Annotated in this window: 61 protein-coding genes (2 of these 61 running past the window's edge); 41 read left to right on the top strand and 20 right to left on the bottom strand. The window is 60.0% G+C overall.

What is annotated here, in order from left to right; translation table 11 throughout:
- Positions 1–670 carry the 3' portion of an aspartate/glutamate racemase family protein gene (locus LIY36_RS20140; RefSeq protein ID WP_226456816.1) on the top strand. The gene continues 23 nt to the left of window position 1, outside the view, so the window shows 670 of its 693 coding nt (coding positions 24–693); the start codon falls outside the window, past its left edge; the stop codon is at positions 668–670.
- Here the strand turns inward: LIY36_RS20140 and LIY36_RS20145 are convergent.
- The 4 genes from LIY36_RS20145 to LIY36_RS20160 all read right to left on the bottom strand — a co-directional run bounded on the left by LIY36_RS20145 (position 667) and on the right by LIY36_RS20160 (position 4,697).
- Positions 667–1,179, bottom strand: a complete 513-nt coding sequence (locus LIY36_RS20145; protein WP_226456817.1) for a GNAT family N-acetyltransferase — start codon at positions 1,177–1,179, stop codon at positions 667–669. The genes LIY36_RS20140 and LIY36_RS20145 overlap by 4 nt on opposite strands.
- 61 nt (positions 1,180–1,240) lie before the next feature.
- Positions 1,241–2,305, bottom strand: a complete 1,065-nt coding sequence (locus LIY36_RS20150) for a DUF1176 domain-containing protein (RefSeq protein WP_226456818.1) — start codon at positions 2,303–2,305, stop codon at positions 1,241–1,243.
- A gap of 54 nt (positions 2,306–2,359) precedes the next feature.
- A complete protein-coding gene (locus tag LIY36_RS20155; RefSeq protein WP_226456820.1) occupies positions 2,360–3,499 on the bottom strand; it encodes a glycerate kinase in 1,140 nt (379 codons plus the stop codon).
- 91 nt (positions 3,500–3,590) lie between these two features.
- Positions 3,591–4,697, bottom strand: a complete 1,107-nt coding sequence (locus LIY36_RS20160) for a sugar diacid recognition domain-containing protein (RefSeq protein WP_192300030.1) — start codon at positions 4,695–4,697, stop codon at positions 3,591–3,593.
- Positions 4,698–4,857: 160 nt separating this feature from the next.
- Between LIY36_RS20160 and LIY36_RS20165 the strand changes: the two genes are divergently transcribed.
- On the top strand, positions 4,858–6,168 hold the full coding sequence (locus tag LIY36_RS20165) for an MFS transporter (protein WP_226456821.1): 1,311 nt from the start codon (positions 4,858–4,860) through the stop codon (positions 6,166–6,168).
- Positions 6,169–6,251: 83 nt separating this feature from the next.
- Here the strand turns inward: LIY36_RS20165 and LIY36_RS20170 are convergent, their stop codons facing one another.
- Complete coding sequence (locus LIY36_RS20170) at positions 6,252–6,956, bottom strand: SDR family oxidoreductase (protein WP_226456823.1); 705 nt, start codon at positions 6,954–6,956, stop codon at positions 6,252–6,254.
- Positions 6,957–7,057: 101 nt separating this feature from the next.
- On the opposite strand from LIY36_RS20170, the gene LIY36_RS20175 reads away from it, so the two are divergent.
- The 3 genes from LIY36_RS20175 to rarD all read left to right on the top strand — a co-directional run bounded on the left by LIY36_RS20175 (position 7,058) and on the right by rarD (position 10,098).
- Positions 7,058–7,960 carry a LysR family transcriptional regulator gene (locus tag LIY36_RS20175; protein ID WP_226456824.1) on the top strand — a complete coding sequence of 301 codons (903 nt, stop codon included), beginning with the start codon at positions 7,058–7,060 and terminating at the stop codon, positions 7,958–7,960.
- Positions 7,961–8,042: 82 nt separating this feature from the next.
- Positions 8,043–9,053 (top strand): aldo/keto reductase, encoded by a 1,011-nt coding sequence (locus LIY36_RS20180; protein WP_226456825.1) that lies wholly within the window; start codon positions 8,043–8,045, stop codon positions 9,051–9,053.
- Between the two features lie 163 nt (positions 9,054–9,216).
- Positions 9,217–10,098, top strand: coding sequence for an EamA family transporter RarD (gene rarD / locus LIY36_RS20185; protein WP_226456826.1), 882 nt, complete (start codon positions 9,217–9,219; stop codon positions 10,096–10,098).
- A 54-nt stretch (positions 10,099–10,152) separates the two neighbouring features.
- Here the strand turns inward: rarD and hppD are convergent, their stop codons facing one another.
- Positions 10,153–11,229 carry a 4-hydroxyphenylpyruvate dioxygenase gene (hppD, locus tag LIY36_RS20190; RefSeq protein WP_226456827.1) on the bottom strand — a complete coding sequence of 359 codons (1,077 nt, stop codon included), beginning with the start codon at positions 11,227–11,229 and terminating at the stop codon, positions 10,153–10,155.
- Between the two features lie 249 nt (positions 11,230–11,478).
- Positions 11,479–12,393 (bottom strand): DMT family transporter, encoded by a 915-nt coding sequence (locus LIY36_RS20195; protein WP_226456828.1) that lies wholly within the window; start codon positions 12,391–12,393, stop codon positions 11,479–11,481.
- A 75-nt stretch (positions 12,394–12,468) separates the two neighbouring features.
- Here LIY36_RS20195 and LIY36_RS20200 point away from each other — a divergent pair, with 75 nt between their 5' ends.
- The 3 genes from LIY36_RS20200 (at position 12,469) to LIY36_RS20210 (ending at position 15,562) form a co-directional block, all read left to right on the top strand.
- Positions 12,469–13,338 (top strand): LysR family transcriptional regulator, encoded by an 870-nt coding sequence (locus LIY36_RS20200; protein WP_226456829.1) that lies wholly within the window; start codon positions 12,469–12,471, stop codon positions 13,336–13,338.
- Between the two features lie 118 nt (positions 13,339–13,456).
- Positions 13,457–14,998, top strand: coding sequence for an EAL domain-containing protein (locus LIY36_RS20205; RefSeq protein ID WP_226456830.1), 1,542 nt, complete (start codon positions 13,457–13,459; stop codon positions 14,996–14,998).
- 198 nt (positions 14,999–15,196) lie between these two features.
- The gene (locus tag LIY36_RS20210) at positions 15,197–15,562 is read left to right on the top strand and encodes a histone-like nucleoid-structuring protein, MvaT/MvaU family (protein ID WP_192300020.1); all 366 of its coding nucleotides are present in this window, start codon (positions 15,197–15,199) and stop codon (positions 15,560–15,562) included.
- A gap of 112 nt (positions 15,563–15,674) precedes the next feature.
- Here LIY36_RS20210 and LIY36_RS20215 read toward each other — a convergent pair whose 3' ends face one another.
- Positions 15,675–16,211 (bottom strand): DUF4946 domain-containing protein, encoded by a 537-nt coding sequence (locus tag LIY36_RS20215; protein WP_226456831.1) that lies wholly within the window; start codon positions 16,209–16,211, stop codon positions 15,675–15,677.
- 195 nt (positions 16,212–16,406) lie between these two features.
- Between LIY36_RS20215 and gloA the strand changes: the two genes are divergently transcribed.
- Positions 16,407–16,928: a lactoylglutathione lyase gene (gloA, locus tag LIY36_RS20220; RefSeq protein WP_012724171.1), complete on the top strand. Its 522-nt coding sequence runs from the start codon at positions 16,407–16,409 to the stop codon at positions 16,926–16,928.
- Positions 16,929–16,978: 50 nt separating this feature from the next.
- On the opposite strand, the gene ahpF is transcribed toward gloA, so the two are convergent.
- From ahpF to LIY36_RS20235, 3 genes are all read right to left on the bottom strand, one after another.
- Complete coding sequence (gene ahpF, locus LIY36_RS20225) at positions 16,979–18,535, bottom strand: alkyl hydroperoxide reductase subunit F (RefSeq protein WP_226456832.1); 1,557 nt, start codon at positions 18,533–18,535, stop codon at positions 16,979–16,981.
- 120 nt (positions 18,536–18,655) lie between these two features.
- Entirely contained in the window at positions 18,656–19,219 is a 564-nt protein-coding gene (gene ahpC / locus LIY36_RS20230) for an alkyl hydroperoxide reductase subunit C (RefSeq protein WP_010210361.1), read from the bottom strand.
- A gap of 133 nt (positions 19,220–19,352) precedes the next feature.
- The gene (locus LIY36_RS20235; RefSeq protein ID WP_226456834.1) at positions 19,353–20,285 is read right to left on the bottom strand and encodes a site-specific integrase; all 933 of its coding nucleotides are present in this window, start codon (positions 20,283–20,285) and stop codon (positions 19,353–19,355) included.
- A gap of 170 nt (positions 20,286–20,455) precedes the next feature.
- Here LIY36_RS20235 and LIY36_RS20240 point away from each other — a divergent pair, with 170 nt between their 5' ends.
- Positions 20,456–21,463 (top strand): DNA-binding protein, encoded by a 1,008-nt coding sequence (locus LIY36_RS20240; protein WP_226456835.1) that lies wholly within the window; start codon positions 20,456–20,458, stop codon positions 21,461–21,463.
- Here LIY36_RS20240 and gorA read toward each other — a convergent pair whose 3' ends face one another.
- Positions 21,464–22,822 carry a glutathione-disulfide reductase gene (gene gorA, locus LIY36_RS20245; RefSeq protein ID WP_226456837.1) on the bottom strand — a complete coding sequence of 453 codons (1,359 nt, stop codon included), beginning with the start codon at positions 22,820–22,822 and terminating at the stop codon, positions 21,464–21,466.
- Positions 22,823–22,928: 106 nt separating this feature from the next.
- Positions 22,929–23,768, bottom strand: coding sequence for a UTP--glucose-1-phosphate uridylyltransferase GalU (gene galU / locus LIY36_RS20250; RefSeq protein ID WP_003212579.1), 840 nt, complete (start codon positions 23,766–23,768; stop codon positions 22,929–22,931).
- Positions 23,769–24,076: 308 nt separating this feature from the next.
- Here galU and LIY36_RS20255 point away from each other — a divergent pair, with 308 nt between their 5' ends.
- The 11 genes from LIY36_RS20255 to LIY36_RS20305 all read left to right on the top strand — a co-directional run bounded on the left by LIY36_RS20255 (position 24,077) and on the right by LIY36_RS20305 (position 32,966).
- The gene (locus LIY36_RS20255; RefSeq protein WP_049713265.1) at positions 24,077–24,262 is read left to right on the top strand and encodes a hypothetical protein; all 186 of its coding nucleotides are present in this window, start codon (positions 24,077–24,079) and stop codon (positions 24,260–24,262) included.
- A gap of 539 nt (positions 24,263–24,801) precedes the next feature.
- The gene (locus tag LIY36_RS20260; RefSeq protein WP_370694915.1) at positions 24,802–25,311 is read left to right on the top strand and encodes a fimbrial protein; all 510 of its coding nucleotides are present in this window, start codon (positions 24,802–24,804) and stop codon (positions 25,309–25,311) included.
- 55 nt (positions 25,312–25,366) lie between these two features.
- Entirely contained in the window at positions 25,367–25,921 is a 555-nt protein-coding gene (locus LIY36_RS20265; protein ID WP_226456840.1) for a fimbrial protein, read from the top strand.
- 19 nt (positions 25,922–25,940) lie between these two features.
- Positions 25,941–28,550, top strand: coding sequence for an outer membrane usher protein (locus LIY36_RS20270; protein WP_226456841.1), 2,610 nt, complete (start codon positions 25,941–25,943; stop codon positions 28,548–28,550).
- Positions 28,547–29,296 carry a fimbria/pilus periplasmic chaperone gene (locus tag LIY36_RS20275; RefSeq protein ID WP_226456842.1) on the top strand — a complete coding sequence of 250 codons (750 nt, stop codon included), beginning with the start codon at positions 28,547–28,549 and terminating at the stop codon, positions 29,294–29,296. Before LIY36_RS20270 ends, LIY36_RS20275 begins: the two co-directional genes overlap by 4 nt.
- 21 nt (positions 29,297–29,317) lie before the next feature.
- Positions 29,318–29,896: a fimbrial protein gene (locus tag LIY36_RS20280; protein ID WP_226456843.1), complete on the top strand. Its 579-nt coding sequence runs from the start codon at positions 29,318–29,320 to the stop codon at positions 29,894–29,896.
- Positions 29,889–30,401 carry a fimbrial protein gene (locus LIY36_RS20285; RefSeq protein ID WP_226456845.1) on the top strand — a complete coding sequence of 171 codons (513 nt, stop codon included), beginning with the start codon at positions 29,889–29,891 and terminating at the stop codon, positions 30,399–30,401. Before LIY36_RS20280 ends, LIY36_RS20285 begins: the two co-directional genes overlap by 8 nt.
- 13 nt (positions 30,402–30,414) lie before the next feature.
- Positions 30,415–30,894 carry a fimbrial protein gene (locus LIY36_RS20290; protein ID WP_226456846.1) on the top strand — a complete coding sequence of 160 codons (480 nt, stop codon included), beginning with the start codon at positions 30,415–30,417 and terminating at the stop codon, positions 30,892–30,894.
- Positions 30,895–30,903: 9 nt separating this feature from the next.
- Positions 30,904–31,452 carry a fimbrial protein gene (locus LIY36_RS20295; protein WP_226456847.1) on the top strand — a complete coding sequence of 183 codons (549 nt, stop codon included), beginning with the start codon at positions 30,904–30,906 and terminating at the stop codon, positions 31,450–31,452.
- 99 nt (positions 31,453–31,551) lie between these two features.
- On the top strand, positions 31,552–32,520 hold the full coding sequence (locus tag LIY36_RS20300) for a fimbrial protein (protein WP_226456848.1): 969 nt from the start codon (positions 31,552–31,554) through the stop codon (positions 32,518–32,520).
- A 164-nt stretch (positions 32,521–32,684) separates the two neighbouring features.
- Positions 32,685–32,966 carry a hypothetical protein gene (locus LIY36_RS20305; RefSeq protein ID WP_226456849.1) on the top strand — a complete coding sequence of 94 codons (282 nt, stop codon included), beginning with the start codon at positions 32,685–32,687 and terminating at the stop codon, positions 32,964–32,966.
- A 1-nt stretch (position 32,967) separates the two neighbouring features.
- Here LIY36_RS20305 and LIY36_RS20310 read toward each other — a convergent pair whose 3' ends face one another.
- Positions 32,968–33,198, bottom strand: a complete 231-nt coding sequence (locus LIY36_RS20310) for a hypothetical protein (RefSeq protein ID WP_192300013.1) — start codon at positions 33,196–33,198, stop codon at positions 32,968–32,970.
- Between the two features lie 21 nt (positions 33,199–33,219).
- A complete protein-coding gene (locus LIY36_RS20315; RefSeq protein WP_192300012.1) occupies positions 33,220–33,570 on the bottom strand; it encodes a hypothetical protein in 351 nt (116 codons plus the stop codon).
- Between the two features lie 213 nt (positions 33,571–33,783).
- Between LIY36_RS20315 and LIY36_RS20320 the strand changes: the two genes are divergently transcribed.
- The 11 genes from LIY36_RS20320 (at position 33,784) to LIY36_RS20370 (ending at position 43,506) form a co-directional block, all read left to right on the top strand.
- Positions 33,784–34,086 carry a DUF1883 domain-containing protein gene (locus LIY36_RS20320; RefSeq protein WP_003173824.1) on the top strand — a complete coding sequence of 101 codons (303 nt, stop codon included), beginning with the start codon at positions 33,784–33,786 and terminating at the stop codon, positions 34,084–34,086.
- A 26-nt stretch (positions 34,087–34,112) separates the two neighbouring features.
- A complete protein-coding gene (locus LIY36_RS20325) occupies positions 34,113–34,277 on the top strand; it encodes a hypothetical protein (protein WP_017734220.1) in 165 nt (54 codons plus the stop codon).
- A gap of 4 nt (positions 34,278–34,281) precedes the next feature.
- Positions 34,282–34,947 carry a DNA oxidative demethylase AlkB gene (gene alkB, locus LIY36_RS20330; protein WP_226456850.1) on the top strand — a complete coding sequence of 222 codons (666 nt, stop codon included), beginning with the start codon at positions 34,282–34,284 and terminating at the stop codon, positions 34,945–34,947.
- A 76-nt stretch (positions 34,948–35,023) separates the two neighbouring features.
- A complete protein-coding gene (gene ada, locus LIY36_RS20335) occupies positions 35,024–36,070 on the top strand; it encodes a bifunctional DNA-binding transcriptional regulator/O6-methylguanine-DNA methyltransferase Ada (protein WP_226456851.1) in 1,047 nt (348 codons plus the stop codon).
- Positions 36,071–36,175: 105 nt separating this feature from the next.
- Positions 36,176–37,240, top strand: coding sequence for an NAD(P)H-dependent flavin oxidoreductase (locus LIY36_RS20340; RefSeq protein WP_226456852.1), 1,065 nt, complete (start codon positions 36,176–36,178; stop codon positions 37,238–37,240).
- Between the two features lie 113 nt (positions 37,241–37,353).
- Positions 37,354–38,106 carry a molybdate ABC transporter substrate-binding protein gene (modA, locus tag LIY36_RS20345; protein ID WP_226456854.1) on the top strand — a complete coding sequence of 251 codons (753 nt, stop codon included), beginning with the start codon at positions 37,354–37,356 and terminating at the stop codon, positions 38,104–38,106.
- The gene (gene modB, locus LIY36_RS20350; protein ID WP_192300007.1) at positions 38,107–38,787 is read left to right on the top strand and encodes a molybdate ABC transporter permease subunit; all 681 of its coding nucleotides are present in this window, start codon (positions 38,107–38,109) and stop codon (positions 38,785–38,787) included. It begins immediately after the preceding gene.
- A 5-nt stretch (positions 38,788–38,792) separates the two neighbouring features.
- The gene (modC, locus tag LIY36_RS20355; protein ID WP_226456855.1) at positions 38,793–39,872 is read left to right on the top strand and encodes a molybdenum ABC transporter ATP-binding protein; all 1,080 of its coding nucleotides are present in this window, start codon (positions 38,793–38,795) and stop codon (positions 39,870–39,872) included.
- 76 nt (positions 39,873–39,948) lie between these two features.
- Positions 39,949–40,986: a DNA topoisomerase IB gene (locus LIY36_RS20360; RefSeq protein WP_226456857.1), complete on the top strand. Its 1,038-nt coding sequence runs from the start codon at positions 39,949–39,951 to the stop codon at positions 40,984–40,986.
- Between the two features lie 123 nt (positions 40,987–41,109).
- On the top strand, positions 41,110–42,732 hold the full coding sequence (locus LIY36_RS20365) for an ABC-F family ATP-binding cassette domain-containing protein (protein WP_226456858.1): 1,623 nt from the start codon (positions 41,110–41,112) through the stop codon (positions 42,730–42,732).
- 69 nt (positions 42,733–42,801) lie between these two features.
- Entirely contained in the window at positions 42,802–43,506 is a 705-nt protein-coding gene (locus LIY36_RS20370; protein WP_192300003.1) for a YoaK family protein, read from the top strand.
- Between the two features lie 144 nt (positions 43,507–43,650).
- Here the strand turns inward: LIY36_RS20370 and LIY36_RS20375 are convergent, their stop codons facing one another.
- On the bottom strand, positions 43,651–44,004 hold the full coding sequence (locus LIY36_RS20375) for a hypothetical protein (protein ID WP_192300002.1): 354 nt from the start codon (positions 44,002–44,004) through the stop codon (positions 43,651–43,653).
- Between the two features lie 145 nt (positions 44,005–44,149).
- On the opposite strand from LIY36_RS20375, the gene LIY36_RS20380 reads away from it, so the two are divergent.
- The gene (locus LIY36_RS20380; protein WP_034098026.1) at positions 44,150–44,365 is read left to right on the top strand and encodes a hypothetical protein; all 216 of its coding nucleotides are present in this window, start codon (positions 44,150–44,152) and stop codon (positions 44,363–44,365) included.
- A gap of 155 nt (positions 44,366–44,520) precedes the next feature.
- Here LIY36_RS20380 and LIY36_RS20385 read toward each other — a convergent pair whose 3' ends face one another.
- The 3 genes from LIY36_RS20385 to LIY36_RS20395 form a co-directional block, all read right to left on the bottom strand.
- Positions 44,521–44,832, bottom strand: a complete 312-nt coding sequence (locus LIY36_RS20385) for an AzlD domain-containing protein (protein WP_226456859.1) — start codon at positions 44,830–44,832, stop codon at positions 44,521–44,523.
- Positions 44,829–45,524 carry an AzlC family ABC transporter permease gene (locus LIY36_RS20390; RefSeq protein WP_226456860.1) on the bottom strand — a complete coding sequence of 232 codons (696 nt, stop codon included), beginning with the start codon at positions 45,522–45,524 and terminating at the stop codon, positions 44,829–44,831. Before LIY36_RS20390 ends, LIY36_RS20385 begins: the two co-directional genes overlap by 4 nt.
- A gap of 71 nt (positions 45,525–45,595) precedes the next feature.
- Complete coding sequence (locus LIY36_RS20395; protein WP_025856028.1) at positions 45,596–45,811, bottom strand: hypothetical protein; 216 nt, start codon at positions 45,809–45,811, stop codon at positions 45,596–45,598.
- A 176-nt stretch (positions 45,812–45,987) separates the two neighbouring features.
- Here LIY36_RS20395 and LIY36_RS20400 point away from each other — a divergent pair, with 176 nt between their 5' ends.
- The 8 genes from LIY36_RS20400 (at position 45,988) to LIY36_RS20435 (ending at position 53,539) form a co-directional block, all read left to right on the top strand.
- The gene (locus LIY36_RS20400; RefSeq protein ID WP_226456862.1) at positions 45,988–46,344 is read left to right on the top strand and encodes a metalloregulator ArsR/SmtB family transcription factor; all 357 of its coding nucleotides are present in this window, start codon (positions 45,988–45,990) and stop codon (positions 46,342–46,344) included.
- 19 nt (positions 46,345–46,363) lie between these two features.
- Complete coding sequence (locus LIY36_RS20405) at positions 46,364–47,647, top strand: arsenic transporter (protein WP_226456863.1); 1,284 nt, start codon at positions 46,364–46,366, stop codon at positions 47,645–47,647.
- A 1-nt stretch (position 47,648) separates the two neighbouring features.
- Positions 47,649–48,119, top strand: coding sequence for an arsenate reductase ArsC (locus tag LIY36_RS20410; protein WP_226456864.1), 471 nt, complete (start codon positions 47,649–47,651; stop codon positions 48,117–48,119).
- Positions 48,120–48,167: 48 nt separating this feature from the next.
- On the top strand, positions 48,168–48,779 hold the full coding sequence (locus LIY36_RS20415; protein WP_192299995.1) for a LysE family transporter: 612 nt from the start codon (positions 48,168–48,170) through the stop codon (positions 48,777–48,779).
- A 318-nt stretch (positions 48,780–49,097) separates the two neighbouring features.
- Positions 49,098–49,370, top strand: a complete 273-nt coding sequence (locus LIY36_RS20420) for a hypothetical protein (protein ID WP_192299994.1) — start codon at positions 49,098–49,100, stop codon at positions 49,368–49,370.
- Between the two features lie 223 nt (positions 49,371–49,593).
- Complete coding sequence (mgtA, locus tag LIY36_RS20425; RefSeq protein WP_226456865.1) at positions 49,594–52,308, top strand: magnesium-translocating P-type ATPase; 2,715 nt, start codon at positions 49,594–49,596, stop codon at positions 52,306–52,308.
- A 61-nt stretch (positions 52,309–52,369) separates the two neighbouring features.
- Entirely contained in the window at positions 52,370–52,717 is a 348-nt protein-coding gene (locus tag LIY36_RS20430; RefSeq protein ID WP_226456866.1) for a DUF2493 domain-containing protein, read from the top strand.
- A gap of 18 nt (positions 52,718–52,735) precedes the next feature.
- On the top strand, positions 52,736–53,539 hold the full coding sequence (locus tag LIY36_RS20435; protein ID WP_226456867.1) for a hypothetical protein: 804 nt from the start codon (positions 52,736–52,738) through the stop codon (positions 53,537–53,539).
- Here the strand turns inward: LIY36_RS20435 and LIY36_RS20440 are convergent.
- Positions 53,536–54,099, bottom strand: partial view of a tellurite resistance TerB family protein gene (locus tag LIY36_RS20440; protein WP_226456868.1) — the 3' portion only. It continues 78 nt past the right edge of the window; the window shows 564 of its 642 coding nt (coding positions 79–642); the start codon falls outside the window, past its right edge; the stop codon is at positions 53,536–53,538. The two genes, LIY36_RS20435 and LIY36_RS20440, sit on opposite strands and share 4 nt — an antisense overlap.

The following is a 54,099-nucleotide window of genomic DNA, read 5'->3' on the forward strand; positions in this document are numbered from 1 at the left end:
CGGCATGAGCTGGGAGTCCAGCGCCGAATACTACCGCCTCATCAACCAGCAGGTGCGTGAGCAACTGGGCCCGCTGCGCTCGGCGCAACTGTTGATTTACAGCGTGGATTTCGGCCCGGTGGCGCAGGCACAACACGCCGGGCGTTGGGACGACGCCGCGCTGATCCTCGAAGAGGCTGCGCGGCGCCTGCAAGCCGGCGGGGCCGACTGCGTCGTGCTGTGTACCAACACCATGCATCTGGTGGCGCCGCGTATCGAGGCGGCAGTGTCGATTCCGTTTCTGCACATCGCCGATGCGGCGGGGTTGGCCGCTGTTGCAGCAGGCACCTTGACCGTGGGTTTGCTGGGCACGGCGTTCACCATGGAACAGGACTTTCTCAAGTCACGCCTGGCCGACCACGGTTTGAGCGTGCTGGTGCCCGACGCGGACGAGCGCCAAGCGGTGCACCGGATCATTTACGAGGAGTTGTGTGTCGGCGTGATCAGCGAAGCCTCGCGCCAGGTCTACCAACGGGTGATCGAGTCCCTGGCCGCGCGCGGCGCCCAGGCGATCATTCTCGGATGTACGGAAATCGGCCTGCTGATCAAGCCGCAGCACAGCAAGTTGCCGCTGTTGGACACCACCGAGCTGCATGCGCAGGCTGCGGTAGCGTTCGCGTTGCAGGACTAGGCGGATTGGCGCAGGCGCGCCATGCTCACGGTGTCGACGAACGCGCCGTCACGCACGGCGTAATCGCGCATGCGCCCTTCCACCTCGAAACCGAACTTGCGGTACAACTGCTGCGCGGCTTCGTTGTCGGCGTACACCGTCAGCTCTACCCGGCGCAGGTTCATCCAGTTGTCGGCCACGTCCAGCGCGGCCGCCAGCAGGCGCGAGCCCACGCCCTTGCCCTGCCAGGCCGGGGCCACACCCATGCCGAACGATCCGACATGGCTGCGGCGCACACGCAGCTGTTGTTCCAGGCCGAGTTGGCCGATCACTTCCCCGCCATGCACCGCCACCAGCTGTAGGCGCCGCTCGTTGTCCATTTCCAGCTTGTTGCGCCACGCCTCAATCGATTGGAAAGGCATTTGCAGCACCTGACGGCACACGGCCGGTTCGTTATAGAGCGCGGCGACGCCCTCCAGGTGGGCCTCGGTAAAACGCTGGATGACGATATGGGGTTCAGGCGTGTGCATTGTGTTTCATCCTTTGAAAGACAAGTGGCCGCCCAGTGTAGAGGCCACGCCCGCCCGCTGGCTAGGGTGCCGGCTGAGTCGTCCACAACGACGGCCAATCGCCATAAGCCACGCCGGTGCAGCGCGGCATCACATGAAACTCGCTGAGCTGGAACGCCTTGCCGTCAAACACCCAGACGCCACCGCCACCGCAGTCTCCGATCCCACGCTGCTTGTAGAAGTAACTGAGGGTGCCGGTGCTTTCGTCGTAGCCGACCGAGCCTTGCAGTTCCGCCGCGTCCAGCGGCAATGGCTGCAGTTTCAACTGAGTTTGTTTGTAGGGCGCTTGTCGTTCACGGCGGCTGACATCGAACTCGCAGTTGTAGGCTGCGCAGTCATAACGCGTGACAGTCATCGCTTCCTTCTCTGACAGCGCGCCCACGTTGGCTTCGGCTTCACCCTCCTCCGGCGTGACCGCCTGCAATGCGGCGGCGACCAGCCCGGCTTGTTCTGTCGCGCTCAGCGGTGGCGCGGTTTCGAACCGACGCAGCACGGGGGGCGGCAAGCGCGGCGGCACTTCACTCGCGGCCCCCTTGCCCGGCCGTGCGAGTGCGGTGACGTTATCCACCCGCCCTTGTACCGCATCCATCAACAGCAACGCTGCACTCAGCCCGCTCAGCGATACGTGGGCCTCGTCTTCACCCGGCAACTGCAAGCGCTGGCCATTGCGCAAACGCTGCAACAGACGCCGCGCCGCGGCCTCTTCGATCACGCCGTAGGACTGCATGTCGGGATCGCCGCCCTGATCGTCCAGCTCGACGTGCAAGTCGCGGGTCAGGTCCGGCCCCAGCGGCTGACCGTCCAGCCGCAGGGTGGAAAGGTCCACGGCCTGGCCGCGATGGTCAAAGCGCAAACGCAGATAGCCTTCAGGCCCGGCCTGATGCCAGAGATGCAAAGTCAGCGAGCTGTAGTCCTCTTCGTCGACGCCGCTGGGCGCGCTGAGGGCGTGGCAATTGCGCAGGTTGTCGCAACCGATGACCCACTGCTTGATTTCCCGTAGCAATGGCACGGTTTCCACAGGCGGTTGAGCCAAGGCTTGAGGGGTGATGGCGGCCAGCAACAGGGCCGGAAGTAAGCGGCGCAGCATGGGGACTCTCCGTGTCGAAAAAGGCGCGGATTGTCCCATGTCTGGGGCGTTGCGTCAGCGTCGAGCGGCAGTGCGCCACACCCGCGCAATATCCGCGGCCCGTTCGCGCAACAACCGTGGTGCCTCGCTGCACGCCTGTTCCAGGCTCATCGGACCGGACGGCAAGGCGAACGCGGCATCGACACCGTGGGCATACATTTGCGCATAACCGTCGCCAAGGGTGCCCGCGATGACGATCACCGGCACATTGTGCCGCTGGGCGATACGCGCCACGCCAAACGGAGTTTTGCCGCGCAGGGTCTGGGCGTCGAAGCGGCCTTCGCCGGTGATCACCAGGTCGGCACCGCGTACGGCGGTGTCGAGGCCGACCAGGTCGGCGACGACTTCCACACCGGCGCGAAACTGTGCGCCGAGGAAAGCTTTGGCGGCGAAACCGAGGCCACCGGCCGCACCACTGCCGGGTTCGTCGCGTACGTCTTTGCGCAGGACTTGGGCGCAGTGGTCGGCGTAGTGACTGAGGGCGGCATCCAGTTGTTGCACTTGCGTGGGATCGGCACCTTTTTGCGGGCCAAAGATGGTCGAGGCGCCATGAGGGCCACACAGTGGGTTATTGACGTCGGCAGCGATTTCAAAGCGCACCTCGGCCAGGCGTGGGTCAAGCCGCTCGAGATTGATCCGCGCCAGGCGCGACAAGGCCAGGCCACCCGGTGGCAACGGCTGGTCCTGGGCGTCGAACAACTGCATGCCAAGCGCCTGCATCGCGCCGGCGCCACCGTCATTGGTGGCGCTGCCGCCAATCGCCAGGATGATGCGCTGTGCACCCAGGTCGAGTGCGGCGCGAATCAGTTCGCCGGTGCCGAATGTGGTGCTGCAACAGGCGTCGCGCTGCCCCGGTGGTACCCGTTGCAGGCCGCTGGCTTCGGCCATTTCGATGATCGCTGTGTGGCTGTCGGCCAGCCAGCCCCAACGCGCGTCAACCGTACCGCGCAGTGGTCCCTGCACTGTTTGGCTGCGCAGTTCGCCGTTACAGGCGGCGAGTACCGATTCCACCGTACCTTCACCCCCATCCGCCATTGGGCACTGGAGCAACTGCGCATCCGGCCAGACGTCGGCCAAGCCTTGGGCAATAGCCTGGGCGACGCCTTCGGCACTCAGGCTGTCCTTGAACGAGTCGGGGGCGATGATGATCTTCATGGGCTTTCTCCGGTTTTTATAACGCCCATGCTGCCAGTTGGCAGCGCCGATGACGCCGGTCCGATGCACAAGTGCGGCTGGGCTTTGTTGTTCATTCCGACAAAGCCTGGGGCAACAGCTGAACACCGAGGTAGAGCGCGAGCATGCCGTCCAGGGTCAGTGGGTCGACGCCACTGAGTTCGGCGATGCGCTCCATGCGGTAACGCAAACTGTTGCGATGGATGCCCAGGGCATCGGCGCAGGCTTGGCTCTGGCCGTCGTGCTCGCACCAACTGCGCAGGGTTGCCTGCAATTGGCCGTTGGCGTCCTTGGCCAGCACCTTGCGCAGGGGGTTGAGCAACTCGTCGAGGGCATCATCGTTGCGGTGGCGCCAGAGCATGACCGGCAGGCGAAAGCGGTTGAGGGTCAGCAGCCGTGTGTGCGGCAGGACATCGCGGCCATAGGCGAGCAAATCGCCGACACGGCGGTAGCAACGGCGCAGCCCGGGCAAACCGTCGGCTTGCCCGCCGACGGCGACGCGCAGGATGTTCCAGCCCTGGCCTTCGAGCTTTTCCAGCAACCGTGGGTTATCCACCGGCAGGGCTGCCGGGCGGCACCAGAGCAGGGAAAACTGCGCCGAGCTGACACACCAGCTGTCGGGGTAGCGCGAGGTCAGCCAGGCATTCAAGGCTTCTGCCGATTGGCCCGGGCCCAGTTCAAACAGGTACGGCGTGCGTGCCAGTTGCGGTTTGAGCCCCAGTTGCTGGGCTTCGTCCACCAGACGGGGGGAGTCGCCGGTTTCGGCCAGCAGCAACGCCAGCAGATCGTCGCAACGCTGGCGCCGCCATTGTTGCTCGGCCTGCTGATGGCGATGGCTGACCAGCATTTCAGCGGTCATGCGCACCAGCTCGGCGTAAGTGCGCAAGCCTTCCGGTTCGCCGGTGATGCCGAGTACGCCGATCAGGCGCTGGTCATGCAGCAGCGGCAGGTTGATCCCCGGCTGCACGCCCTTGAGGTGCTTGGCGGTCTGCCCATCGATTTCCACCACACGCCCATTGGCCAGCACCAGTTGCGCGCCTTCATGACGAGTATTGATGCGCTCCGGCTCGCCGCTGCCGAGAATCAGCCCCTGACTGTCCATGACGTTGACGTTGTAGGGCAGGATGGCCATGGTGCGATCGACAATATCCTGCGCCAAGTCATGATCCAGCTCGAACATGGGGCTATTTTCCTGAAAAAGCGGGTTGTTCACCGGCACAGCGCAAAGGGAGGTTCACTGTGCGCGAGCACAAAGACAGTACCCCGTCACGTCACCGAGACTGTTTAGGCGATCAACGTTACCCTCGCATCGCGAAAAATCATAATAAAGAGAGACTGCCATGTCACAGAGCGCCACTGCCGCACTGGCTACCGATGACGATAAAAACGCCATCTACAAGCGCATCACCCTGCGCCTGATCCCCTTCATTTTCATCTGCTATCTGTTCAATTACCTCGACCGGGTAAACGTTGGCTTTGCCAAGTTGCAGATGCTCGATGCCTTGAAGTTCAGCGAAACCGTGTACGGCCTGGGTGCCGGGATCTTCTTTATCGGTTACGTGCTGTGCGGCGTGCCGAGCAACCTGGCACTGACCAGGTTCGGGCCGCGGCGCTGGATTGCGCTGATGATGATCGTGTGGGGCACCTTGTCTACGTGCCTGCTGTTCGTCACCACGCCGACGCACTTCTATACCCTGCGTCTGTTTACCGGGGCTGCCGAGGCCGGGTTCTTTCCGGGGGTTGTGCTGTATCTCTCGCAGTGGTTCCCCACGTTCCGACGTGGGCGGATCATGGCGCTGTTCATGTCGGCGATTCCGGTCTCGGGCTTGCTGGGCAGCCCGTTCTCCGGCTGGATCCTCAATCACTTCGCCGCCGGCCAGGGTGGCCTCGCCGGCTGGCAATGGATGTTCCTGCTGCAAGGCATCCCGACCGTGATCCTTGGTGGCCTGGCTTACTTCCTGCTCAGTGACAGTTTCGCCAACGCCAAGTGGCTCAAGCCCCACGAGCGTGCGGTACTGGAGGCCGATCAGGCGACTGACCTGGCCAATAAGCCCAAGACCACCACCGACTCCCTCGCCGAAGTGTTCAAGAACCCGGCGATCTGGGCGTTTGGCCTGATTTATTTCTGCATTCAGAGCGGTGTCTACGCGATCAACTTCTGGCTGCCGTCGATCATCAAGAACCTGGGCTTCAGCGATAACCTGGTAATCGGCTGGCTCAGTGCAATCCCGTATCTGTTGGCGGCGGTCTTCATGCTGCTGGTGGGGCGCTCCGCCGACTTGCGCAAGGAGCGTCGTTGGCACCTGGTGGTGCCGATGTTGATGGGGGCGATAGGTCTGGTGATTGCGGTGAACTTTGCCACGACGCCAGCCATTGCGATTCTTGGCCTGACCATCGCAACGATGGGCGCCCTCACTGGCCTGCCGATGTTCTGGCCAGTACCGACCGCCATGCTCAGCGCAGGCGCGGCGGCAGGTGGCTTGGCGTTGATCAACTCCATGGGACAGATGGCCGGGTTCCTCAGCCCCTATATCGTCGGCTTTGTGAAGGATGCCACCGGGTCGACGGACATGGCGTTGTACCTGCTGGCGGCGGTGATTGTGGCCGGTAGCGTGCTGGCCCTGCGCATGACCCGCAGCCTCAAGGTTTAACGCGGCCCATGTAGGAGATGGCGTGTGTGGGAGTGGGCTTGCTCGCTCCTACACACGCCATCTCCCAAAGGCCTATTGCGCAGTTACAACAGGCCGCCGCCGTCGATGTCGATGACACTGCCGGTGATGTAGCCGTTTTCCATGGCCAGCACGTAACCTGCCGCCACTTCTTCCGCCTGCCCTACCCGACCAACCGGCAACGCGCTGCCCGCCTTGGCGAACATCGCCAGTCGCTGCTCTTCGGCCAAGCCTGCATACGCGGGCGTATCAATCACCCCCGGGCTGATCACATTGACCCGACGCGGCGCCAGCTCCTTGGCCAATTGTTTGCCCAGTGCCTCGGTCGCGGCATTGATGCCGATCTTGATGAACTGCCCCGGCACCACTTTGCGGCCCAACTGCCCGGACGTCAGGCTGATGCTGCCGTGCGCGTCAAGGAATGGCAGCGCCAGTTGGATCGCACGCAACGAGCCCCAGAGTTTGACGTTGAAGTTGTCCTGGGCCTCGTGCAGATCGGTGTCTGTCAGGGCCTTGGCGCGTACGTTCGGTCCCGAGGTGTAGACCAGGTGATCAAAATGCCCGACGTTTTCGAACAGGCGCTGTAGGGAGGCTGCGTCGGTGACATCCACCGGCTCGCTGCGCAGGCCGTGTTCGGCGCTCGACGTCAGGCGGCGGCCAGCCAATACCACGTGGGCGCCTCGGGCGGCGGCAGCCTTGGCCACGGCCGCGCCTATACCGCTGCTGCCACCAATGACGATCACGGTTTTGCCGTTCAGGGGAGAAGTCATGAAGAACTGTCCTGGTTGAGAAAGTGAGCGTTCATCTTCTCAGCTTGGTAATCGGCGAAAAATCCCGGTAAAACGACAAGATCTTTAAAGGATTTTTATAAATGAGCTCGATCCTTGATCTGGAAGTCTTCGTGCGCACCGCCGACACCGGCAGCCTTTCGGCGGCTGCGCGAGGCCTGAACCTGACGCCTGCGGCCGCGAGCATCGCCCTCAAGCGCCTGGAGACGCGCCTGGGTTTTCGTCTGCTGGCCCGTTCTACACGCAGCATGCGCCTGACCGAAGAAGGCCGGCGCTACCTCGACAGCGTGCGCGTGGCGCTGGCCGCCTTGTCGGAGGGCGAGCAGGCGCTGAAGCAGCAAAACCAAGGCCTGAGCGGCCTGCTGCAAGTGGCCGCGCCATCGGACTTCGGGCGTAATGTGGTGCTCGGTTGGCTGGATGAGTTCAAGGCCCAACACCCCAATATCCGCCTGCAACTGATGCTCAACGACAGCAATGCCGACCTGTTCCGCGAAACCATCGACATCGCCCTGCGCTTTGGCGTGCCCCAGGACTCCAGCCTGGTGGCGCTGCCGATCGCCCCCGAGCATTGCCGCGTCGCCGTCGCCAGCCCCGCGTACCTTGCACGCCACGGTACGCCCCAGGCGCCCCTGGAGCTGTCGCAGCACAGCGCGCTGCGGTACATGCGCCAAGGCCAGATCAGCAAGACCTGGCGTTTTCGCCGCGCCAACGAGCTGCAAGACGTCGACGTGAGCGGAGATTTCCTCAGTGATGACGGCGAAATCGTACGCCGCTGGGCATTGGCCGGGCACGGTATTGCCTACAAGGCCAGGCTGGATGTCATCGGCGATATTCGCGCTGGCCGGCTGCTGGCGCTGTTCGACGATTGGCAGGGAGAGCCCGCCCCCTTGAACCTGATGTGCCCACATCGGCTGCAAGTGTCGGAGCGGGTGAAGGTGCTGCATCGATTTCTCCAGGAGCGTTGCCAGGCCTTGCTGAGCACATGAAGAAACGCGTGCGGGGCTTGTTCCAGAGCCTGCGAGTCTGGTATTGCATAACCCACGTTTCACCGCCAGAAAGGAGCTATCCATGATCTACCGCACATTGGGCCAGTCCGGCTTGAAGGTCAGCGCCTTGACCCTGGGCACCATGATGTTTGGCGAGCAGACCAACACCGAGGACTCGCTGCGCATCATCGACAAGGCCTGGGACCAGGGCATCAATTTTATCGACACCGCTGACGTCTATACCGGTGGGCGCTCCGAGGAAATCGTCGGCGAGGCCATCGCCCGTCATCGTGACGATTGGATCGTCGCCTCCAAAGTCGCGATCGGCCCCACCGATGGCCTGCCCAACCGCAGCGGCCTGAGCCGCAAGCGCATCTTCAATGCCCTGGAAGCCAGCCTGACCCGCCTCGATACCGACTACCTGGACATCTATTACCTGCACCGCGAAGACCATGACACGCCGCTGGAAGTGACCATCTCGGCGATCGGCGACCTGATCCGCCAGGGCAAGATCCGTTACTGGGGGCTGTCCAACTACCGTGGCTGGCGCATTGCCGAAGTGATCCGGGTGGCCGAGCGCCTGGGTGTCGACAAGCCGGTGATCAGCCAGCCGCTGTACAACATCGTCAACCGTCAGGCCGAGGTCGAGCAACTCACGGCAGCGGCGGCCTATGGCTTGGGCGTGGTGCCTTACAGCCCACTGGCGCGGGGGGTGCTCAGCGGCAAGTACGCGCCGGATGTCACGCCCGAAGCCGGCAGCCGCGCCGCGCGCCAGGACAAGCGCATCCTCGAAACCGAATGGCGCGTGGAGTCGCTGCGCATCGCCCAGCAGATCCAGCAATACACCCAGGGGCGTGGCGTGGGGATCGTCGAATTTGCGATTGCGTGGGTGTTGAACAACGCCGCGGTGAGCTCGGCGATTGTCGGACCGCGTACCGAAGCACAGTGGGATGCCTACATTGGGGCGCTGGAGGTGAAGGTCACGGCAGCGGATGAGGCGTTTATTGATTCGCTGGTGACGCCGGGGCATTCGTCTACGCCGGGGTTCAATGATGTCGGGCATTTTGTGTCGGGCCGAGTCGCACGGACGTAACCGCACTGTCGTGACCAGGGCGCTTGCTGTGGCGAGCGCCCTTGGGACAGATTGGACGGGCGGGAGATTTTCCTGGAAAACGCCCCAAAACAGCGCACCTCTTTCACGCCAAAAGCACCATAATCCCCTCCTCTCTTGTCTCAATCGGTTTCGCGAGGACTGCGTGTCTAAAGGTGTGGTGTTATCGGTGTTGGCCTCGGTGTTGTTTGGCGTGATGTATTACTTCACATCACTGCTCACGCCATTGAGCGGCCTGGAGATTTTCGGCTGGCGCATGCTGCTGACCGTGCCGTGCATGACGGTGTTCATGATCATCAGCGGCGAATGGCGACGGGTGTGGGAATTGCTGCAGATGCTTGCACACAAGCCGCGGCTGATCGGTGGTGTGCTGCTGTCTTCGGCGTTGCTGGGCGTGCAGTTGTGGCTGTTCATGTGGGCGCCGCTCAATGGGCGCAGCCTGGATGTATCGGTGGGGTATTTCCTGTTGCCGCTGACCATGGTGCTGACCGGACGCCTGGTGTACGGCGAGCGCTTGTCGCGCCTGCAGCAGATCGCAGTGCTTTTTGCCGGGCTCGGGGTATTGAACGAGCTGTATCAGGCCGGTGGTTTTTCCTGGGCGACCTTGGTGGTGATCATCGGTTACCCCGTCTATTTCATCGTGCGCAAGTACCTGACCACCGACCACTTGGGCGGGCTGTGGCTGGATATGGCGTTGATGCTGCCCGTGGCATCGTGGTTCGTGCAGCACGGCGAGCAAGGTTTTGCGGTGATGGACAGCCACCCCAAGTTGTATGGGTTGATTCCCATGCTCGGGGTCATCAGTGCATCAGCGCTGGTGAGTTACATCATTGCCAGCCGCTTGCTGGCATTCAGTTTGTTCGGGCTGCTCAGTTATGTGGAACCGGTGCTACTGCTGGGCGTGGCGCTGATCCTGGGTGAAGGGATCAAGGGCGGCGAATGGCTGACCTATATCCCCATCTGGCTGGCGGTGATGGTGCTGGTGTACGAGGGCTTCAAGCATCTGGTACGCCAGCGCAAGGCATGAATGACAGGCCTGAAAAAACCCGGTGAATACCGGGTTTTTTATTTTTCGAGGACGTCAGTCGGTGGCCAACACTCCACGACGCACCTGATCCCGCTCAATCGACTCGAACAATGCCTTGAAGTTGCCTTCGCCGAATCCATCGTCGCCCTTGCGCTGGATGAACTCGAAGAACACCGGGCCCATCAGGGTTTCCGAGAAGATCTGCAGCAGTAGGCGCTTGTCGCCTTCGATGGACGAACCGTCCAGCAGAATGCCACGGGCTTGCAGTTGGTCTACCGGCTCGCCGTGGTTCGGCAGGCGGCCTTCGAGCATTTCGTAGTAGGTGTCCGGCGGTGCGGTCATGAAGCGCATGCCGATATTCTTCAGCTTGTCCCAGGTCTTGACCAGGTCGTCGGTGAGGAATGCCACGTGCTGGATGCCCTCGCCGTTGAACTGCATCAGGAACTCTTCGATCTGCCCGGCGCCCTTGGAGGACTCCTCGTTCAGCGGGATGCGGATCATGCCGTCCGGGGCGCTCATGGCCTTGGACGTCAGGCCGGTGTACTCGCCCTTGATGTCGAAGTAGCGCGCTTCGCGGAAATTGAACAGTTTTTCGTAGAAGTTCGCCCAATAGGCCATGCGCCCACGGTAGACGTTGTGGGTCAGGTGGTCGATGACCTTGAGGCCGGCGCCTTGGGGGTTGCGGTCCATGCCATCGAGGAAAACGAAGTCGATGTCGTAGATCGAGCTGCCTTCGCCGAAACGGTCGATCAGATATAGCGGCGCACCGCCGATGCCTTTGATGGCCGGCAGGTTCAGTTCCATCGGGCCGGTCTCGATATGGATCGGCTGCGCGCCCAGCTCAAGGGCGCGGTTATAGGCTTGTTGCGAGTCCTTGACGCGAAACGCCATGCCGCATACCGACGGGCCGTGTTCGGCCGCGAAGTAGGACGCGATGCTGTGGGGTTCGTTGTTGAGGATCAGGTTGATTTCGCCCTGGCGATACAGGTGCACGTTCTTCGAACGGTGGGTCGCCACTTTGCTGAAGCCCATGATCTCGAAGATCGGCTCCAGGACGCCCGGCGTTGGTGATGCGAATTCGATGAATTCAAAGCCCATCAGGCCCATTGGGTTTTCGTATAGATCTGCCATGATTTGGCGCCTCATCATTTCTTGTCATTAACCATCGAGTTATGTGCGAGCAAGGATGAGGTCTGACGGTGGCGCGCAGGAAAGGCCTCGCACACTGCGGGCGAGGAAGTCACCAAAGATGAGGGGGGAGCCGAGTAGCTTCATGGTTACATCAGTCTCTGACGGCCGAGGCTTGTGTGAGCGCAAGTCCATATTCTTGTATGCGTAAATCGATTCTACACAGCGTAACAGTATTTGTCCGTACTCTTATCAAATCCCCATTGCCCTGGGCTGCGCAAGGGGTTTGTTGCACAGGTAGATGCCCAGCAGGATCACTGCACCGCCCAGCAGCATGGGCGACGTCAGTTGCTCGTCGAGCAGTAGTGCGCCGCAGATCACCGCGGTCAGTGGGTTGAGTGCAATAAAGACCCCGGCGCGGGTTGCACCGATGCGGCGGATACCGTCGTACCAGGCGATGTAGGCCAGTGCCGAGCCCAATACGCCGAGGTACAGCAGGCTGAGCCATTGCGGCAGATGGATCGCGGCCACCGCGGCCAGCGTGAGTTTGCCGCTGACGGCCGTGACGGTCGCGAGCATGGCGGTACCCAGCAGGATGGACCACGTTACTGTTTGCAACGGCCCCAGGCTTTGGTTGAGGGTTCGTGAATACAGGGAGTACACGCCCCACCCCACCACGCAGCCGAACACCAGCACGTCGCCCAGCCAGGCCTGGTCGGTGCTGATGAGTAGCTGTGGATTACGGCTGATGATGACCACACCCGCCCCGCCCAGGCACAAGGCAATCCCCAGGCATTTGCCGGCGCCCAAGCGTTCTTTGAACAGCAGCCACGCGGCCAGACCGATAACCGCCGGGTTCAGTGCAACGATCAGGGATGCCCGCGACGCATTGATGTAGTGCAGGCCGTAGAAAAAACACAAGTTGTAGAAAAAAATCCCGAAGAACCCCAGCACGGCCAACTGCATCAGTTGCCCACCGCGTGGCCGCACCAGGCGCACGCGGGTAGCGCCCATGAAGCCCAGCAGCGCGGCGCTGGCCAACATAAACCGCAGGGTCGCCGCCAGCAGCGGGTCGACGCCGGTAGCCAGGTAACGTCCGGCAACGAAAGTGGCGCCCCAGATCATGGTCACGGCGCAAAGCTTCAGGTAGGTCAGGCGGTCAGTCATCAACGGGGCTCTTTACGGTGGATATTGGCGTATCCTCCGGGTAATGACCGATCATCGTAAAATGAGTAAATACTCATGACACTCACGCAACTGGAAATTTTTTCGCGGGTGGCGGAGCTGCACAGCTTCACCAGCGCAGCGCATCGGCTGGGTATCAGCCAATCGGCGGCATCCCATGCCATCAAGGCCCTTGAGCAGGAACTGGGCGTCGAATTGTTTCGGCGGCATCAGGCCCAGATCGAACTCAGCGATATCGGCCAGCAACTGGTCATGCGCGCCCGCACTCTGCTGGGCGTGGCCAATACCCTACAACAGGAAGCTTCCGATGCCCGCGGCATGAAACGTGGCACGTTGCGCATCGGCTCTTTCGGCCCCACTGCGTCCAACCGCTTGCTGCCGCCTATCCTCACGCAGTTTCGCCACGAACATCCGGGGATTGAAGTGCACGTGGATGAAGGGCCGGACCGCCAGGTGCTGCAATGGCTGGACGAGCGGCGGGTCGATGTGGGTTTCGTGGTGCTCGAACAGGAGCGCCTCGATACCTTTGCGTTGTTCAAAGACCAGATGGTCGCCTTGCTGCCGGCGGCACACCCGCTGACTGCGCAGCCTAGCGTGGCGTTGAAGGCGCTGTGCAACGACCCGTTCATACTGACTGAGGCCGGTTCCTTGGAGTTGGTTTCACGGCTATTCAGCACTGCGCGACTGACACCCAAAGTACGCTACCGCTGCGCGCAATTGCTCAGTACGCTGGAGGCGGTCAGTCGCGGTGATGGCCTGAGCGTGGTGGCCGAGGCTTCATTGCCGCCAACGCCGGACCCGCGTTATGTCGTACGCGCCCTGTCCCCACCGGTCGTACGCGAAATCGGCCTGGGGGTGCTGGATCAACGCCAGGCGAGCCCGGCGACCCTGGCGTTCATTCAAATAGCACAACGGATTTATGGGTAGGCGCCTACTGGCCGAACGGCCAGGTACAGCGAGCTTAATTGCGCCGCGCCATCTATCATCGATTTAATCTGAATTGCCATTCGGCGCTTTTCCCACCTTGCTACAGGCCGTTTCTTCCATGCCCCTGACCCTCAACGGCCCGCGAAAACGCGCCACCCGCTCTATGATCACCGTGCTCAGCGGGCTATTACCGATGGTTTTAGGCGTGGTCATTCTGTACTGGCAAGCCGAACGCACCCTACAGCAGAGTACTGCTCAGACCGCCCTTGAAGCGGTGCGTCAATTCGACCTGATGCTCGACAACACCGCCCTCGCCGCCCAGGCCCTGATTCCATTGGCCGGGCAGCCCTGTGATAACGCCGCGCAATTGGCCTTGCGTGAACAAGTCACGCGCCGCCCGTTTGTGCGTGCCACGACGCTGTCCTGGCAGAGAAACATCTATTGCAGCTCACTGTTTGGCGGTGAGTACGCGTCGCCGGTGAACCCGGATGACTACGTTGAGGGCAATCTGTGGTTGATGAACGGCAACCCGGTGACCCCCGATACGGCGCTCCTGGTGTATCGCCTGGTCGATGGCGACAAAGCCGCGTTTGCCTCGATTGACGGCTACCACCTGACCAACGCCCTGCGCCTGATCAGCCGCTACGCGCTGCTGGTCCTGCAAGTGGGGCCCAACTGGCTGGACGCCAGCGGCAAGGTGCATGACAGCGCCGTGCCGGAATTTGCCGTGGCGCATCATCATTTGGCCTCCACGCGCTATCACTACAGCGTCGAGGCCGGCATGCCGTCCGGTGAAGTGTGGCGCTACATGGAAGCCCGCTACCCGGCGTTGTTCAGCCTGCTGGTGTTCTTCGGGATACTGGCCGGCGTCCTCGCGCATTGGCTGCAAAAACGCTCCTGCGCGCCGACCCATGAGCTGCAACGGGCGTTGGGCGCCAACGAGTTCATACCGTATTTCCAACCCGTGGTGCGCGGCGATACCCGTGCGTGGGCCGGTTGTGAAGTGCTGATGCGTTGGCAGCATCCGAAGGAAGGCCTGGTGCGCCCGGACTTGTTCATTCCCCTGGCCGAGCACTCAGGCCTGATCGTGCCGATGACCCGCGCCCTGCTGCGCCAGACCGCCGCGCAGTTGGCACCGCACGCCGAGCGCTTCAGCCCGGGCTTCCATATCGGCGTGAACATCACCGCACGCCATTGCGAAGACCTGGCGCTGGTTGAGGACTGTCGCGAATTCCTCGGCGCCTTCGCGCCTGGCCAGGTCACGCTGGTGCTCGAATTGACCGAACGCGAGCTGATCAAGCCGACCGATACAACCCGACGCTTGTTCGACGCCCTGCATGGATTAGGGGTGATGATCGCCATTGATGACTTCGGTACAGGGCATTCCAGCTTGGGCTACTTGCGCAACTTCAATGTCGACTACTTGAAGATTGATCAAAGCTTTGTCGCCATGATCGGTGCGGATGCGCTCTCGCGGCATATTCTCGACAGCATCATAGAACTGTCCGGCAAGCTCGACCTGGGCATCGTTGCCGAAGGCGTGGAAACAGTCGAGCAATGCGAATACCTGGCGGCACAAGGTGTGGACTTCCTGCAAGGTTACCTGTTCGGGCGGCCGTTACCCTGTGATGAATTCATTAAATCGCTGGGCAGCCATTGAATAGCCGGCCACTAACAAGCTGAAATAATGTTGTTTACACAAAAGACGTGATTTACTCGTGGCGGATTAACTACTACAATTTTTCATGCCTGTGCAGAACTCGCAAAAAGCGCCACTTTCTTTAAGTCACCTTAAAGCCGTTGGCTCATAGCTTTGTCTGCAGTTGTATCCGCCAACTACACTATTGGAGTACAGATTTTGTCCAGACTCGCCGAATTTCGCGCAGCAGAAAAAGCCCTTCAAGAGCAGCTGGCCCAGCTGGAGTCGCTGAAGAACGACGCTGGCCTGAAGAAAGAAATCGAATTCGAAGAAAAGCTTCAAGCGCTGATGAAAAGCTACGGCAAAGGCCTGCGCGACATCATCTCCATCCTTGACCCGAACCCGGGCAAGGCCAGCGCTGCAACCGCCAGCGCCCCGAAACAGCGCCGTGCACGTGTGGTCAAGGTCTACCAGAACCCGCACACCGGCGAACTGATCGAGACCAAAGGCGGCAACCACCGCGGCCTGAAAGCCTGGAAAGAACAGTACGGCGCCGCCACTGTAGATTCCTGGCTTCGCGGCTGATCAACACGCACTAACAAAGAGCCCCGCACTTGCGGGGCTTTTTTTGCTTCAGGGTTCGAAAACGAACTTAACTAACATTTCATATTGTTCAAACGCGTTCGGTGTATCGCGCTCAAAGTTTCAAGCTGTCACGTACCGAACTGACTTCGTCCTTACTGGCGTCGTACGCTTGGGCTTGGCCTGCGTATGAAAAAACATACGCCTTATCCGCATCAATCGCGCCCACCAATGTTTGCGAAATCACGCGCCGGCCATTCTCGGTAATCACACAAGTAGTTTCCAGGGCGTCGAGACGGCTCAAGGTCGTCGTGTGCATCTTACTGCACACGCTTTGATAGCCGCTGCGGGCGAAATCTTTCTGGATGGATTTACGCATTTCCATCAATACGCCCTCAAGATTAACTTTGTGCCCCTCTTCAATCGGTGTGCCGGTCAATTCCATGACCATCAGCGTCAAGCCATTTTCATCATTCTTGATCGCGCGCTGGCGCGACACTGCCTGAGGAGGAACGGGCGCTTCGCCGTCGGGTGTGACTTCCTCGACTTGCCAACCACTGGGCCAATGGATTTGCGGCTCGGTCGCCAATGCAAAGGGGCTGACCAGCAGCAAACACACAGCGCTCAACAACGCTTTACGTAATTCGATCATTGCAAAAAACACCAGAGGGCCAAGCGTTAAAGTTTGAGCCCCGCCCCTGCTGGTCGCAAGGCCTGCGTGGGCTTTTTAATTTGGCGCCGGGGTCGGGGCTTGCGTATCATGGCCCGGCTGCACGGATGCCGGCCGCAAGCCAAGGAACCGCTCCTTATAGGAGTTGCGTTTGCCCCATTTTTTTCTGGAGGGCCCATGAGCCTGCACGAACTGAACACCTTCCCGGGCGTCACCGCCCAACCTGATACCGCGACCGCGAACTTCGTGTTCAATCACACCATGTTGCGGGTCAAAGACATCACCAAGTCGCTGGATTTCTATACGCGCGTCCTTGGTTTCTCGCTGGTTGAGAAGCGTGACTTCCCGGAAGCCGAATTCAGCCTGTACTTCCTGGCCCTGGTGGACAAGTCCCAGATTCCAGCCGACGCGGCTGAGCGCACGCAGTGGATGAAGTCGATCCCGGGCATCCTGGAACTGACCCACAACCACGGCACCGAAAACGACGCCGACTTCGCCTACCACAACGGCAATACCGACCCGCGCGGCTTTGGCCACATTTGCATCTCGGTGCCGGATATTGTTGCCGCCTGCGAACGTTTCGAGGCCCTGGGCTGTGATTTCCAGAAACGCCTGAGCGATGGCCGCATGAAGAGCCTGGCGTTCATCAAGGACCCGGATGCGTACTGGGTCGAAATTATTCAGCCAGCACCGCTGTAAACAAAAAACCCCATGATCACTCATGGGGTTTTTCATTTCAGCCAGGCAACTTACGACGTGCGGATCAAGTGATCAAAAGCACTCAGGGAAGCCTTGGCGCCCTCGCCTACGGCAATCACGATCTGCTTGTACGGCACAGTCGTTACATCACCGGCGGCGAACACCCCTGGCAGTGACGTCTCGCCACGGGCATCGACGATGATCTCGCCACGGGGCGACAGTTCGACAGTGCCTTTGAGCCAGTCGGTGTTGGGCAGCAAACCGATCTGTACGAAAATGCCTTCCAGATCGACCGTCTTGAACTCGCCGCTGTCGCGATCCTTGTAGGCCAGGCCGGTCACTTTCTGGCCATCGCCTTTGACCTCGCTGGTCAGCGCGCTGGTAATCACATCCACGTTGGGCAGGCTGTGCAGCTTGCGTTGCAACACCGCGTCGGCGCGCAGCTTGCTGTCGAATTCCAGCAAGGTTACGTGGCTGACGATACCGGCCAGGTCGATGGCCGCTTCCACGCCAGAGTTACCGCCGCCAATCACCGCTACGCGTTTGCCCTTGAACAGCGGACCATCACAGTGCGGGCAGAAGCACACGCCCTTGGCTTTGTATTCCTGCTCGCCCGGCACACCCATTTCACGCCAACGGGCGCCGGTGGCCAGGATTACGGTCTTGGACTTGAGGGTCGCACCGCTTTCGAAGCGGATTTCGTGCAGTTCACCGGGGTTCTTCGCCGGGATCAGGGCACTGGCGCGCTGCAAGTTCATGATGTCTACGTCGTACTGGCGCACATGCGCCTCAAGGGCACTGGCCAGTTTCGGCCCTTCGGTTTCCTGTACCGAGATAAAGTTCTCGATGGACATGGTGTCCAGCACTTGGCCACCAAACCGCTCGGCGGCGACACCCGTGCGGATGCCTTTACGCGCAGCGTAGATCGCAGCAGACGAACCGGCCGGACCGCCACCCACGACGAGCACATCAAACGCGTCTTTGGCGCTGATCTTCTCGGCGGCTTTTTCGAGGCCGCTGGTATCGAGCTTGGCGAGGATTTCTTCCAGGCCCATGCGGCCCTGACCGAAGTTCACACCGTTGAGGTAAACGCTTGGCACCGCCATGATCTGGCGCTCATCCACTTCTGCCTGGAACAGCGCGCCGTCGATGGCGACGTGGCGGATATTCGGGTTGAGCACGGCCATCAGGTTCAGCGCCTGGACCACATCCGGGCAGTTCTGGCAGGACAGCGAGAAGTACGTCTCGAAGTTGAACTCGCCTTTCAGGGCGCGGATCTGTTCAATCACCTCGACACTGGCCTTCGACGGGTGGCCACCGACTTGCAGCAGGGCCAGCACCAGCGAAGTGAACTCATGGCCCATCGGGATGCCGGCAAAACGCAGGCTGATTTCGGCACCCGGGCGATTGATCGAAAACGATGGTTTGCGCGCATCATTGCCATCGGTTTTCAGGCTGATCAGCGTGGTGAGGCTGGTAACGTCCTGCAACAGGGCCAGCATTTCCTGGGATTTCGCGCCGTCATCGAGGGAGGCGACGATCTCAATCGGCTGGGTGACCCGTTCCAGGTATGACTTCAACTGAGCTTTAAGATTGGCGTCCAACATACGGGCGATTTCCTTTAATTCTGGGTAAAAAAAACGCCCGAGCGAATCTCGCCCGGGCGTTTTTGAGGGCGGTTGCAGCTGACTTAAGGTGCGGATACCCGCCCTGGATACTTCATTGACTTAGATCTTGCCGACCAGGTCCAGGGACGGAGCCAGGGTGGCCTCGCCTTCTTTCCACTTGGCTGGGCACACTTCGCCCGGGTGGGCAGCGACATACTGGGCAGCCTTGATTTTGCGCAACAGCTCGGAAGCGTCACGGCCAACACCGCCGTCGTTCAGCTCAACGATCTTGATCTGACCTTCTGGGTTGATCACGAAAGTACCGCGGTCAGCCAGGCCTGCCTCTTCGATCAGGACGTCGAAGTTGCGGGAGATGGTCAGGGTCGGGTCGCCGATCATGGTGTACTGGATCTTGCCGATGGCTGGCGAGGTGTTGTGCCAGGCAGCGTGGGCAAAGTGGGTGTCGGTGGAAACGCTGTAGATTTCGACGCCCAGTTTCTGGAATTCGGCGTAGTTGTCAGCCAGGTCTTCCAGCTCGGTTGGGCAAACGAAGGTGAAGTCGGCTGGGTAGAAGAACACGACGGACCATTTGCCTTTCAGGTCAGCGTCAGACACATCTACGAAGTTGCCGTTTTTGTATGCGGTAGCTTTGAACGGTTTTACTTGGCTGTTGATGATAGGCATCGTTGACTCTCCGTCAGGGGTTAAGAAGTTGATGAAGTGAATCCTACCCAGTCTCTGGGCCGATGGCTCATTGGCAAACCTGATGCTCGCGATTGGCTTTGTCTATCAGCTAACCGTATTAATAGAAGAAATCTTAAAGCAGCGGCTGCGTTGCCAGGGTCATCCCGAGAAAGGGTGTCGCTTCAACATAGCGCATGGCGGATTTCATGTCGCTCCAGCCGACGTAACTCATCAACGACTTCAAATCCCAGCCGCTGCGATGGGCCCAGGTCGCAAAGCCACGGCGCAATGAGTGGCTGGTGTACGCGTCGGCTGCAATACCCGCACGCTCCAACGCCTGGCGCAACAATGGAATTACGCTGTTGGGGTGCAACCCCTCCTCGCTCAGGTTGCCCCAGCGATCAATCCCGCGAAACACCGGGCCACGCACCAGCACCGAAACGCTGAGCCACTCGCTGTAGGCCTGCACCGGGCATAGGCGCAGCAACGCTGGGGTCTGATAGGTCTTGCCAAGGTTGTCCCGATCACTTTTGCTGCGCGGCAGATACAGGCTGATGCCGGCGCCGGGGGTGGCCTGCACGTGTTCGATCGCCAGGCGGCAGAGTTCATCACTGCGAAAGCCACGCCAGAAGCCCAACAGAATCAGCGCGGTGTCGCGTTTGGCGCGTAACAGCCGTGGTTGATCGTGGTCTTGAGCGGCGGCTTGCGCTTGAGTCGCCAGGGACGCCACCACCTGTTCCAGGTGCTTTAGTTGCAGTGGCTCGGCCTGTTTCTCTTGTGCCGGATGCACAGCACGGATCCCCTTGAGCACCTTGCGAACCACCGGCGCTTTTGTCGGGTCAGGAAAGCCCTGGCTCGTATGCCACTGCGCCAATGCCGAGAGGCGCAGCTTCAAGGTGTTGATCGCCAGCACACCGGCATGCGCGACCAGGTAGCGCGCCACGCTGTCACTGGTGGCTGGCAGGAATCCGCCCCAGCTCACTTCGAAATGCTCGATGGCTGCGCGATAGCTGCGCCGCGTGTTGTCGCGGGTGGCGGCATTTAGATAACGGTCCAGATCGCTCATGGGAAGCCTATTCGTACCGCTTGCGTATGTACGCGCGGCTAAAACGTCGATGACACGGGATAATACGCCAATATCCCATCTGTTAATTGATGAATTTCAACGGGTTTTTATTCGTGATAAGGTATGTATCTACATACTACGTACCACAGTACTAAATCGACGGAGACCCCATGGCGCGCGGCGGCATTAATAAGGCAGTAGTTCAAACGGCACGCTTGGCGATTCTGGCTCGCGGCGAGAACCCCAGCATCGACGCTGTGCGCATCGAGATGGGCAATACCGGTTCGAAAACCACGATTCATCGTTATTTGAAGGAGCTGGACGAAAGCGAAAGCCGCCAGACCATCACCCAGGCCCCTATCGACGATGAGCTGGGCGAACTGGTGGCACGCCTGGCCCAGCGCCTGAAAGAAAAAGCCCAGGAGCCCATCGACCTGGCCCAGGCCCAGTTCGAGCAGCAGAAAACCGCCCTGCTCGCCCAGCTGGAAGCACTGGAAGAGGCCCACAGCCAGCTCAAGCAACAATTCGACATCCAAGCGGCCGCCCTGGCCGAAGAAAGCGCCGCGCTGCAAACCGCCAGTAGCAGCCTGCAGACCGAGCAGACCCGCAATGCCGGCCTGAGCCAGGCGTGTAGCGATTACGAGTTGCGCATTAACGACAAGGACGAGCAGATCCGCTCACTGGAAGACAAACACCTGCACGCGCGCGATGCGTTGGAGCATTACCGCAATGCGGTCAAGGATCAGCGCGAACAGGAACAGCGGCGCCATGAAGGTCAACTGCAACAGGTCCAGGCTGAATTGCGCCAGGCCCAGCAGAGCGCCATGGTGCGCCAGGATGAAATCACTCAACTGCATCGGGACAATGAGCGCCTGTTGATTGAGCAGCGCGTCATAACAAAGGAACTGGCGGCACTGCAGGAGCAAGCGCGCAAAGACCAGGCTCAGCAACTAAAACTGAGCGATCAGGTGAGCGTGATAGAGAGTGAGCGCACCTTGCTTCAGGAGCGCCTGCGCGTTGCCGTGCTGGATAGCCAGTCCCGCCAGGAGGCCCTGACCGGATACCAGCACGCCAATAAGGCCCTGGAACTGGACCTTATCAAGGCCCAGGCGAGTATCGAGGCATTGCGCCTGGCGGCCGCCGTTGCAACGACCCCAGAGGCAACGCCAAACGCCTGATCAGTCCGCCACAGGCGTGCGCATGGTGACGAATTCTTCCGCCGCCGTAGGATGCACGCCGATGGTCTCATCGAAATGCCGCTTGGTCGCGCCGGCCTTGAGCGCGATCGCCAAGCCTTGCACGATCTCGCCGGCATCCGGGCCGACCATATGGCAGCCCAGCACCTTGTCGGTGTCGGCGTCGACCACCAGTTTCATCAAGGTTTTCTCCTGGCACTCGGTCAGGGTCAATTTCATCGGCCGGAAGCGGCTTTCGAAGACTTGCACCTTGTGGCCGTTTTGCTTCGCCTCTTCTTCCGTCAACCCTACGGTGCCAATGTTCGGCAGGCTGAACACTGCCGTCGGAATCATTGCGTAATCCACCGCGCGGTACTGCTCCGTCTTGAACAAGCGCCGTGCGACTGCCATGCCTTCAGCCAAGGCCACCGGCGTCAGTTGCACACGGCCGATCACATCGCCAATAGCCAGGATTGAAGGGGCGGCGGTCTGGTACAGGTCATCCACTTCGACGAAGCCACGCTTGTCGAGTTTGACGCCGGTGTTTTCCAGGCCCAGGTTGTCCAGCATCGGGCGACGACCAGTGGCATAGAACACGCAATCGGCTTCGAGTACGCGCCCGTCTTTCAGGGTGGCCTTTAGGCTGCCATCGGCTTGCTTGTCGATGCGCTCGATGTCGGCATTGAACTGCAGATCCAGGCCGCGCTTGGTCAGTTCTTCTTTCAGGTGCGTACGCACTGCGCCGTCAAAGCCGCGCAAGAACAGGTCGCCGCGATACAGCAGCGAAGTTTTCGCACCCAGACCGTGGAAAATGCCCGCGAATTCAACGGCGATATAACCACCGCCAACGACCAACACGCGCTTGGGCAGCTCTTTGAGGAAGAACGCTTCATTGGAGCCAATGGCATGCTCGCGCCCCGGGATTTCCGGGATCTGCGGCCAGCCGCCCGTGGCGATCAGGATGTGCTTGGCGGTGAAGCGCTCGCCATTTATTTCCACCTGATGCGGATCAATCAGTCGCGCATGCCCTTCATGCAAGGTCACGCCACTGTTGACCAGCAGGTTGCGGTAGATGCCATTGAGGCGATTGATCTCGCGATCTTTATTCGCGATCAGTGTCGCCCAATCAAAATTTGCTTCGCCCAACGACCAGCCAAAACCACTGGCCTGCTCGAAGTCCTCGGAAAAATGCGCGCCGTACACCAACAGTTTTTTCGGCACGCAGCCCACGTTTACGCAGGTGCCACCCAGGTAGCGGCTTTCCGCAACGGCCACTTTGGCGCCAAACCCCGCAGCAAAACGCGCAGCGCGAACACCGCCGGAACCGGCACCAATTACATACAGATCAAAATCGTAGGCCATTTCACTCTCCTCGGCAGGCAATCAGCATACCGACTTACATGGGACTGAAAAACGAAAAAGCCACCCTAAGGTGGCTTTCTCTTGAAACAGGTTTGGCAACCGTGGATCAGTAAGCCTTGCCAGTCTTGTAGAAGTGCTCGTAGCAGAAGTTGGTTGCTTCGATGTAGCCTTCAGCACCACCGCAGTCGAAACGACGACCTTTGAACTTGTAGGCAATCACGCAACCGTCTTTGGCTTGCTTGAGCAAGGCGTCAGTGATCTGGATTTCGCCGCCCTTACCTGGCTCGGTCTCTTCGATCAGCTTGAAGATATCCGGGGTCAGGATGTAACGGCCGATGATCGCCAGGTTCGACGGGGCATCTTCCGGCGCTGGTTTTTCAACCATGTCGCGTACGCGGATCAGGCCATCACCAATGTCGTCGCCGGCAATTACACCGTACTTGTTGGTTTCTTGAGGATCAACTTCTTGAACGGCAACGATAGTGCAACGGTATTTCTGGTAGAGCTTGACCATCTGGGTCAGCACGCCATCACCTTCCAGGTTGACGCACAGGTCATCCGCCAGGACCACGGCGAACGGTTCGTCACCGATCAGCGGGCGGCCGGTCAGGATGGCGTGGCCGAGGCCTTTCATCTGGGTCTGACGGGTGTAGGAGAACGAGCACTCATCCAGCAGCTTACGGATACCAACCAGGTATTTTTCCTTGTCGGTGCCTTTGATCTGGTTTTCCAGCTCGTAGCTGATGTCGAAGTGGTCTTCCAGTGCGCGTTTGCCGCGACCGGTCACGATGGAGATTTCGTTCAGGCCGGCATCCAGTGCCTCTTCGACGCCGTACTGAATCAGTGGCTTGTTCACCACCGGCAGCATCTCTTTAGGCATGGCTTTGGTCGCTGGCAGGAAGCGAGTGCCGTAACCGGCTGCTGGGAACAAGCATTTCTTGATCATATAAGTCCTTACAAAGGGCTGTGCGTACGGAATTCGGCGCAGTCTAATCAGGCCGCAGCCACCTTACAATGGGTCCTGCTGGCGTTGCGATGTCATCATAGAGAAAAAATCCCGACGTAAGTTCCACTTATCTTACAAAGAGCCCCCTCACCAGCAGTGAAAAAGCGGCTGGCGCCCCAGTATTTCTTGGGCCTGCATCCTATTTAGCACGTTTTTGCCCCTTGGACACTGACCGGCAATAACATGCGCGGCCCCGCGACATTTGGCGCTATCATTAGGCCCTTGAACCATACCCCCGAGATTGATAGATGTCAGAACCAAAAGGCGTAAACGGCTACCTGATCACCCAACGTGCGGACGGCTGGCACTTGATCAACTTTCATGGCGACAGCGTCGCGGGCGCATTTGCCACCGAAAGCCAAGCGATCGCGGTAGCGGAAGTGTTTGTGGATGAAGCGGGCCATGCGTCCAGCAAGCGACCGAAGGGCAAGTAAGCTGCAAGGCCCTGCACAAAAAAGCCCCGCTGAGCGGGGCTTTTTTGTGCGCATTCATTTTTCACAATCCAAGAATTTTATCACTCACGGCCTAGCGTCAGTTTGATAAAACTGCATGAGCCATTATTGTTTTCACAAGTCCGTAATCCCAGTCTTACAGCCAACGAAAAAAACAAAACGCCCTCACCAATTGCAATGTAGTAAAAATCCTACAGATGGATTTTAAGTTTTGGCAAATAGCCACATCCCTCTTACACATTCCGACATATTCAGGCCACGCCATTAGGCGAATCGGGCGACTTACTTTTTCAAGTGCAGCTCCAATAATTGCCGTGCTTTGAACAAACCCAGAACTGGCAATGCAATTAGTTGAAAAAAGCAATTTTTCATACTGATGCCGAGGGATGGCCCGAAGCAGTAACACCCGTTTGACAATGGCGCTGACCATTGTTTCAAGCCTGGAAGGTCCTGCCCGCAACTGCGAAAGGATTTATTCATGACACTTACTAATAGATGGGTCTTTGCAAATGAAAATTGAAATGAGAACTACGTTGTTGGCAATCAGTCTGCTCGCAGGTTCGATCGCCACTGCTCAAGCGGCGGATGGAACCGTTACATTTTACGGCTCTGTTCACTCCGGCGCCTGCTCTATCAAGCCTGAGTCCGTAGATCAATCCGTGAACTTGGGTGCCATTGCCAAGCACCAATTGCAAGATGGTGGAAGATCCAATGCCCGTCCTGTGTTGATCGAACTTGAAGGCTGCGATTTGACCGGCCTTACCGACAACACCGTGACCACGACGTTCACGGCTGCGCCATCAACCGCAGTGCCGGGAGCGATCGGTACAGTCGGGGGAGCGGGCAACATTGGCATCATGATGACACATGGTGGCGACGTTATTGAACTGGGCAAGCCAACTACCCCGCAGGCCATTGTCGCTGGTGATAACACGTTGCAATTCGGTGCCTATGTACAAGGTGCAGCTACGGGCGCCATCGTCCCTGGTGATTTCACCGCAGTCACCAATTTCACCCTGGCTTACCAGTAAGTGTTTCCCCCGCTACTTATATGTATGTGGCGGGGGTATTTGGCGGGAGATTACGGTGAACACATTCATACACCGCGCTATTGCCACTTCACTGCTGATGTTCATCTGCCCTGTTGTCTTTGCACAAGGTCAAGGCGATGGGATCGTCACATTAGGTGGAAACGTTGTTGATTCTGCCTGCGGGTTGGAATTGTCCAGTATCGATCAAACGATTGACATGCCAGCGGAACCCATCGGCCGACTCTTGAGAAATTCGCTGGGCGCGCCACACCCCTTCCAACTGCGCTTGGTCAACTGTTCACTGACTCGCCCTGATCCCAATCGCCCCGGTGCAACGTTGCCTGACTGGGAGCATATGCGCGTGACGTTTGACGGAGACCGCGACAGAGACGGCCGTTCCTTCGCCACGTCAGGCTTATCCCAAGGCGTGGCCTTGCATATTTGGGATTCCTTGGGTCAAGAGAGCGTGCCAGGCGAGCGGATGCCTCCACATCCGTTGAAAGAAGGCGACATGACGCTGAACTACACGCTTCGCCTGGTCGGCAACGGACTGCAGGTTTTGCCTGGCGCCCACACGGCTGCGGTGCGGTTCAAGTTGGAATACTTTTGAACATTGATGGATTGCTTTCATGTTGAATGCGTCGAAGGTCATAAATGCACTACGCCCAAGTTTACTCTTCGGCGGTTTACTCTCTGTGGCGGGAACTGCGTTGGGTGCCGGAGATATCGAGTTCAACACTGATGTTCTTGATCTCAGTGATCGTTCCAACATTGACTTGTCCCGGTTTGCCCGCAGTGGCTTTATTCTGCCGGGCACTTATTCAATGGTTATACAAATAAATAACCAGCCTACATCTGAATACTCGGTGGCATTTTACCCTCCCGATAACGACCCTAAAGGAAGCCTGGCTTGTTTATCGCAAGGTCTTGTATCGCAGTTGGGCTTGAAGGCGTCCAGCACCGCCAAACTGACGTGGTGGAAAGATGGACAATGCCTGGACATACAGAGCCTGCCTGGGATGGCAGTCAGTGGTGACTTGGCCACTTCCACGCTGAGCATCAACCTGCCTCAAGCCTACCTTGAATATAACGCGACCAATTGGGACCCGCCCTCACGCTGGGACGAAGGGGTGTCCGGGCTGCTGATTGACTACAACATGACGGCGCAAACCGGCCAGCAGAGAAATGACCGGGCGCGCAGCAACATCAGTGGTAACGGCACGATCGGGGCCAATGCCGGCGCGTGGCGCTTGAGGGCTGACTGGCAAGGCCGTGTCGACCAGGATCGCGAAGACTCGTCCGGGCGCGGGCAGCAGTTGGAGTGGAGCCGTTACTACGCTTACCGCGCAATACCGCAACTGCAAGCACGGTTGGTAGTGGGCGAAAACTATCTTTATTCGGACGTGTTTGACAGCTTCCGTTTCACCGGGGCCGCGATCAATTCTGACGAAAGCCAATTGCCGCCCAACCTGCGTGGCTATGCCCCGGAAGTGGTCGGGGTGGCCAAGACCAACGCCAAGGTCACCATCAGCCAGCAAGGGCGCGTGCTTTATGAAACGCTGGTCGCAGCGGGGCCATTTCGCATTCAAGACCTCAACGACGCGGTCACTGGCAGGCTGGATGTAAGGGTGGAAGAGCAGGATGGTTCGGTACATAGCTACCAGTTCGATACGGCTGGCGTGCCCTACCTGACGCGGCCTGGGCACGTTCGTTACAAAGTGGCGACGGGGCGACCGTCCAATCTCCAATATGGCGCCGATGGCGACTTTTTTGGAACGGGGGAGTTTTCCTGGGGGATCAACAACGGCTGGTCGCTGTATGGCGGCGGCATCGCGGATAACAACTATCGCGCATTATCTGTCGGGGTAGGCCGTGACCTGCTGGCCTTCGGCGCGCTCTCGCTGGACGTCACTCAAGCGCGCGCTGAGGTGTGGGGTGAAACGCTCTCGGGTAAATCATACCGACTTCAATACTCCAAACACTTCGAAGAATACGACAGCCAAATCACGTTTGCCGGTTACCGCTTTTCCGAGAAGAACTACCTGAGTATGAGTGAATACCTGGACGCTCGTCATTACGGCCTGAATGGCGAACTTGCCGAGCGTGACGCCAACGGTGATCTCTTAAGGAGCTGGCGACCTATCGGTGATAGCAAGGCGCTGTATACCGCGACCATCAATAAACAGTTTCGTGATTTAGGGGCCAGCGTGTACGCCAGCTACAACAAACAAACTTATTGGGGCCGTCCCGCCACGCAGCGTTGGAACTTGTCGGCGTCGCGCTATTTCAATATCGGAACCGTCAAAAACATGAACGCCTCCCTGAACGTGTATCGAACCCTGGATTACAACTATCGGGATAACGGCGTATCGCTGACGGTCAGCCTGCCGTTTGGGCACACCGGTACACTGTCGATGGACGCCAATAGAGCCGCAGGGAAGAACGGCTTGGGCACGCGCTACAGCGATCGCCTTGATGAGCGCAACAGTTACCAGCTCAGTGCCAGCGACAAAGGCGCCAGTGGTTATTTGAATCATACCGGCGACCAGGCTGACATCGACCTTGCCGCCAGCAGGCAGGAAGGCGGTTACTCCACGCTCAGCGTGTCGGCTCGCGGTGGTGGCACGCTCACGCGCTATGGCGCAGCACTGCATCGCACCAACAGCACCGGCGGAACCCGCCTGATGGTTGACACGGGTGGGGTCGCCGATGTGCCCGTGCGCGGTTACGGCGCACCGACCCGTAGCAATGTGTTCGGTAAAGCGGTGATTGCCGATGTCGGCAGCTATCTGCGCACAGCTGCCAGTGTCGACCTGGAAAGCTTGCCGAGCAATATCGAAGCCACCCAATCCGTCACGCAGCTGACACTCACCGAAGGTGCTATCGGTTATCGGTCCCTGTCCGTGATTGCCGGCGAAAAAGCCATGGCCGTTCTGCGCCTGCCCGATGGCAGCTCACCGCCCTTCGGCGCGACGGTGAAAAACGCGAAACAGCAGGATACCGGCATTGTGAATGACGGCGGCAATGTTTACCTGAGCGGCATCCAGGCCGGTCAACACATGATCGTCAGTTGGGGTGGCACCGAACGCTGCATCCTGACCTTGCCCAACGTCCTGCCTGCTGATGGTTTGACCGATGCCCTGCAACTGGGCTGCCGGATGGTAGCCACCGACCCCTCCTCGCCTGAGCCCGCCACCTTGACCGGCCAGCGCGCCGATACGGAGAAAACATCCTCATGAGGCTGAATACGCCCCTCACCACGCTGTTGGCCCTGACCTTGAGTCATAACGCCAACGCCGCCGTTGGCCTAGACCGTACCCGAGTGATTTTCGATGGTGGCAAAGAAGCAACCAGCGTCAATATCACCAACAACAACACCCAGCTACCGTATTTGGCTCAAGGCTGGATTGAGGATGAAGAAGGCAAAAAAATCACTTCGCCCTTGATCGTGCTACCGCCGGTTCAACGCCTGGAACCTGGAAAACAGAGCCAGTTGAAAGTACAGGCATTACCGGCGGCCAAGTCGTTACCGCAGGATCGAGAGACGGTCTACTACTTCAACTTGAGAGAGATTCCGCCGCGCAGCGATAAACCCAACACCCTGCAGATTGCGCTGCAGACGCGGATCAAATTGTTCTACCGGCCGAAAGCTATTGCGCCCAGCCAGCAAGATCTCTCCAACCCCTGGCAGGAAAAGCTCACGCTGATCCGTGAGGGTGAACGCTACCAAGTCAACAACCCAACGCCTTATTACGTGACCCTGGTGGATGCGCGCACCACCAAGGACGGCAAAACCGTACCGGGTTTTGAACCGCTGATGATCCCCCCAAAAGGTTCGATGACCTTGGGGCCAACGGCCAAGTCGCTCGGTACAACTCCGCATTTGGCCTACGTGAACGATTACGGCGGTCGCCCACTGATGGCTTTCACCTGTGCTGGCAACACGTGCAAAGTCGACGCGCAAGCAGCAACGCCCAATGAATAACGCTTGTTGCCGGAGGAAGTCATGAAGTCGCACAACGTGAAGATCCTGGGTGCACTGCTGCTGGCCTCTATTGGGAGGGCACACGCTCAGGATGATGATGTTGAAGGCATGAGCGGCCTGCTGAACATCAACGGGTCCATGCATGAAACCCCCTGCATTCTGGAAATGACATCGATGCATCAAACGATCGATCTCGGGGCCATCTCGACTAGCCAATTACGACGCCCTGGTGACCAGGCAAGCCCGGTCGCCTTTCAACTGCGCTTTGCCGATTGCCAACGCAAAGCCGGTGGCATCCGCAGTGAACGCACGGGCAACCTGGTGTGGAGTGCCTTTCAACCCGTGGTGTCAGTGGCGTTTTACGCACCCGCCGATGCTGATGACCCCCGCTTGGTCAAGGTACAAGGCATCACGGGAATGGGCTTGCACCTGACCGACGCCTTGGGGCGCGATGTACAGCTGGGCTCCAGGGGCGAACCCTTGTTTTTGCCCCTGGGCAGCAATACCCAGACCTGGAATGTTCAAGCCACTCGCACCTCAGCATCCTTATCCAGCGGGGCGTTTCGGGCAGTAGTGGATTTCCGGCTCAATTATGAGTAAGCCCACAATGATAGTGAAGACAACCGGTCTTTGGGCCGTTCTGATAGGAGGTGGCCTGCAGTGGGCCGCCAGCCCAGGTGTGCAGGCTGAAACCAGCCTGGCTATCCGCGCAGTCATCATCGCGCCTCCGCCCTGTGTGATTAACGGCGGTATTACGTTGGATGTGCCTTTTGGCAACGACTTGCTGACGTCGCGGGTGGATGGGGTCAATTACCGGCGAAATGTGCCTTATACCGTCACCTGTGACTCCCCGTTCAGCAACGCGCTGAAACTGGAGCTCAAGGGCACGGCGGCCGGGTTTGACAATCGCGTGCTGAGCACTCGCAAAGCAGACCTGGGGGTAAAACTGTTCGTCAATGGCGGCGACTGGCCGCTGAATACTGCCGTGAATTTCACTTATCCGAACTTTCCAATGGTGCAAGCGGTGCCTGTCAAGCGTGTGGGCAGCAAACTGACCGGAGGGGCATTTGATGCGACCGCCACCCTGGTGGTCGATTATCAATGAAGAGGAATGATCAATGAGATGCTGGCAGCAGCGAGCGTTGCTCGCCTTGTGTTCCATCGGCCTGTGCAGCAGTGCGTTGGCCAACCTGACGTTCAGCGGAACCTTGAACGAGCCTCCGCCTTGCACCATTGATGCAGGCAACACGATTGAAGTCGACTTTGGCGATGTAGGCGTAAAGCGCGTAGACGGAGTGGAGTACCGCAAGGGAGTCCCGTACACCATCAACTGCAGCGCGGCTACCCTCCCCTGGATGCTGAAGTTGAGTGTCAACGGGACCCCCACGGCATTCGATGGTGCGGCGGTGCAAACCAGCGTGCCGGCGCTGGGTATTCGGATCTTTCAGAATGACGCGCCGTTTCCACTCAACACACCCATGGACATCGTCCTGTCGGCCCCGCCTACATTGGAAGTCGTGCCCGTCAAACAACCCGGCGCAACGCTGGCCCCCGCAAGCTTTGCGGCGGTGGCCACGCTGTTGGCTGAATACCAATAGGAGCCGTCCATGGGACATGCAAGGGAAAACAAAGGATGGACATGTGCCTGGCTGATCCTACTGCTGGCCTTCGCGCTGACACCCAAGGGGAATGCCGCGGACAACCTGCGTTTCAAGGGAAACCTGGTTGAAGAGGCTTGCACGATTCGTCCGGGTGATGAAGCAATCACGCTGGAACTTTGGGATGTGACCAGCAAGCACCTCTACATCAATACGCGCACTCAAGGTAAGGGGTTCAAGGTGCATCTGGAGAACTGTGATACCTCGATTGGAGACACGGTCAGCATCATGCTGGGCGGCACAGAAAACAGGAACCTGCCCGGACTGTTCGCACTGGATGGTAGCAGCGGCGCCACGGGCATCGGGCTCGGCATAGAGACACCGAATAACAAGCCGTTACCCGTGAACACCGTCAGCGACAAACAGGTGTTGAACAATGGCAGTAACGTCATTGAGCTCAAAGCCTACGTGCAGGGCGAACCGGACGCAATCAAGGACCAAACCATCGGGCACGGCAGGTACACAGTGACCTCCACGTTCACGCTGGACTATCCGTAACGACCTCAGATAAACCTCATCTCTCCCCGGTCGGCCTTAAAGAACGGACGGCGTGCTCGCCGAGCGAACCCCGGGTAGAGGGGCAAAAGAGAAGTACACATGAAACGACTATACGGAGCCATTGCGCTCCTCATCTTGACGGGCATTACGACGACAGTGAGCGCTGCAGACTGCCGCGTAAATAGTGGCGCTTGGCAGCATGTAGGCGCAGGCGGAACTTTAAACCTGCAGGTCCCCGTCACCGTCCGGGTGAGCGCTGACAGTACCCGTCTGCTCCTTGAGGGGGCTAGGCTGGAGTGCCGATTCACGCCCGGCCAGCCATTTCCGACATTTTTAGACCTGTGGAGAACCTCGGCACTGGCCGGCGCGCCTTGGACACCCGGCCCCAAATTTGTCAGCCAAGGTACGGGCTTGCGAATAAATGGCACGCACTATAACACCCCAGTCCCCTATGAATTGTACTTGGCATCAATGCTCAATAACGGCATAGGTGTGCCAATCGACGTAACGCCCTATATCTTGATCCGCAACAACCCGACGAACCCTATCGACATTCGAATAGGGGACACCCTTGGGGTATTACGCTTGCGCCAGACAAACAACTACAACACTACGAGTACACTGCTGGTTGTCACATACACCGCAGCCAACAACTTTACCGTTTCCCCATCAACCTGCACGATCAACAACAATAATCCGATCGAAATCAACTTTGGCACCGTCAACCAGAGGGAAATCGGCACCGACCCATTGACCACGCCGATCCGCAGCAATCGCAGACTGACCTACTCATGCCCGGCCGGCGGGATTACCTCCCCCATCACCATTACCTATAAAGGTACGCCCTCTTCGTTTGATTCGCGGCTGCTGAGGATGACCAATACGGACGTCGGCACAGCGTTGATCCGGGCGGGATCAGCGGTACAAGTCAACGGTAGATTCCTGACGCAGATCACCAACAGTGTCGGAGGGGACGATGTGACGTTCACGCTGGTTCGCCGAGCGGGTTCACTGCCTGCCGCTGGGGCCATTTCCGGTAGCGGCGTACTCGTGATGGGCGTGCCATGAGCCGCACAAAACGTTGAGCCACGATCATTCTGGTGCTTGCCGAGGGCGTGCAGTCGCAGCGTGTATTCTGTGACTGCGTGCCAGGTGGCAGTCCGCTATAATCTCGCCTCAACGCCCCACGACTGTGTCAGCGTCCCCTCCAACACCCTCAATGATGAGCCTCTATGAACAAGTTTCTGGCACTGATTGCAGTCCTGGCGCTCGCCGGGTGCACCACCACTTCTGACGTCTATCTGAAAAACGGCGAGCAAGGCCTGACCGTCGATTGCTCGGGCGAGGCCAACTCGTGGGCCAGTTGCTACGAAAAGGCCGACGCCTCGTGTGCAGGCACCGGCTACCGCATCGTCGGCACCGAGGGCACGCCGGCCTTGAGTGAAGACGACAAAACCCTGGGCAAAGACGTCGGCAACTATAAAAGCCGCAGCGTCGTGGTGGTGTGCAAATAGGCTACAGGTGAATCTCGGCGAACTTGATACCTAGCCCGCGCAGGGTTTCGGTCAGGTCATCGAGGCTGGCAAAGGACTCGACTTCATCGTGTTCGTCCACCAGAAAAAAACTGCGCCCGCCGCTTTTCTTGAAGAAGACGATCCACTCGCCAAGGTCGGCGGGATTCTGGATGACATGGGTGGCCGAGATCTGACCCTCGGCGTGACGGGCGGTGACGTGTTCACGTTTCATATCGAATATTCCGTAACGGCATCAGCCAGAAATGCAATCTTCCCCAGCCTTTTTCACATCACCCGGACGGATCGGCACATTGGACATGCTCTCGTAGAGCTTGATGCTACTGCCGCTGGAGCGTTCTTCAATTTCAAAAATCGCTGAAGGGTCGGCGGAAAACTTCTGCGGTACGATCACCCGTACACCATCCTTGTGCGGCTCGATCTGCGGCGGACGACGGGTGGTCGATAGTTTGCGCACCACACAAGCGGCATATTCCTGCGGCTTCTTGCCGGAAATGACCGCAAGGGTGGGCGGGGTCTGCTTGATATCGGCAACCGAAGCACAGCCACCTATCGCCAGGGCCAAAACCAACACACTCCACTTCATACAAAACCTCCGATAAAGATCCTACGACAGCGGGGATGGTAATTTTCTCCCGCCCACGTAGGATTTATCCCTGATAACTCGAGAAATAACTGTTTTAAATTGTCGATGTCATCGACAACGGCCCGATAATAAAAGCGCTGGGGCTGATAAACTCTATCTTAACCTACGTATCGTTCTGATTTTTCAGAAAAAGTCCTTCTGGAGACGCCCCCCATGAAATTCATCCACCAGCGCGAGCACCTCAATGAGGGAGACATTGTCGTCATCGAATGCTCACAGACTTGTAATATCCGTCTGATGAGCGACGCAAATTTCCGCAGCTTCAAGAATGGCGGCCGCCACACCTACCACGGCGGCGCGTTCGACAAGTTCCCAGCCAAGATCACCGCACCGAGCACCGGTTTCTGGAACATCACGCTGGATGTGGTCACCCGCCGCGCCATCAGCGTGACCCGCAAACCAGCGCTGTCCCACAAGATCCGTATCGTCCGTCGTACCAGCACCAAACTGAGCTGATCCGGGCCCTTCACAGGAAACAAGCAGTGACCACCACCAAATACGTCATCAAGTACAAACTCAACGGCGAGCGCCGTTTCGAGTTCGCCCAACTGCACAGCAACAGCGTGGAAGAAGCCAAGCAAGCCCTGGCCAAGATTCACGATGCCAGTGATGAAATTACCGACATCACTGTGAGCAAGGCGCTGTAAGCCGATGTCCGGCCCCACTGCTGACCTGTTTGCCGATGACGCCCTGCAACAACCCGCAGGGCGTGAACAAATCGGCGATGAGTCCTACGTGCTAAGGGGCTATGCCCTGCCCTGGATCGATCGCCTTCTGCCCGCGCTACGCGGCATTCTGGCGCAATCCCCGTTTCGGCAAATGGTGACCCCTGGCGGCTTTACCATGTCGGCAGCACTGAGCAGTTGTGGTGCGCTGGGCTGGACCAGCGCGCACCACGGCTACCGCTACACCTCGTTGGACCCGCGCAGCCAGCAGCCTTGGCCAGCGATGCCCGATGAGTTGCGTGAACTGGCCGTGCTGGCCGCGGCAGATGCCGGTTTCATCGACTTCAGCCCCGACGCCTGCCTGATCAACCGCTACGTTGCGGGTGCGAAAATGTCCCTGCACCAGGACAAGAATGAGCGGCGCTTCGACGCGCCCGTGGTATCGGTGTCCCTCGGTTTGCCGGCGATTTTCCTGTTTGGTGGCCATGAACGCAGTGACAAGACGCAAAAAATTTCGCTGTTTCATGGTGACGTGGTTGTGTGGGGCGGCGTTGACCGCCTGCGTTTTCACGGCGTGATGCCAATCAAGGAAGGCCTGCACCCGATCATGGGCCCGCAACGCATCAACCTGACGTTTCGCACGGCAGGATAATTCGAGCGCAAGCTTCAGAGTGTCAGGCCGGTGCGCTGCGTTTAATCTGCGCATCTCCATTCAGAGTGCAGAGGCCATGAAAACCGAACAAGACCCGCGCTGGGCCGCCGTCGTCGCCCGCGACCCCAAGGCCGATACGCTGTTCGTCTATGCGGTCAAAACCACCGGTGTGTATTGCCGCCCCAGCAGCGCCTCGCGGTTGCCACGCCCGGAAAATATCCAGTTCTTCGACACTCCGGCGCAAGCCGAGGCCGCAGGCTACCGCGCGAGTAAACGCGCGGCCGGCGATCAGACCCAATTGGCGGAACACCACGCGCACCTGGTGGCCGAGGCGTGCCGCCAGATTGAGCAGGCCGACGCCCCGCCCAGCCTCAGCACGCTGGCCGCGCACGCCGGGCTCAGCCCCTACCATTTTCATCGCGTGTTCAAAGCCGTCACCGGCCTGACGCCCAAGGCGTACGCCAACGCCCGGCGCTCACGCAAAGTGCGCGAGGCGCTCAAGGGCCAGCATTCGGTCACAGATGCGCTGTATGACGCTGGCTTCAACTCCAACAGCCGCTTTTATGAATCTGCCGACCAACTGCTCGGCATGACGCCCAGCGACTACAAGGCCGGCGGTACCAACAGCGCAATGTTGTTTGCCGTCGGCCAATGCTCGTTGGGGGCGATTCTGGTCGCACAAAGTCGCCGTGGCGTCTGCGCGATCCTGCTGGGCGATGACCCGGACGCGCTGGTGCGTGATCTACAGGATCAGTTCCCCAAGGCCGAACTGGTGGGCGCTGACCGCGGCTTTGAACAGTTGATCGCGCAAGTCGTGGGTTTTATCGAAACCCCCGCCCTGGGCCTGGACTTGCCGCTGGACCTGCGTGGCACGGCCTTTCAGCAACGGGTATGGCAAGCCTTGCGGGACATTCCGCTGGGTAGCACCGCCAGCTATGCGCAGATCGCCGAGCGTATCGGCGCGCCCAAGTCGTACCGCGCGGTGGCCCAGGCGTGTGGGGCAAACAACCTGGCGGTGGCCATTCCCTGTCACCGCGTTGTGCGCAGCAACGGCGAGCTATCGGGTTACCGCTGGGGGGTGGAACGCAAGCGGCGCTTGCTGGAGCGCGAAGGCCAGCCTTGAGCATCACGAAAATGTACCTGCGTCCAGTGAATAAAACAGACTGGCCGACCGCCAAGGGCCCTGCTAAAACAGCGAAAAATCCTACTAAAGCTGGAGACGCACCCCATGAGCACCTGGCCAGAAACCCGCCTTCTTGACCTGCTGGGCATTGAAGTGCCGATCATTCAAGCGCCGATGGCCGGGGCGACGACCGCTGCCATGGTCATCGACGCCAATGCGGCCGGCGCGCTCGGCTCGCTGCCGGCGGCAACCCTGAGCATCGAGCAACTGCGTGAAGCCTTGACCACTATCCGCCAAGGCAGCACGCGCCCGATCAACGTCAACTTCTTCTGCCACCAACCGCCCGAACCGGATGAAGCCGGCGATCAGCGCTGGAAAGCATTGCTGGAACCCTACTACCGCGAGCTGGGCGCTGACTTCGAGGCGCCTACGCCGGTATCCAATCGTGCGCCGTTCAACGACGCCGCCTGCCAAGTGGTTGAAGAGTTCCGCCCCGAAGTCGTCAGTTTCCACTTCGGCCTGCCGGAAAAAGCCTTGCTGGAGCGTGTGAAAGCTACCGGGGCGAAGGTACTGTCATCGGCCACGACTGTCGAAGAAGCAATCTGGCTGGAACAACACGGCTGCGACGCGATCATTGCCATGGGCATTGAAGCTGGCGGGCATCGTGGGATGTTCCTGAGCGACGACCTCAACACTCAAATCGGTTTGTTCGCGCTGCTGCCGCAGATCGTCGACGCCGTGAATGTACCGGTGATTGCCGCCGGAGGTATTGCCGACGCGCGTGGGATTGTGGCGGCGTTCGCCTTGGGCGCTTCGGCCGTGCAGGTAGGAACGGCGTATCTATTTACGCCCCAAGCCAGCGTCAGCGCAGCCCACCGCCATGCACTGCGCCATGCCCAGGCAAGTGAAACCGCGCTGACCAACCTGTTCACCGGGCGGCCGGCACGCGGCATCCTCAACCGGGTCATGCGCGAGTTGGGCCCGATCAATATCCTGGCGCCGGCCTTTCCAAGGTCCGGGGGCGCGCTGATGCCGCTCAAGGCCAAGGATGAAGCGGGTTTCAGCAACCTGTGGTCAGGCCAGGCGTTGCGCCTGGGCAAAGAGCTGTCCACCTATGACCTGACGCGCCAATTGGCCGAACAGACCCTGGCCAAACTCAAGAAGAACTGACACCTGGGGCAACTTGGCACTGTACCGGCAATGGCCAACCGCTATATATTCCCGTAGATAGCGGTAAAGCCTTCTCCCTATAACAAGCCGTACACCCTTTAAGGAGCTGCTCTATGAAGATTCGGGTCTCACGCCTGGCCGCGTTGGTCGCCGCCCTCACCGTTGGTGCGGCCCACGCCGACGAAGTGCAAGTCGCCGTCGCCGCCAACTTCACCGCACCGATCCAGGCAATTGCCGCCGATTTCGAAAAAGACACCGGCCACAAACTGGTCGCGGCCTACGGCGCCACCGGCCAGTTCTACACCCAGATCAAGAACGGCGCGCCATTCGAAGTGTTCCTTGCCGCCGATGACACCACCCCGCAAAAACTGGAAACCGAAGGCGACACCGTCAAAGGCTCGCGCTTCACCTACGCCGTCGGCACCCTGGCGCTGTGGTCGGCCAAAGACGGTTATGTAGACGCCAAGGGTGAAGTCTTGAAGAAGAACGAATTCAAGCACCTGTCCATCGCCAACCCGAAAGCTGCGCCATACGGCCTGGCCGCGACCCAAGTGCTGGCCAAAGAAGGCCTGACCGACAAGGTCAAGGACAAGCTCGTCGAAGGCCAGAACATCACCCAGGCCTATCAGTTCGTCTCCACCGGGAATGCCGAAGTGGGCTTCGTGGCCTTGTCGCAGATCTATAAAGACGGCAAAGTCACCAGCGGTTCGGCGTGGATTGTCCCTTCGTCCCTGCATGACCCGATCAAACAGGACGCGGTGATCCTCAACAAGGGCAAGGACAGCGTGGCTGCCAAGGCCTTGGTTGAATACCTGAAAGGGCCGAAGGCCGCGGCCGTTATCAAGTCCTACGGTTACGAGCTCTAAATGCCGCTAACGAGTGCCGATTTTTCCGCCATCTGGTTGACCATCAAGCTGGCGTCACTGACCACAGTGATCCTACTGGTCATCGGCACTCCGATTGCCCTGTGGCTGTCGCGCACCCGTTCCTGGTGGCGCGGCCCCATCGGTGCAATCGTCGCCTTGCCATTGGTGTTGCCACCGACGGTCATCGGTTTCTACCTGCTGTTGACCATGGGCCCCAACGGTTACTTCGGCCAGTTCACCCAATGGCTGGGCCTGGGTACCCTGACTTTCAGTTTCTCCGGGCTGGTGATCGGCTCGGTGATCTATTCCATGCCATTCGTGGTGCAACCGCTGCAAAACGCGTTCTGCGCTATCGGCACACGTCCCTTGGAAGTCGCCGCGACATTGCGCGCCAATCCTTGGGACACCTTCTTCAGCGTAATCCTGCCCCTGGCTCGCCCCGGCTTTATCACCGCTGCGATCCTCGGCTTTGCCCACACCGTGGGTGAGTTCGGCGTGGTACTGATGATCGGTGGCAATATCCCGGACAAGACCCGCGTGGTCTCGGTGCAGATCTACGACCATGTCGAAGCCATGGAATATGCCCAGGCCCATTGGCTGGCGGGCTCCATGGTGGTGTTCGCGTTCCTCGTGTTGCTGGCGCTCTACTCAAGCCGTAAAACCAAGATGGGTTGGAGCTGACCACGATGATTGATGCACGCCTGCAATTGAACTACTCGGGCTTTGCCCTCGACGTGAACCTGCAACTGCCCGGTCGTGGCGTGACGGCGTTGTTCGGGCATTCCGGCTCCGGCAAGACCACCTGCCTGCGTGCCATCGCCGGGCTGGAACGGGCCGAACACGGCTTTGTGAAGATCAACGATGAAGTCTGGCAAGACAGCGCCAAGGGCCTGTTCGTACCGCCGCACAAACGCGCGCTGGGTTATGTGTTTCAAGAGGCGAGTCTGTTCCCGCATTTGTCGGTGCGCGCCAACCTGGAATTCGGCCTCAAGCGCATTGCACGTCAGCAACGTCGCGTAGACATGGGCCACGCCACCGCACTGCTGGGCATCGGCCACTTGCTCGAGCGCCACCCCCAGCACTTGTCCGGCGGCGAGCGCCAACGCGTCGGCATCGCCCGAGCCCTGCTCACCAGCCCCCGGTTGTTGTTGATGGATGAACCCCTGGCGGCCCTCGACAGCAAGCGCAAAGGCGAAATCCTGCCGTACCTCGAACGCCTGCACGATGAGCTGGACATCCCGGTGCTGTACGTCAGCCATGCCCAGGATGAAGTCGCCCGCCTGGCCGATCACCTTGTCTTGCTCAGTGACGGCAAGGCCCTGGCCAGTGGCCCCATCGGTGAAACCCTGGCACGGCTCGATCTGCCCATGGCCTCGGGCGACGACGCCGGCGTGGTGATCAATGGCACGGTCAGCGCCTATGACACACATTACCAACTGCTGACCCTGCAACTGCCCGCCAGTGCCTTGCACATGCGCGTGGCCCATGCGCCGCTGGCGGTGGGCAAGGCGCTGCGGATCAAGGTGCAGGCGCGTGACGTGAGCCTCAGCCTGCAGGCGGAAGAACACAGCAGCATCCTCAATCGCCTGCCAGTGACGGTCACCCAGGAAATCGGCGCCGACAATAACGCCCACGTGCTGGTACGCCTGGATGCCGCAGGCACACCGCTGCTGGCGCGCATCACGCGTTTTTCCCGCGACCAGTTGCAACTGCATCCCGGCCAGACGCTGTGGGCGCAGATCAAGGCGGTGGCGGTCCTCGCCTGAGCAAGCTTTTGGCACGACTGCACACGGCTGCGGTCAATCAGGCATACCGGCCTGATTGTTGCCAAGGAACCGCACCATGCCTGACACCGACCTCCCCCATGACCTGCATTACGTCGACGACACCCAGCCCGGCATCCGCCGCAAGACGCTGCGGGGCAAGTTCCAGTACTTCGATCCCCGCGGGGTACGCATCCGCGACGCCGATGAGATCCAGCGCCTGAACGCCCTGGCCGTGCCGCCCGCCTATACCGACGTATGGATCTGCGCCGACCCGCGTGGACATCTCCAGGCCACCGGCCGGGATGCCCGCGGGCGCAAGCAGTATCGCTACCACGCACGCTGGCGCGAAGTGCGCGACAGTGACAAGTATTCGCGCCTGCAGGCATTCGGCAAGGCCCTGCCCAAGCTGCGCAAGCAACTGCAAGCGCAAATCGCCGCGCCGGGATTCACCCGCGAAAAGGTCCTGGCCACGGTGGTGATGCTGCTCGACGCCACACTGATTCGCGTCGGCAACACCCAATACGCACGGGACAACAAATCCTACGGACTGACGACCCTGCGCAACCGCCATGTGGGTATCAAGGGCAGCGAGATCCGCTTCCAGTTCCGTGGCAAAAGCGGCGTCGAACATCAGGTCAGCGTCAAGGACCGGCGCCTGGCCACGGTGGTCAAGCGCTGCCTGGAGTTGCCGGGACAGAACCTGTTCCAGTACCTGGACGAAGACGGCGAGCGCCATACCGTCAGCTCCCAGGATGTGAACGCGTACCTGCACAGCCTCACCGGCGCCGACTTCACCGCCAAGGACTACCGCACCTGGGCCGGCACCGCACTGGCACTCGCGGTATTGCGTGAGTTGGAGTGGCAGCCGGAATCCGACGCCAAGCGCCACGTGGTGGCGACGGTCAAGGACGTCGCCAAGCAACTGGGCAACACCCCGGCGGTGTGCCGCAAATGTTATATCCACCCGGCTGTGCTGGAGCATTTCAGCCTGGGTGAACTGTCCAGGCTGCCCAAGCCGCGGGTACGCAAAGGGCTCAAGGCGGAAGAGGTGGCGCTGGCGATGTTTCTGGAGCAGCTAGCCGCAGACTTGCCGAGAAAAGCCCAGCCGGGTTAGGCTTTGCATCCCTTCTGACTCCCGGGACGACCGCCGACGTGAACAACTAAGCCTTCCAAAATGTATCTGCAACAAGCCGCCCGGCGCGCTTGTTGGCCTGTCGACATTTTTCTGGAGGTGCTGATGACTGACGTCAAACGCCTGCCCGCATTGGTTTCCCTGCAACACCTGTGCTTTCAGTTCGCCAATGGCGAAACATTGCTGCAAGACCTGACCCTGTCCATCGACCACACGCCGACCGGCATCGTCGGGCGCAACGGACGGGGCAAAAGTATCCTCGCCAAATTGATTGCCGGGCGGCTGCAGCCCTCCACTGGCACACTGAATCGTACGGCCAGCGTGGCCTACGTGCCGCAAAGCCTGGATGTCGCCCAAGGCGACACCATCGCCCATCTGACAGGCACAGCACTGACCTTGGCTGCACTTGAACGCATGGCCGAGGGCACTGCGCAGCTGCATGATCTAGAGCTGATCGATGATCGCTGGGACCTGCACGAACGCCTGCGCAGCGCGCTGGATAGCGCAGGGTTGGCGCACCTCGCGCCGCAAAGCCCGGCCGCTCAGCTCAGCGGTGGCCAATTGGCACGGGTCGCGCTGATCGGCGCGTTGCTGGCGGCCCCACAACTATTAGTGCTCGATGAGCCCACCAACCACCTCGACAGCAGCGGCCGCGACTGGCTGCTGCAACAGTTGGCGGGTTGGCGCGGCGGCCTGGTGGTGGTCAGCCACGACCGGCAACTGCTCAACAGCCTGGGGCGCATCATCGAACTCTCACCCCTTGGCGCCCAGGTCTATGGCGGCAACTACGATGCCTACCGCCTGCAACGCGACGCCGAACAGCAGGCTGCGGTCGCAGCCCTGGAACATGCCCGCCTGGCCCGCAGCCGCGAAAGACGGCGCCTGCAAACCGAGCATGACAGCCTGCAACGCCATGCCGCGCGCGCGCGCAAACAAGCCGAAACGGCTAACGTGGACCGCTTCACCAAGGCACGCTGGAAAAGTACCGCCAGCGAAATCGTCAGCACTGCGCGCAGCGCGCACTCGGTCCACAAGCACGAGCTCGACGCCCAGGTGCGTCAGGCCTACGAGCGGGTGCAAGATGAAACGCCGACCTTGCTGGCGCCGCCCGCCTCGACCGTGCCCAAGCGGCGACAGGTGCTGGACCTGGTGGATGTTCAACTGCCGTGGCTGCCGCACACCCGCCTCAACCTTCATCTTGCGGGCGCCGTTCGCGTCGCCGTGCGCGGGCCGAACGGCTGCGGCAAGTCCACGTTGCTCGCGCTGCTGGCGGGCCAATGGCGGGCGGTCAGTGGGGTCTGCCGCGTACATGTGCCCTGCACCTATATTGATCAACACCTCGCGTTACTCGACGATCAACGCTCCGTCATCGAGCAGCTCCAACTACTCGGCACGCCGATGGCCGAAGCCGAACTGCGTAGCCGTTTGGCGCTGTTGCAACTGGACGCCTTACGGGTAACTCAACCGCTTGGGCAGCTCAGTGGCGGCGAACGCATAAAGGCGGCGATGGCGATTGCCTTATGGCGCGCAACGCCGGCACAGTTGCTGCTGTTGGACGAGCCGACCAACCATTTGGATCTGGAGTCGATACTCGCGTTTGAACGGGCATTACACGGTTTTACCGGCGCAATGTTGGTGGCGTCCCACGATCAAGCGTTCATGCGTGCAATCCGGCCGACGCACTGCTTGACCTGGGAAAACGAGGGCTGGCGCCTGGAGTGTGTCTGAGGTCATTGCGCGGGGTGTCAAAGCGGCCTACCGTAGTGGCCGAATAATTTCACCCAGGAGCCCGGCCCCATGCTGCCTTCGTCCCCCAAGCCATACGTGAATGCTGCACTTGCCCACCGCCAGCGCTGGCGCGGTCGGGTCGGGATGATGCTGGTGGCCAGCCTTTCGGTGTTGGCGGGCATGACCGATGCGATTGGCTTTATGGCCAGTGGTGATTTTGTTTCGTTCATGAGCGGCAACACCACGCGTCTGGCGGTGGCAATCAGTGCGGGAGATCTGGGCTTGACGGGACGCTTGCTGTTGCTCGTCGCTACCTTTGTCATCGGCAACGCGTTGGGCGTGGTGGTCAGCCGCTTCAGCCGTCGGCATGCCCTGCCGCTGCTGCTGTGTATTGCTGCCTTGTTGTGCGTTGGCGCCTGGTTGCCGATGGTCGATGCGCTACCCGCCTTGCTGGCGGCAATCCTGGCGATGGGCATGCTCAATGCGGCGGTCGAAGAGGTCAATGGTTTGCCGGTGGGGCTGACGTACGTAACGGGTGCGCTGTCGCGCTTTGGCCGCGGCCTGGGGCGCTGGTTGCTGGGAGAACGCCGCAATGGTTGGCGTGTGCAACTGATTCCGTGGACTGGAATGTTTGTCGGCGCGGTGATCGGGGCGGTGCTGGAGCAGCAGATGGGCCTCAAGGCGCTGTTGGTCAGCGGCGGATTGGCGGCGGCGTTGGGGGTATTGTCGCTGAAGATTCCCCGGCGCTGGCACTTGGGTTATATGCCCCGCTAGAGGAAAAAGATGCTCGTCCGACGCTTCGGCCTCGACGTCCGTGTACTGGTAAAGAGCCATCACGCCGAACGAGCGGGGGGAATGATAAGCCAATGTCCGGCGGCTGTCCCGCCGGGCAATTCCTAAATCCGCTAAGGCAATGGATTACAGGCAAGTCGCGAGTGCTGCCAGGCGACGCTTGGCAGGCATGTTGTCTTCAATGGCGTAATACTTGACGCTGGCACCCGCGCCCGCGCTTTGCACGTCGACAAAGTAGTCGCCACCGGTGGTGTACACGGTAAAACCGCCCGCCCCGTTCGGCTCCTTGAAGCCGCCGGCGTCCACGCCAAATACGCTCTCATCCTGCCAGCCGAACTGGATGCACTGCGCAACCACCAACGTGGCTTTGTCCGAAGCCAGGGTTTTGTAGGGCGTACCGGAGCGCGCCTCTTTCATCTTCGAACCTGCGCAACCGGCCAGCGCTGCCAGTACCAATGCGCCCATTACCACTTTGTGCATGCCATTGCTCCCCAGGAAAAAACGCGACTCTACCATTTGCGCGCGACGGCGGGGCCAAAGCTGGCGCGGTCTGGCACATGGCATTATGATGCCGCGGTTGATCTCACTGAGGAGGTCAACGGGATATTCTCTACAAGGAAGCGTCATGAAAGATTTCGTCATCAGCGTCAACAACACCGTTCTCTACATCGCCTTGGCCTTTGTTTGGCTGATTGGCCTGGTGTCGATGTTCAGTGCGAGCTTTCTATCGGGCCTGGCGGTCCTGGTCGGCGGTACGTTGACGTGGTGCATCATCTCCGGCTTCTGGTTCGTCCAGTCGGCCACGTATGAAGAACTGCGCAAGCTCAACGCCAAAAACTGATATGACAAGGCAGCCCCACACGGGGCTGCCTTGCTGTCGGCGGGATGAATTTAGTTTCACTGTGAAGGGAGAACGCGCCATCTATAGTGGCCGGGCTCATTTTTTTAAAGCCTCCCTTCTGCCCGCCCTCCCGCGGGCTTTTTTTCGCCTGGACGTCAGAGCAGCCAGCGCAACAGATAGAACAACGCCATGCTCAGCAGCACGGTGAGCAACACGTTGCGCGTCCAGTACATCAACGCCACCGCGCTGATGCCCGCGAGGAAGTACGGGTTGGCCGGGCTCAGGTTGAGTTGGTGGTCGGCGAGAAAAATGATCGGCCCGCAGATCGCCGTGAGCATGCCCGGCACCGCAAACCCAAGAAACTCCCGCGCGCCACGGTTAAGGCGCACCGGCAGGCGCGGCTCGATAAACAGATAGCGGTTGAGAAACACTGCCAGGCCCATCGCCACAATCATGATGAAGATCATTGCTGCCCTACCCCCAATCGCTTGCACGCATAGCCTGCGCTCATCCCCAGTACACCGGAGACCACCACCGCCGACTCCCAGTGCAGGAAGCTCAGCCAGACCGAAAACAGCAACGCCACGGCCACGCAGACCACGGTCGGCACATCGCGCACCACCGGGGTGATCAGCGCGATAAAGGTGGCGGCGATGGAAAACTCCAGGCCCAGTTGATCCAGGCCGGGAATGCTCTTGCCAAGCACGATGCCGGCCAGGGTGAACAGATTCCAGACGATGTAGAACGTCAGGCCGACCCCCAGTGCGTACCAGCGGTTGAAGGTTTCGCGATCATAGTGGCTGACCAGGGCAAAGAATTCGTCGGTGAGCAAAAAGCCCAGGCTCATGCGCCAGCGCGTGTTGAGCGCCGACAGCGTGGGACGCATGTGCATGCCATAGAGCAGATGCTGGGAGGTCAGCAGCACAGTGGTCAGCAGGATGGAAATCAGGCTCGCGCCGCTCTTGACCATGCCAATGGCCACCAACTGCGCGGCACCGGCGAACACGATGGCCGACAACCCTTGAGCTTCCAGCGGGGTGAATTGCGCATCGATGGCCATGGAGCCGGCCAGCAGCCCCCACGGCGCACAGGCCAGGGACAACGGAATGACGGCGATTGCGCCGCGTGCGAAGGCGTAATGAGGCAAGGCGGTAGGCATGGAAACAGCTCATCGACAGACAGTCGACAAGCATGCCAGCGCAACAAGGGGCTTGTCTTGAACGATCTTGCTCAGGCGAGCCGCACAGACACCTGTTCCACCGAGTCCCGCGCTTCGCGCAACTCGTGGGCGTCTTGATTCAGGCGATGAATAGTATTGAGCAAGCGCTGGCGCAGCACTTCATCGCCGAGTTTTTCGACGGCGCGCATCAGGTCGAACGCCGCGGTTTCGTTATTTTCCGCGACGGAATCGAGGGTCTTGCGCAGGTTGCGAGTGGCACGGGTCACGCGGGGGCTTCCTTCATCAGCAATGGGCAGGCACTTTAGGACATTCGTGTTTCATTTTAATTTCAAACACTTGTGGCTGATTTGAGGAGCGTTGATCCATATCAATCGTAACCGGATTTGACCGATACATATGGAAATACGTATATTCGAATTTCCATATGTATAGGGCCAAGGCCATGTCCGAGCTCATCTCCCCTCCCACGCTGTTCAAATGCCTGGCCGATGCCACCCGCGCACGCATGACGTTATTGATCCTGCGTGAAGGCGAACTTTGCGTGTGCGAACTGATCCATGCCTTGGATGACAGCCAGCCGAAAATCTCTCGTCACCTGGCGCAATTGCGCAGTTGCGGGTTGATGCTGGATCGTCGCCAGGGTCAATGGATCTACTACCGCATCAATCCCGCACTGCCCGACTGGGTCACCCAAGTGCTGGAGATCACCTTGCAAGCCAACCTGCCGTGGTTGCAGACCGACGCCCAGCGTCTGGATGCAATGGGCGACCGACCACAACGGGCCAGCAGTTGCTGCTGAGCCATCGGAGTTTTTATTCATGCTTGTCGCCATTGGCATCTTTATTTTCACCATCGTATTGGTCATCTGGCAGCCCAAGGGCCTCGGGGTCGGCTGGAGCGCGACGATGGGCGCGATCCTGGCCCTTGCCTGCGGCGTGATCAGCCTGGGGGATATTCCGGTGGTGTGGCACATCATCTGGAACGCCACCGGCACGTTTGTCGCCTTGATCATCATCAGCCTGCTGCTCGATGAGGCCGGCTTCTTCGCCTGGACCGCGTTACATGTGGCGCGCTGGGGACGTGGGCGCGGGCGACGATTGTTCGCCTATATGGTGCTGCTCGGCGCGCTGGTCTCGGCACTGTTTGCCAATGACGGTGCGGCGCTGATCCTCACGCCTATTGTCATGTCGATGCTGCTGGCGCTGCGTTTCTCGCCGGCGGCGACCCTGGCCTTTGTCATGGGCGCGGGGTTTATCGCCGATACTGCGAGCCTGCCGTTGGTGGTGTCGAACCTGGTGAATATCGTCTCGGCGGATTACTTCAAGATCGGCTTCAACGAATACGCAGCGGTAATGGTGCCGGTGAACTTCGTCAGCGTGGCTGCCACCCTGGCCGTATTGTTGTGGTTTTTCCGCCGCGATATTCCGCAGGCCTACGACCCGGCCGACCTCGAAGAACCGGCCCATGCCATTCATGACCGCGCCACGTTCCGCGCTGGCTGGTGGGTGCTGGGCATCCTGCTGATCGGCTGTTTTGCCCTTGAGCCGCTGGGCATTCCCATCAGCGCGATTTCTGCCGCTTGCGCCCTGCTCCTGCTGGTCATTGCCGCCAAGGGTCATAAAATCTCCACACGCAAAGTGCTCAAGGAAGCACCGTGGCAGATCGTGGTTTTTTCCCTGGGCATGTATCTGGTGGTCTACGGCTTGCGCAACGCCGGCCTCACCACGTACCTCGCGACCTGGCTCGACACCTTCGCCACCTACGGCGTATGGGGCGCCGCGATGGGCACCGGGGTTCTGACGGCGTTGCTGTCTTCGGCGATGAACAACCTGCCGACGGTGTTGATCGGCGCACTGTCGATCGAGTCCAGCCATGCCGTGGGCGTGGTCAAGGACGCGATGATCTACGCCAACGTGATCGGCAGCGACCTTGGTCCGAAAATCACCCCGATTGGCAGCCTGGCCACGTTGCTGTGGCTGCATATCCTCGCGCGTAAAGGCATCACCATTACCTGGGGATACTACTTCAAGGTCGGCATCGTACTGACCTTGCCGGTGCTGTTGATCACCCTTGCCGCCCTGGCCTTGCGTTTGAGTATCTGAAATGAAAGTCCTGTTCATGTGTACCGCCAACAGCTGCCGCAGCATCTTGTCCGAAGCCGTGTTCAACCACTTGGCGCCGCAGGGTTTCGAAGCCATCAGTTCAGGCAGCTTCCCCAAGGGCCAGGTGCTCCCCCGCAGTTTGAGCACGCTGGAAGCAGCCGGCATCCGCACCGCGGGGTTGTACAGCAAAGGCAATGACGCGTTTGAAGGCTGCCCGCCGGATCTGGTGATCACCGTCTGCGACAAGGCCGCCGGTGAAACCTGCCCGGTGTATTTCGGGCCAGCACTCAAGGCCCATTGGGGGCTTGAAGACCCTTCGGATGTGCAAGGCGACGAAGCCATGCTCAACGCCGCTTTCCAGGCCACGCTGGAAACCATCGAGTGCCGCTGCCGGGCGTTTTTCGCCCTGCCCTTTGCGCGCCTCGGCGCGGCCGAATTGAAGGCGGAACTTGAGCGCATTGGATTGCTGTAACGGAAATCTGCAGCGTATGCTCTCGCACTTTCCTGAAAGGACGCGGGCATGCTGACGATCTTCTTTTACGCGCTGGTTTTTGGTTTTGTATTTTGCCTATCTCCCGGTGCCGTGCTGGCGGAGACCCTGCGTCGTGGCTTGCTCCAAGGTTTTACCCCGGCGCTGCTGGTACAAATCGGATCGCTGGTGGGCGACGCGGTATGGGCGGTGATTGGCCTTACGGGGATTGCACTGCTGATCCAGCATGACGCCGTGCGCGTGCCGCTGACCGTGGCCTGCGCGCTGTACCTGGCCTGGCTCGGCGTGCGTAGCCTGCTCGACGCCTGGAATTTGCCGGACGCCGACAGCGCGCCAGCCAGTTCGGCGAAGAATGCACTGGCCGTCGGCGCGACGATTTCCTTGGCCAACCCGAAAAACATCGTCTATTGGGGCGCCTTGGGCAGTGCGCTGTCGGGCATTGTCGGCGCGACGCCGAGCCACGGGCAGACGTTGATGTTCTTTGCCGGCTTCATGCTGGCTTCAGTGCTGTCGTGCTTCCTGATTGCCGCGCTGGTGAACCTGCTGCGCCAGAATGCATCGCCCACTTGGCAGCGCGTCAGTTATGGCGCCTGTGGCGTGGTGTTGATCTACTTGGCCATTCTCGCGGCACAAGGCATTTGAAGTTATATATCGACTAACTTCCAAGTGCCTCTTGTCTGAATAAACTCTGAACGCCGGGCATTTTAATTAATCATGCGTTGACATTTTGTAACTGCCTGAGTAGATTGCCCCTGCCCGCAACTGGGGCCTTTTTTAAACCTCACAAAAGAAGCCAATGGACACAGTATCTAGTCGCTGTCCGAGCACCGCGTTTGCGGGCATCGGGCGCCAAACCCAGAATATGACAGGACTCGCCTCCCCGGTCCGGTAAGCTGCGCTAGAGCTCGATGCTCCACCGTAACTGCCTCGCCGGTCGCCCGTCCGGTCCCGAGGTGTGTTATGACCTTCCAAGCCTTTGTTTTACATGATGTTCGCACCTTGGCCGCAGCCCTGCGCGCCAAGCTGTGCCGCACGCCTGGCGGTTTTTCCGCGGGCCGCTCGGCCTTTGCCACACCCTCCCCCAAAGTGCGTCCGGCGCATCCGCTGGCGCATTGGCGTATCTGCCCACACAGCGGCCAACTGGTGCAGCACTGGGATCACGCCGACCCTCAAGATCCACAGAGACCGAAGGTTTCCAGCCTGGGTCTTTACGTGAGCGCACGCGCCGCTTAAACCCGCTGGAAACAGCAACTAACTGATTATGACCCTGGAGTTCTTTATGAACTATTCCAGTTGTAACTCGCTGCGCGCTAATTAATTAAAGCCGCAACAACCGTTGTCCAGACACTTTATTTAAACCGATCGCGAAGTCCGCGGCTCGGCATGCTTTCGCTCGCCTGTCAGCAGGTAAGTACCGGGTATGTTTTGTCGAGAATTGGCGACAGGAGTACAGCAAATGAGCGCCGTAAAAAACACGCCACTGCACAACAAAAAAACCAGCGACGCCGACACCAGACTGTCGATGCGCGCCGCCCGCGAAGCCCACAACGGTCTGTCGGCCACACTCGCCAACGTACGCGCCACCCGGGACGGCCTGACCGAACTGGATGCCCAAGCGCGCCTGCAACGCGAGGGCTACAACGAAGTGGCCCATGACAAGCCGCCACACGCCATCGTCCAGTTCCTGCAAGCACTGAACAACCCGTTCATCTACGTGCTACTGACCCTGGGCGGCATCAGCTTTGTCACCGACTATTGGCTGCCGTTGCAAGCCGGTGAAGAGGTCGACCTGACCAAAGTCATCATTATCATGACCATGGTCATGCTCAGCAGCCTGCTGCGTTTCTGGCAGGAGCACCGCTCGGCGAAATCCGCCGAAGCCTTGAAAGCCATGGTGCGCACCACCGCCACCGTACTGCGCCGCGAACAGGTCGGCGCCCAACCGACCCTGCGCGAAGTGCCGATGCGCGATCTGGTGGCTGGCGACATCGTGCAGCTGTCGGCCGGCGACATGATTCCGGCCGACATCCGCCTGATCGAGTCCCGCGACTTGTTTATCAGCCAGGCGGTCCTCACCGGCGAAGCCTTGCCGGTGGAAAAATACGACACCCTCGGCGACGTCACACAAAAGTCCGCCGCGCCCCTGGCCGCCGACCAAGGCAACCTGCTGGACCTGCCGAATATCTGCTTCATGGGCACCAACGTGGTCAGCGGTCGCGCCACCGCCGTGGTGGTCGCCACCGGCTCGCGCACGTACTTTGGCTCCCTGGCCAAGGCGATTGTCGGCTCACGGGTGCAGACCGCGTTCGACCGTGGGGTCAACAGCGTCAGCTGGCTGCTGATCCGCTTCATGCTGGTGATGGTGCCGATCGTGTTCCTGCTCAACGGCTTCTCCAAGGGTGACTGGGGCGATGCGTTCCTGTTCGCCCTGGCGGTTGCCGTGGGCCTCACCCCGGAAATGCTGCCGATGATCGTCAGCGCCAACCTGGCCAAAGGCGCCACGGCGATGGCCAAGCGCAAGGTGGTGATCAAGCGCCTCAACGCGATCCAGAACTTCGGGTCGATGGACGTGCTGTGCACTGACAAGACCGGCACCCTGACCCAGGACAAAATCATCCTCGAACACCACGTCAACGCCTTCGGTCAACGTGATGATGCGGTGCTGTCCCTGGCGTGGCTCAACAGCCATCACCAAAGCGGCATGAAAAACCTGATGGATCAGGCCGTCGTGCAGTTCTCGGAGCAGAACCCGAAGTTTCAGGTGCCGTTTGCCTACAGCAAGGTCGATGAATTGCCGTTCGATTTTGTGCGCCGTCGCCTGTCCATTGTGGTCAAGGATGCCGCCGATGATCAGTTGCTGGTGTGCAAGGGCGCGGTTGAGGAGATGTTGAGCATTTCCACCCACGTCATGGAGGGCGGTGACGCCATACCGCTGGATGAGCGCCGCCGCACCGAATTGCTGGCGCTGGCCAACGACTACAACGAAGACGGCTTCCGCGTATTGGTGGTGGCCACGCGCAACATTCCCAAGGCGTTGGCCCGCCAGCAATACACCACCGCCGATGAGCGCAACCTGGTGATCCAGGGCTTCCTGACCTTCCTTGACCCACCAAAGGAAACCGCCGGCCCGGCGATTGCCGCGCTGCAACAAATCGGCGTAGCGGTAAAAGTGCTGACCGGCGACAACGCCGTGGTCACCAGCAAGATCTGTCGTCAGGTCGGCCTTGAACCTGGCCAGCCGCTGCTCGGCACGGAAATCGAAGCGATGGACGACGCCACCCTGTTGCGCCGCGTCGAAGAACGCACGGTGTTTGCCAAGCTGGCCCCGCTGCAAAAATCCCGTGTGCTCAAGGCCCTGCAAGCCAACGGCCATACCGTGGGTTTCCTCGGTGACGGCATCAACGATGCACCGGCACTGCGCGACGCCGACGTGGGTATCTCGGTGGACAGCGGTACCGACATCGCCAAGGAATCAGCCGACATCATCCTGTTGGAAAAGAGCCTGATGGTGCTCGAAGAAGGCGTGCTCAAAGGCCGCGAAACCTTCGGCAACATCATGAAGTACCTGAACATGACCGCCAGCTCCAATTTCGGCAACGTGTTCTCGGTACTGGTGGCCAGTGCATTTATCCCGTTCATGCCAATGTTGGCGATCCATTTGCTCCTGCAAAACCTGATGTACGACATCTCCCAGTTGGCCCTGCCGTGGGACAAGATGGACAAGGAATACCTGGCCAAGCCACGCAAGTGGGATGCGAAAAACATCGGCCGCTTCATGATTTGGATCGGGCCGACCTCGTCGATCTTCGACATCACCACCTTTGCCCTGATGTGGTACGTGTTCAGCGCCAGCAGCGTGGAAATGCAGACCCTGTTCCAGTCCGGCTGGTTTATCGAGGGCCTGCTCTCGCAAACCCTGGTGGTGCACATGTTGCGCACCCGCAAGATCCCGTTCTTCCAAAGCACCGCCGCCTGGCCGGTGTTGATGATGACCTGCGTGGTGATCGCGCTGGGGATCTACGTACCGTTCTCGCCCCTGGGCACCCTGGTCGGCCTGCAACCGCTGCCGCTGGCGTACTTCCCATGGCTGGTGGGCACCCTGCTCAGCTACTGCTGCGTGGCCCAACTGATGAAAACGATCTACATCCGCCGCTTCAAGCAGTGGTACTGATCCCCGCCGTTCAAACGGTGGCGGTCGCCCGGCCGTCACCGTGCATCACAAGGATTCGAATATGCGCGTGTTGATCTGTGCAGGTCGTCATTACGCCGACACCCGAAAGTCCCGCCAAGTGCTGGACGCTTACCACCGCCTGTACCCGGTGCAGGTATTGATTCACGGCGGCAACCAATTCCTTGGCAGTGACGTCGAGGAATGGGCGCGGGAACTCGGCATCGACGTGGTGCGCTACCCGCCCAACTGGCAGCGCCACGGCAAGCAGGCGGAACGCCAGCGCAACCATTTCATGCTGACCGACAGCCGCCCCGACGTGGTCATCGCCCTGCCGGGTGGTGACGACACCTCGGAGCTGGTGTGCCAGGCCAAAGCCAGCGGCATTTCGGTGCTGACCGTAGAAAGCTGAATTCAAGGGAGGTGCATCATGCACAACAAACACACCCCGAAGCGCCGGGACGGCTTCGCCAAATACCGCGCGCGTCATGCTCGTGACGTGCGTCACAGCTTGTTGCTGTTGCCGCCCGCAAAGCGCCGCGCGCTTCAACGCAACCTGATTTTCATCGGCTTGACCCTGGCCTTGCTGCTGATCATTGCGCTGCTGTCCAAGGCCCATGCCGCCGGCGGCGCTTATGTCGTCGACGATGGCGCGATCAATGCGCCGGGGGAATGCAACGTCGACGCCTGGTTCACTGCCAACCGCCACGACGGCAGCACGCACAGTGAAAGCCTATCGCCCGCCTGCACCTTCAGCGGCATGCCGTCAGTGCAGTGGGGCGCGGCGCTGTCACGGGCCGCCGGTGAAACTCAGGCCAACCCGCAGCTCAAGGCGCAGGTGCTGTCACGCAGCAGCGTGGAGATCGCCGTATCGGCCGGGGCGCACCTCGCCCTTGACCGTCGGCACGCGTTTGATGGCGCGGACCTGAACGTGCCGCTGACCTGGCAACCCGTGCAGGCGCTGCGCCTGAACCTCAACGCGGGCTGGACGCATGCCTACGACGACGGTGAGCAAAACCACCGCCTGACCTGGGGCACGGGGGTGGAGTACCAGACGGCGCAGTGGCTGACGCTGATCGCCGAACGCTACGGTCAGCAAGGCGGCGATCAGGCCTGGCAGGCCGGGCCGCGCGTGCACCTCGGCGAGTTGCTCGATGTGGACCTGGTGGTCGGGCGCAGTCTGATCGGTGAGCGCGACCAATGGTTGACCACCGGCGCCACGTTGCGCTTCTAGGCTTTGGCCTGGCGCTCCAGGTGCAGTTGCAGTTGTGGGTCGAGTTGCAGCTGCGCCGCGAGGTCATCCAGATAATTGCGTTCGGCGTCCTGCTGATCGTCCACCAGCATCACACTGGCCAGGTACACCTCGGCGGCCACTGCCGGGTCGCCGGCAAATTCGGCAAAGTCCGCCGCATCCAGGGGCTTGGCGACTTCGGTGTCGAGCCACTGTTGCAGCTGCGTGTCGTCCGTATGCTGGCGCAGCTCATTGGAAATCATCTGCTGCTCCTTTTCATCGATGCGCCCATCGGCCTTGGCCGCCGCAATCAACGCGCGCAACACCGCATGGCTGTGGGCTTCGGCTTCAGGGCCGGCGAGTTGGTCGGCCGTCTGGAAGGCTGCCTGCGGTTTACTCGCTTGCTGGCTTTGCCACGCCTGATACGCCTGGAAGGCCATCATGCCCAGGGATGCCAGCGCCGCGTAATTCATCCCGCCGAGGCCACCCAGCAAATCCCCCAGACCGCCGCCGGCCGAGGCATTGCCGGTGCGGGTGCCTTTCAGTAAGCCGCCGAGCAGTCC

It is taken from the genome of Pseudomonas sp. AF03-9, assembly GCF_020515815.1.
Taxonomy (GTDB): Bacteria; Pseudomonadota; Gammaproteobacteria; order Pseudomonadales; family Pseudomonadaceae; genus Aquipseudomonas.

What these genes read in the sequence shown, in the direction of transcription:
- modB (WP_192300007.1), top strand. Translation starts at nt 38,107, where the DNA reads ATGCCGCTAACGAGTGCCGATTTTTCCGCCATCTGGTTGACCATCAAG.
- LIY36_RS20320 (WP_003173824.1), top strand. Translation starts at nt 33,784, where the DNA reads ATGAAATTCATCCACCAGCGCGAGCACCTCAATGAGGGAGACATTGTC.
- ahpF (WP_226456832.1), bottom strand. Translation starts at nt 18,535, where the DNA reads ATGTTGGACGCCAATCTTAAAGCTCAGTTGAAGTCATACCTGGAACGG.
- LIY36_RS20310 (WP_192300013.1), bottom strand. Translation starts at nt 33,198, where the DNA reads ATGAAACGTGAACACGTCACCGCCCGTCACGCCGAGGGTCAGATCTCG.
- LIY36_RS20370 (WP_192300003.1), top strand. Translation starts at nt 42,802, where the DNA reads ATGCTGCCTTCGTCCCCCAAGCCATACGTGAATGCTGCACTTGCCCAC.
- LIY36_RS20260 (WP_370694915.1), top strand. Translation starts at nt 24,802, where the DNA reads ATGAGAACTACGTTGTTGGCAATCAGTCTGCTCGCAGGTTCGATCGCC.
- LIY36_RS20200 (WP_226456829.1), top strand. Translation starts at nt 12,469, where the DNA reads ATGACACTCACGCAACTGGAAATTTTTTCGCGGGTGGCGGAGCTGCAC.
- LIY36_RS20410 (WP_226456864.1), top strand. Translation starts at nt 47,649, where the DNA reads ATGAAAGTCCTGTTCATGTGTACCGCCAACAGCTGCCGCAGCATCTTG.
- LIY36_RS20375 (WP_192300002.1), bottom strand. Translation starts at nt 44,004, where the DNA reads ATGCACAAAGTGGTAATGGGCGCATTGGTACTGGCAGCGCTGGCCGGT.
- mgtA (WP_226456865.1), top strand. Translation starts at nt 49,594, where the DNA reads ATGAGCGCCGTAAAAAACACGCCACTGCACAACAAAAAAACCAGCGAC.
- gloA (WP_012724171.1), top strand. Translation starts at nt 16,407, where the DNA reads ATGAGCCTGCACGAACTGAACACCTTCCCGGGCGTCACCGCCCAACCT.
- LIY36_RS20430 (WP_226456866.1), top strand. Translation starts at nt 52,370, where the DNA reads ATGCGCGTGTTGATCTGTGCAGGTCGTCATTACGCCGACACCCGAAAG.
- LIY36_RS20275 (WP_226456842.1), top strand. Translation starts at nt 28,547, where the DNA reads ATGAGGCTGAATACGCCCCTCACCACGCTGTTGGCCCTGACCTTGAGT.
- LIY36_RS20180 (WP_226456825.1), top strand. Translation starts at nt 8,043, where the DNA reads ATGATCTACCGCACATTGGGCCAGTCCGGCTTGAAGGTCAGCGCCTTG.
- ada (WP_226456851.1), top strand. Translation starts at nt 35,024, where the DNA reads ATGAAAACCGAACAAGACCCGCGCTGGGCCGCCGTCGTCGCCCGCGAC.
- LIY36_RS20285 (WP_226456845.1), top strand. Translation starts at nt 29,889, where the DNA reads ATGAGTAAGCCCACAATGATAGTGAAGACAACCGGTCTTTGGGCCGTT.
- LIY36_RS20160 (WP_192300030.1), bottom strand. Translation starts at nt 4,697, where the DNA reads ATGTTCGAGCTGGATCATGACTTGGCGCAGGATATTGTCGATCGCACC.
- gorA (WP_226456837.1), bottom strand. Translation starts at nt 22,822, where the DNA reads ATGGCCTACGATTTTGATCTGTATGTAATTGGTGCCGGTTCCGGCGGT.
- modA (WP_226456854.1), top strand. Translation starts at nt 37,354, where the DNA reads ATGAAGATTCGGGTCTCACGCCTGGCCGCGTTGGTCGCCGCCCTCACC.
- LIY36_RS20300 (WP_226456848.1), top strand. Translation starts at nt 31,552, where the DNA reads ATGAAACGACTATACGGAGCCATTGCGCTCCTCATCTTGACGGGCATT.
- LIY36_RS20405 (WP_226456863.1), top strand. Translation starts at nt 46,364, where the DNA reads ATGCTTGTCGCCATTGGCATCTTTATTTTCACCATCGTATTGGTCATC.
- LIY36_RS20305 (WP_226456849.1), top strand. Translation starts at nt 32,685, where the DNA reads ATGAACAAGTTTCTGGCACTGATTGCAGTCCTGGCGCTCGCCGGGTGC.
- LIY36_RS20240 (WP_226456835.1), top strand. Translation starts at nt 20,456, where the DNA reads ATGGCGCGCGGCGGCATTAATAAGGCAGTAGTTCAAACGGCACGCTTG.
- LIY36_RS20385 (WP_226456859.1), bottom strand. Translation starts at nt 44,832, where the DNA reads ATGATCTTCATCATGATTGTGGCGATGGGCCTGGCAGTGTTTCTCAAC.
- LIY36_RS20420 (WP_192299994.1), top strand. Translation starts at nt 49,098, where the DNA reads ATGACCTTCCAAGCCTTTGTTTTACATGATGTTCGCACCTTGGCCGCA.
- LIY36_RS20205 (WP_226456830.1), top strand. Translation starts at nt 13,457, where the DNA reads ATGCCCCTGACCCTCAACGGCCCGCGAAAACGCGCCACCCGCTCTATG.
- LIY36_RS20255 (WP_049713265.1), top strand. Translation starts at nt 24,077, where the DNA reads ATGTCAGAACCAAAAGGCGTAAACGGCTACCTGATCACCCAACGTGCG.
- modC (WP_226456855.1), top strand. Translation starts at nt 38,793, where the DNA reads ATGATTGATGCACGCCTGCAATTGAACTACTCGGGCTTTGCCCTCGAC.
- galU (WP_003212579.1), bottom strand. Translation starts at nt 23,768, where the DNA reads ATGATCAAGAAATGCTTGTTCCCAGCAGCCGGTTACGGCACTCGCTTC.
- alkB (WP_226456850.1), top strand. Translation starts at nt 34,282, where the DNA reads ATGTCCGGCCCCACTGCTGACCTGTTTGCCGATGACGCCCTGCAACAA.
- LIY36_RS20435 (WP_226456867.1), top strand. Translation starts at nt 52,736, where the DNA reads ATGCACAACAAACACACCCCGAAGCGCCGGGACGGCTTCGCCAAATAC.
- LIY36_RS20175 (WP_226456824.1), top strand. Translation starts at nt 7,058, where the DNA reads ATGAGCTCGATCCTTGATCTGGAAGTCTTCGTGCGCACCGCCGACACC.
- LIY36_RS20360 (WP_226456857.1), top strand. Translation starts at nt 39,949, where the DNA reads ATGCCTGACACCGACCTCCCCCATGACCTGCATTACGTCGACGACACC.
- LIY36_RS20290 (WP_226456846.1), top strand. Translation starts at nt 30,415, where the DNA reads ATGAGATGCTGGCAGCAGCGAGCGTTGCTCGCCTTGTGTTCCATCGGC.
- ahpC (WP_010210361.1), bottom strand. Translation starts at nt 19,219, where the DNA reads ATGCCTATCATCAACAGCCAAGTAAAACCGTTCAAAGCTACCGCATAC.
- LIY36_RS20145 (WP_226456817.1), bottom strand. Translation starts at nt 1,179, where the DNA reads ATGCACACGCCTGAACCCCATATCGTCATCCAGCGTTTTACCGAGGCC.
- LIY36_RS20165 (WP_226456821.1), top strand. Translation starts at nt 4,858, where the DNA reads ATGTCACAGAGCGCCACTGCCGCACTGGCTACCGATGACGATAAAAAC.
- LIY36_RS20295 (WP_226456847.1), top strand. Translation starts at nt 30,904, where the DNA reads ATGGGACATGCAAGGGAAAACAAAGGATGGACATGTGCCTGGCTGATC.
- LIY36_RS20280 (WP_226456843.1), top strand. Translation starts at nt 29,318, where the DNA reads ATGAAGTCGCACAACGTGAAGATCCTGGGTGCACTGCTGCTGGCCTCT.
- LIY36_RS20365 (WP_226456858.1), top strand. Translation starts at nt 41,110, where the DNA reads ATGACTGACGTCAAACGCCTGCCCGCATTGGTTTCCCTGCAACACCTG.
- LIY36_RS20415 (WP_192299995.1), top strand. Translation starts at nt 48,168, where the DNA reads ATGCTGACGATCTTCTTTTACGCGCTGGTTTTTGGTTTTGTATTTTGC.
- hppD (WP_226456827.1), bottom strand. Translation starts at nt 11,229, where the DNA reads ATGGCAGATCTATACGAAAACCCAATGGGCCTGATGGGCTTTGAATTC.
- LIY36_RS20380 (WP_034098026.1), top strand. Translation starts at nt 44,150, where the DNA reads ATGAAAGATTTCGTCATCAGCGTCAACAACACCGTTCTCTACATCGCC.
- LIY36_RS20215 (WP_226456831.1), bottom strand. Translation starts at nt 16,211, where the DNA reads ATGATCGAATTACGTAAAGCGTTGTTGAGCGCTGTGTGTTTGCTGCTG.
- LIY36_RS20195 (WP_226456828.1), bottom strand. Translation starts at nt 12,393, where the DNA reads ATGACTGACCGCCTGACCTACCTGAAGCTTTGCGCCGTGACCATGATC.
- LIY36_RS20155 (WP_226456820.1), bottom strand. Translation starts at nt 3,499, where the DNA reads ATGAAGATCATCATCGCCCCCGACTCGTTCAAGGACAGCCTGAGTGCC.
- LIY36_RS20315 (WP_192300012.1), bottom strand. Translation starts at nt 33,570, where the DNA reads ATGAAGTGGAGTGTGTTGGTTTTGGCCCTGGCGATAGGTGGCTGTGCT.
- LIY36_RS20340 (WP_226456852.1), top strand. Translation starts at nt 36,176, where the DNA reads ATGAGCACCTGGCCAGAAACCCGCCTTCTTGACCTGCTGGGCATTGAA.
- LIY36_RS20390 (WP_226456860.1), bottom strand. Translation starts at nt 45,524, where the DNA reads ATGCCTACCGCCTTGCCTCATTACGCCTTCGCACGCGGCGCAATCGCC.
- LIY36_RS20270 (WP_226456841.1), top strand. Translation starts at nt 25,941, where the DNA reads ATGTTGAATGCGTCGAAGGTCATAAATGCACTACGCCCAAGTTTACTC.
- LIY36_RS20400 (WP_226456862.1), top strand. Translation starts at nt 45,988, where the DNA reads ATGTCCGAGCTCATCTCCCCTCCCACGCTGTTCAAATGCCTGGCCGAT.
- LIY36_RS20170 (WP_226456823.1), bottom strand. Translation starts at nt 6,956, where the DNA reads ATGACTTCTCCCCTGAACGGCAAAACCGTGATCGTCATTGGTGGCAGC.
- LIY36_RS20235 (WP_226456834.1), bottom strand. Translation starts at nt 20,285, where the DNA reads ATGAGCGATCTGGACCGTTATCTAAATGCCGCCACCCGCGACAACACG.
- LIY36_RS20150 (WP_226456818.1), bottom strand. Translation starts at nt 2,305, where the DNA reads ATGCTGCGCCGCTTACTTCCGGCCCTGTTGCTGGCCGCCATCACCCCT.